Source organism: Aureibaculum marinum, assembly GCF_003813905.1.
GTDB lineage: Bacteria > Bacteroidota > Bacteroidia > Flavobacteriales > Flavobacteriaceae > Aureibaculum > Aureibaculum marinum.
On record NZ_RPFJ01000013.1, the window covers coordinates 1 to 57671 of the forward strand.

Consider the following 57671-nt stretch of genomic DNA (forward strand, 5'->3'; position numbering starts at 1 on the left):
CTCTGGTATCAGATGCATCTATTTTTAACCAAAATGTAGCACTAAACTCATCACTTAATAAACCTGCTGACGGAAATGTTAAATATGAATCTGTTGCCCCTTTATAAGCATCTCCTATAACACCAGTATTAAATCCAGGTGTACCTATAGCTGTTGCATCACTTCCACTTATGGCTTCTGAATAATTTCCATCAAAAGACATGTATAACATTTCGCCATCAAACATAGGTGAATAAGGTGGAATTTGAATTTTTTCGAACGTTGTTGTTTCTGTAACCACAACATCATTAGTATCAGTAGCCGTAATGGTTAATGTATGACTACCTGTGTTTACCTCTTGAATAAGGTTATCAATACTATAAAGTTTACTATCAGAAAACTCATTAACATTCAAAATTTCTTGACCGTCTAAATCTACCGATATCGTTGCTATTCCAAGATCATCTTCTACCTGAAAACTTATAGTTACTGGAGCTATTTCATCTATAGAACTAATAATTGTAGATCCACCAGGACTTGGTGATAAAAGAGTAATAACCGGACCATCATAAGGAAAATCCGTAAACTCTGGCCGCTCTAAATCTTGGCAACTAACAAATAGAATGCTAGCTACTAGTATGCCTATATATTTTAAATATGTATTTTTCATTTTTTTATGCTTTATTAATATTAATAATCAGGATTCTGAGTAATAATTCCTCCCGAATTATCAATTGCTTCTTGAGGAATTGGATACAATGCATGTTTAGGTTCATAACCTAAGCTACCTAGCACATCAGAAGCATCTCCCCAACGTACTAAATCATAAAACCGATACTCTTCCATTGCAAATTCAGCTCTTCTTTCTTGTTTAATAGCATCTCTAAGTTCACTTTGAGAAGATGCTGTAGTATTTGGAAGACCAGCTCTATTTCTAATTTGATTTATTAAATCAGCCACTTCAGAGGGAGCTAACAAACCTGACTCATTACCTGCTTCGGCTGCCATTAACAAAACATCTGCATATCTAATAATTTTAATATTTTCCCATCTATTGCCATTTACACCATAGTCTTCACGAATCTCAGCTTTTGTATAAGCTTTCTTATTCCAATACTTTTGAGCCAATGGAGGAGATTCAGGCAATACACCACCACCAAAACCGCCATCATCTTTACCGGATTCTAATATCGTATTTTCTTTTCTTAAATCTCCTGGTTCAAATGCATCTACCAAATCTTGAGTTGGAACATTAAATCCCCAACCTAAATTCCATTCTCCTGTACCTCTAACACCTTGACCAACATAATAAATATTAGAATATCGCTCTCCACTTTCTGTAATGGTTTGTTGAATTTCAAAAATTGATTCCACACCATTATTACCTCCTTTTTCAAACAAATTAACCAAACTAGGGTCCAATGAATAAACGCCAGAATCAATTACCTCTTTTAACTTGTTATAAGCATTAGTCCAATCTTCTTGATATAAATATAATTTACCCAAAAGTGATTTGGCAAAACCTGAAGTTGCTCTTCCAGGAAAACTTGGCCAAGTAAGTGGTAATTTTTCTTCGGCTATCTTTAAATCATCAATAATAAACTGATCAATATCAGCTATAGATGATTTTGGAGCAAATGCGTCAGAAGGCACATCAATAGTTGCTGTAATAATAGGTACTTCGCCATAATCTCTTCTCAACTCAAAATACATTAAAGCTCTAATTGCTCTAGCTTCAGCATCATTAACAAGACTCCCTTCATCTGTTAACCCTTGATCTTGAATATTATTAATAACTTCATTACATGCAAAAATAACCTCATAATGTCCGTTCCACCATTCGGTATTTAAGCCATTGGTAGCAATATATTGAAAATCATTAAAAGCATTTCCGTTGGCAGCTCCATCTGACGCTGTACTTCCTTTTTCTGCATCATCAGACCTAATACTACCAAACCATAAGCGGCTCCACCCACCTACACTTGTAGTTCTAGTTTTTGAATAAATACCAAATACTGCGGCTTCTTGTCCACCAACACCCAACTCTTCATTATTTGCAACCTCACCTAAAGGTAATTTGTCCAATAAGTCATCATCACAAGAAATGATTACAAATAGTAAGCCTGTCAAAAAATACAGGTTATATTTTTTTATAAGTTTTATATAGTTCATAATATTTTTTTTAAAATGTTAAACTAAGTCCTAGAGTAGATATTACTGGTAAAGGATAACCACCAGAGTCTATACCAAATGATGTTGGTGATCCACCTGCTTCTGGTGAGAAACCAGAAGTGTGTTTCCAAGTATATAAATTCTGAATGTTAGCAGAAAGCTTTACTTGGTCTACTTTTAACTTTTCTAATATTTTATTATTAAAGGAATATCCTAATTGAATGTTTCGAATTCTTAAATAACTACCGTCTTCAATCATATATGTAGATGGTAATCTATTATACTCTGTAGAATATAACCTAGGCTCCCAGTTTGATGTTCCAGAACCATTCCATCTATCCACCCTATCAGTTCTAAAGTTAAATGGAGCATAAGAACTTCCATTACCCCAATTACGATAAATCTCGTTACCATACACTCCTTGTAAATCAACATTTAATGTAAAATTTTTATAATTTAAATTTACATATAATCCATAGGTCAAATCTGGTGTTGGATTACCTATAGTTGTTCTATCATCTGGTGTAATTTCTCCATCTCCATTTACATCTCTATATTTAAAATCACCAGGTCCATAGGTTCCTAACGTGCTTGGTGGCAATGCAGCAATGTCAGCATTTGATTGATAAATACCATCTACAATATACCCATAAAAACTACCAATAGGTTCTCCTGTTATTGTTCTAGAAGCTGAACCATTTGCATAAATAGGAGCATCTTCAAAAGTTGACAATACTTTATTGTCTATTGTTGTTATATTACCTCCAATAGAATAGCTAAAATTATCAGAAATATCATCATTCCAAGAAGCTTCAAATTCAAAGCCATTATTTCTGATTTCACCAAAATTATCAAAAAATGTTTGCACTCCTGTATCTACAAATACTAATAAATCTTCAGTTTTTCTATTGTAATAGTTGGTATTAAATGTCAATCGATTATCAAACCATCTGGTTTCAAAACCGAGTTCCCACATTTTAACAGTTTCCCATTTTAAATCTGGATTCTCTTCAAACCTCTGAACAAAACCTGCAATCACTTGATCTCCAAATATTGCAGTAGCCCCCTCATCAACACCTGGATAATAAGGATAGTTTGTACCGCCTGGTAATGCTTGATTTCCTAATTCACCAATAGATCCTTTTAACTTGAAGTAATTTAATGGATCTAAATCACTCATAAAATTTTCTCGAGTAGCAACCCAACCAGCTCCTAAAGACCAAAAGTTTTGTGCTCTATTATCAGGTGCTAATTGAGAAGTAGCATCTCTACGATAAGAACCATTTAATAAATATTTACCATCGTAATTGTAAAGAGCCCTAGCCAATAACGAAGTAGTTGCTTTGTCATATTCGCTAGAATTCGAAACTCTGGTTGACGAATCTCCGTACGGATATACATTTAAATACCAATACCTCTCGTCGTCAGGAATTATTCCTACAGTTGAACTTGGGTCATGAGCTACACTTCCTGAAATGCCTTCATAATAAATATCAGTAGTTGTAAAACCTACAACTGTATTTAAATTGTGTTTACCAAAATCTTTTTTAAATGAAAGTAAATAATCTTGTTGAAAATTAAATGCAACACTACTAGATTGATTAACCCTTGTCAATTGATTTCCATTAAAATTAGCTATTTCATCCGATTCAGATACATAAATAGGTACTATAGGAGTATAAGATCTTGATCTATAATTATTATAATCTCCATAAACAGTAGCTTTAAATGTAAAATATTTTAAAAAGTCTATTTCAGCAAATAAACTACCTACAAAACGATATCTTTCCGCAATACTTTTATTTTTTGTAACCTCCGCTACCAAAGCTGGATTACCTATTTGTGGACCTCCAATTTCCATAGGCAATTGGTTATAAAGACCATCAAATTCTGAACGGCTATCATAATGAATAGGATCTACAATAGGAGTAGCATTTAACGCAGAGCTGAATGAACCTGTATTTGGAAGTTTGTCTCTTAATCCATTTATAGTAACGCCCATTCTAAATTTATCAGATAAATTGTATTGATTATTTAAATTTAGAGTAATTCTTTTAAGTTCTTCTTCTTTAATCAGCCCTTCTTCTGAACGATACCCTAAACCAAATGATAATTTATTTTTTTCGGTAGCATTTTGTACACTTAAATTATAGGTATGAATCATTGCAGATTTATTAGTAATACGATCTACCCAATCAGTATCCCCATTAAATACATCATAATATGAGAAAGGAGAAGCTCCTTCATTTACTAATTGTTCATTATACAACTCTTTAAACAATGCTGCATCAGCCATATCAGGAGCATCTGTAATTTTTTTAATACCAGTTGAAGAATTAAAGTTAATAGTAAACTCACCACTTTTTGCTTTTTTTGTAGTAACTATAATTACACCATTTGCACCTCTTACCCCAAAAATGGCTAATGATGAAGCATCTTTTAATACCTCAATGGATTCAATATCGTTAGGGTTAACAAAGTTTATATTATCAGCAAATACACCATCAACCACATATAAAGGAGTTACAACATAACGACTACTTGTTCCTCTAATTCGAACATCTGGTGTTCCTCCAAGAGTACCTGTATTTACAACAGTTAAACCAGACACTTTACCTTGTAAGGAAGCTACAGGGTTTGCAGCTGGCTTATCTGCAACCTCTCCTCCTTTTACACTTATAATAGAACCAGTTAAATCACGCTTTTGTGCCGTACCATAACCTATAACTACAACTTCATCTAACGTTTGAGAATCAACTTGCATAACCACGTTAATTTCTGTTTGGTCTGCTACTGTAATAAATTGAGTTGTAAAGCCAATAAAACTAAATTCTAATACATCTCCTTTATTAACTTTAATTGAATAATTACCATCAAAGTCTGTACTTGTACCATTAGTTGTTCCTTGTACAATTACATTTACTCCAGGTAATGACAGGTTATCATCTGCACTGGTTACTACCCCTGTAATTGTAACTTCTTGGGCATATATTGTAATACTAGTGAAGAGAAAAAATAATAGCAAAAAATAGAACTTAGATTTTAAGTCAAATGGATTTTTTTTCTGATAGTTTGAGTCAAAATCTTCAAATTCTTTTTTACTAAAGTCAGTGTTTTTAAAACATGCTCTTTTCATAAAATAAAATATTTGAATGTTAGTAATTGTAAAGTTAATTTATCAAAATACGAATTCAAAAAAAGTGTTACTTTTTAAATACGTCAAGCTATGTTAAAGTTAGAAAAAGACGTATTGACGTAGTTTTATCAAATACTAAAATAGTAAATACATGTATATAAATACAAAAATGACGTAGTAATGACGTACCGTAAAAGTGATATATTTTAACAATACCACAAAATCAAAGCACTCAAATTGTCATATAAACAAATTTGACTAATAGTTTTTAAGAAATGTCTGTAAATCATCCTTTTTTAAACCCAACTTCTTTTTTAACCGGTAACGATGCGTTTCCACACCTCTTTCAGAGATATTCATTAAAGGAGCTATTTCTTTAGTTGGTATATTCATTTTTATATAAGCACACAACTTTAAATCTCTATGTCTTAATTTAGGAAATTGTTCTTTTAATCGATTGAAAAAATCTTCATGTACCTGATTAAAATTATATTCAAAAATTTTCCATTCATCTTTTTCCCCTAAAGAACGATCTATTTTAGTTAATAATTTCTGATATAATTGAGGGTTAAAGTTATTTCTATTTAATACAAATTCTCTTTTTAAGCTAGTTAAAGTTTCATTCTTTTTAACAAGAGACATTGCATTATTTGCCAATTGTTTACTTTTTAATTTTAATTCTCTTTTTAAGGCTTCATTTCTAATTGAAACCAATTTCTTTTCATTTTCTATTGCTTTTTCTTTTAATATAATAGCTTGCTTGTTTTCCAAATCTTCTTGTAACAGCCGTTGTTCTTTAATAATTTTTCTTTTATGTAATACATAAAATAGTAAAGCAATTAACAATCCAACAATTGTATAAACCACAAACCCTACTCCTGATCTATACCAAGGAGGATTAACTTTAAAGTTTAAAATTAATAAAGATGAAGGGTCTTTATAATTACTATTAGATCTTAAAGATAATTTATAATCTCCTTCTGTTAGATTATATAAATCTAATTTTTCATTTTCAATTTTCTCCCAATTCTTTTCATCTTCAGTTTCTAAACTATATTCAAAATAATGATTAGAGGTTCCATTAATCGTCAAATCAATAGAAATATTACTTCTAAACTTGAGACTATTATTAATAGAATCAAGAGGTACAATAGTGCCGTTCAGCTTAAAACTAGATATTAGAGGTGGTTCTAAAAAGGTATCTTCTACAGTATTGGATTTTTCTACAATTAAAAAACCATCATTTAAACTGAGTACAAATTGTTTATCATTAAGATTTGAAACATTTTCATATCCTATAACCAATCTATTTTTAAAATAATCATCAATCATAGTATACCTATTACTATTCTCAAATGATCTAAACTCTATAGCATTTTCCTTTTTTAATATTAAATATTCATTATTATTTTCTGAAATAATATAATTACTATCTCCAAATTCATCATTTAATATAGGAGCATCCATAATACTATCTTTTAGAGCTTCATATTTCTGCCATCCCTTATTTGTTTTAAAACAAATATCATTTTTAATTTTATATACACGTACGTTATATTCAGAACTTAACCCTTTGTCTGCATAGTTTTGAATATTTACAATAGAATCATAATTACTATTAAACTGAACTCTATACAATCCTTTGTAAGCATGAGCAGCCCATGCGGTAGTTTTATTTTCAAAAACTAAAAAACGAAATGGATTTGTTGTTTTACCCAAATGAGTTACACTCCAAGAATTCCCTTTTTTTTTGTAAGAGACCAAACCAACATAAGTACCTTGCACATATACATTTTGTTGTTCAGGTACTTTTTTTACAACCCAACCTCCAGCATAAGGAGACATCAACTTTAAACGTTTATTTTCAACCAAATAGGTACCATTGTTATGGCCGCAAAAAAGCTGATTTTCTATAACTTTTAAATCCCAAACTTGACCTTGAGATCCATCTATAAATTGCACTTTATTATCAGCATCTAAGAAATATAACCCTGTATTACTTCCTATATAAATGGTGTTTTTATAGTTAACAATATCATATACAGCTCCTAATTTACCAGAACTATCGTTATAAAAAATTAGATCCGAACTAAGATCAACTTCGGCAATTCCACTATTTAAACCCAACCATAATTTATTATTATTAGTTAATGTATGTGTTAAAATAGTATTATTGAGCAGCCCATTTTCTTTGTTTATCTGATATTTTATCTGTCCATTTTTTTGAGTTAAATAAAGTCCATTTTGAATAGTACCAAATATAAAATCAGTATCGTTTTTTGAAAACGTATTTAGTTGATACTCTTTTAACTCTTTATTTATTGGCACTTGCCAAGAATGTAGCTTTTGATTATCATAAATATAACACCCATGCAAAGCTGTACCTATTAATAATGTATTATTATCATATAATGTTATAAATACAACCTTTTTTTCTTTTAATACACTACTTGAAATGTAAGGTATTAACTTATTGTCTTCCAATTTAAAAATACCATCTTCTAAAGTAGCCACATAAAACTGATTATTAACGACATGACAAGAAATGGTAGTTGAAGGTGGATGTACAATATTTACTGTACCATTTTTATAAATATAAATATTAAAAAAGGACCTAAAAATAATAGCATTATTCCATTCTATAATCTGCCAAAATTCTTCATCATGAAATGTATTGTTTTCAATTAAATTGCTTAAAGAAGTGTATGTTAACACTCCTCTATTATCCTTTTTCCAATAACCAAATTCTTCGTAAGAGCCTACATAAATTCTATCATCCTTATGCAATACAGAACGTATTGTAGTTTTATTAGGCATTTCATTTAACTTCCAAGTAATACCATCAAAAGTTAAAAGCCCTTGATTATTGGCAACAAACAATTGGCTACTATCCGATTTTGAGAGCCCCCAATTTTGATTGCCCGCATTATAATCAGCAATAGAATAATTTTTAAAATAAGGACTAAATTGAGCATTAGATACTAAACCTATTAAGTTTAGTAAAAAGCACATTGTGTAGATTAATTTACTCATTAACTGTTAAAATCGATATTCAAATATAAAAAATATCGGGATTAAGAACCTAATTACAACATAATAAACAGCAAATAAAGAGTCATAAAATAATTTAGTTTTTTAAAAATACCACATCTGAACTCGTAATATCAACACAAATACTGTAACTTTTTATAAATTATAATTATTTTTGTAACAAATGAGTCTTAAAAAACTACTAACTTAAAAACATTAAATTAAAAAAAATGAGGAAAAATTATTTTTTATTTACTTTAGCATTACTACTAAATTTAGGAGTTTTTGCACAACAAGTTTCTTTTGAAGAATATGATTTAGATAACGGACTACACGTTATTTTACATCAAGATAATAGTGCACCCGTAGTAACCACTGCAGTAATGTATCACATTGGTGCTAAAGACGAAGCAAAAGGAAGAAGTGGTTTTGCTCACTTTTTTGAACATTTATTATTTGAAGGTACAGAAAATATTGAACGTGGAAAATGGTTCGACATTGTTTCTGCTAATGGAGGTAGTAATAACGCCAATACTACTCAAGATCGTACTTACTACTATGAAGTATTCCCATCAAACAGCTTAGAACTTGGCCTTTGGATGGAAAGCGAACGTATGTTACACCCTATTATTAACCAAATTGGAGTTGACACTCAAAATGAAGTTGTAAAAGAAGAAAAAAGACAACGAGTAGACAATGCTCCTTATGGAAAAATAATTTACAGAACTGGTGTAAATAAGTACATTTTCAAAAAACACCCTTATAAAAATTCTGTAATTGGTAGTATGGAAGATTTAGATGCAGCTAAATTGTCTGAATTTATAGATTTCAACCATAAATATTACAACCCAAACAATGCTGTTTTAGTTGTTGCAGGTGATATTGATGTTGATAAAACAAAAAAAATGATTCAAGATTATTTTGGATCTATCCCAAACCATTCAGAAAAATTTGTTCGTACTAAAATTATTGAAGACCCTATAACAGAACCAATAATAGCTACTGAATATGATAGTAATATTCAAATTCCTTTAAAAGCTTTGGTGTATAGAACACCCGGAATGAAAGAAAGAGATTCTTATGTATTAAATTATATTTCTACTATTTTAACAGGTGGTAAAAGTTCTAGGTTGTACAAAAAAATGGTAGACGACAAAAAGATTGCTTTACAAGTACTGGCTTTTGCAGATGCTCAAGAAGATTATGGTACTTATATTATGGGAGCCTTACCGTTAGGTGATGTTACATTTGAAGTTTTAACAAAAGAAATGGACGAAGAAATTGAAAAACTTCAAAATGAATTGATTTCTGACAAAGAGTTACAAAAACTTAAAAACCAATTTGAAAATCAATTTGTTAATTCAAACAGTAGCATACAAGGTATTGCAAATTCATTAGCTAGAAATTACATGCTAAAAGGAGATACTAATTTAATCAATAAAGAAATAGAAATTTATCAATCTATTACTAAAGAAGACATTATGAGGGTTGCTAAAACTTATCTAAACAAAAATCAGCGTTTAGAATTAGATTATTTACCTGAGTCTGCTAAAAAAGATGTAAAATAAATAGACTTTTAATAAAGGAATACCGCTAGAGTTATATCCTAAAAGAAAATGGCGGTTAGGATTAATAGCGTTAACAAAATACAATTAATAATACTAAAAGAAATGAAAAATAAAATATTAATAACAATTGCATTTATAGTGGCTTCGTTAAGCTTATCTGCTCAGATAGACCGCTCTAAAATGCCAGTTTCAGGGCCAACACCAACAATTAATATCGGTAAACCCTATACTTTTCAATTAAAAAACGGATTGACAGTTTTAGTTGTTGAAAATCATAAATTACCTAGAATAAGTATTAGTTTAAGCATGGATAACCCTCCTCGTACGGAAGGGGATAAAGTAGGTGTCTCTAGTTTAGTTTCTGCTCTTTTAGGTAATGGATCTAAAAATATTTCTAAAGATGATTTTAACGAAGAAATAGATTATCTAGGTGCTTCAATTAGTTTTGGTTCTGAAAGTGGATATGCCTCAGCATTATCAAAATATACAAACCGTATTGTTGAATTATTTGCTGATGCAGCATTAAACCCAAATTTTCAACAAGAAGAGCTAGATGCTGAAAAAGCTAAATTAATAGAAAACATAAAGTCTGGTGAAAATAGTACTGCTGCAGTTGCTTCTAGAGTTAACAATGTTTTAACCTATGGTAAAGAGCACCCATATGGCGAATATTTAACAGAAGAAACTATAAATAATGTAACCTTAAAAGATGTTGAAGACTTTTACAACAAGTACTTTAAACCTAACAAGGCGTACATGGTAATTAGTGGTGACATAAAAACTAAAACAGCAAAAAAACTGATTAGTAAAGCTTTTAAAAAATGGGAATCTGGAACAATTCCAGAATACACTTCTATTACTCCTAAAGATTTAGAAAGCTCTGAAATTAATTTTATTGACATGCCTAATGCAGTTCAATCTGAATTAGCTATAATGAATTTAGCATCCATAAAAATAGCTGATGAAGATCATTTCCCTGCTTTAATTGCCAATTATATTTTAGGAGGAGCTTTTGGCAGCTATCTAAATATGAACTTGAGAGAAGAGCATGGCTACACCTATGGAGCTAGATCTTCTTTAGGAAGAGATAAAAATGAATTTGCAAAATTTATTGCTAGTACCAAAGTAAGAAATGCTGTTACAGATAGTGCTGTTGTTGAAATGTTAAAAGAAATTAAACGTATAAAAACAGATTTAGTTTCTGATGAAGATTTAAAAAATGCGAAAGCTAAATATTTAGGTAATTTTATTATGGCATTAGAAAATCCTCGCACTATTGCTAGGTATGCCGTTAATATTAAAACAGAAAATTTACCTGATGATTTTTATGAAAATTATATAGCTCAAATTAATGCTGTAACTAAAGAAGACATCCATCGTGTTGCTAATACATATTTTAAATTAGATAATGCCAGAATTGTAGTTGTAGGAAAAGGAAGTGAAGTAGCAAATGCTTTAGAAAACCTAACTTTTGATGGTAAAAAAATTCCAGTTAAATATTTTGACAAATATGGAAACGAAGTAGATAAACCAGTTTTTGAAATTCCAATTCCTAAAGGTGTAACAGCTGCAACTGTAATGCAAAAATATTTAGATGCCATTGGTGGTAAAGAAAAGTTAGAGAAAATAAAATCAGTTGTTACTTCGGCTCAAGGTGAAATGCAAGGCATGAAATTTGACCTTGAAACAAAAACTACCTCTGACAATAAATTTGCAATGGATTTAAAAATGGGTGGTAATTCAATGAGCAAACAAGTTTTTGATGGAAAAAAAGGATATATGGTAATGCAAGGTAGAAAAATGGACATACCAAGTGCAGATTTAAAAAGTTATAAAGAAGCTTCATACCCATTTCCTGAATTGCATTATAATACAGACAGTATCCATTTAGAAAAAATAGAAATGGTAAATGGAAAAAAAGCTTTTGCTATAACCATTTCTGATAAAATCACCAATTTTTACGATATGGAAACTGGATTAAAAATTAAACAAGTAACAAAAACACCTATGGGAGAACAAGCTTTAGGTTTTGAAAACTATAAAGAAGTTGAAGGCATTTTATATCCTCATACTTTCAAACAAAGCTTTGGACCACAAAGTTTAGAATTTCTTGTATCTGACATAAAAATCAACAAAGGAATTTCAAAAGACGATTTTAAATAGAGTTTCTACAGAAAATAAGGACTAAGAAATATAAGTTATATATAAATTAAAATATCACCCCTATTTTTTTAGGGGTGATATTTATTTTTACACAAATATTATTTTATTTAAATACATTTTATATATTTGATTATCTATTAGTTATAAGTGGAACCAAAACTCATCATAAAACAAATTAATAACAACGACAGAAATGCCTTTAAAGGGTTATTTCAGTTGTATTATGATGATCTTGTAACTTATGCTAATAATTACCTTTACGACTTACCAGCAAGTGAAGACATTGTACAAGATGTTTTTATCTATATCTGGGAACATTCTAACACTATTCATATTGAGAAATCTTTAAATTCCTATTTGCACATCATGGTGCGTAATAGATGCCTTAATTACTTAAAAGCATTAAAAGTAACAGACAATTGCAACTTTCTTGAATTAACTGCAAGTTTAATCTCTGAAAACAATTTAGATAGTTTTATTGAAGACGATAAAGAGATTATTTATAATCAAATATTAAAAATTGTAGAGTCTATGCCTGATAAAATGCAACAGGTTTTTAAATTAAAGTTTTTGAATGGTTATAAATATGCAGAAATAGCGAAAGAATTGGATGTTTCTATCAATACTGTTAAAACTCAACTAAAAAGAGCTAAATTCAAAATTAATGAATCTATAGCTATTTTACTATTTCTCTTATCAAACTATAATTAAACTGCACATAGTTTACTATTTATTACCATAATTGCTATTTTTTTTAAACTTTTGTCACCCATTTTAAATTTTCAATTGTCTATTATACAAAGACATTGAAATATACTTAATGGAATTCAAACTAATCATAAAGAAAATAAATAATACCTTAACTAAAGAAGAGGAAATTATTTTTAATAATTGGTTTAACGAATCAAAAATACATCAAGACTATTTTTTAAAGGTAAAAAATAACTATCAAAAAAATATTGATTCAGTAAACAAAGACGCTGCTTGGATGGCTGTAAATAAAAAAATAGTTTCCAAAAAGAAAAATAACAAATGGAAATATGCTATTGCCGCATCAGTAGCGTTAATTATTTCCGCTTCGTATTATTACTTCTCATCTACCTATAATATTTCTAAAAAAAATACAACAGTAGCTCAGCAAAAAATTAAAATTGGTACTGACAAAGCTACATTAACATTAGAAGACGGTTCTTTCGTTGCCTTAGAAAAAGGTAAAACTTACAATTCTGAAAACATTCAGAGTAATGGAGAAAAACTAGTTTATTACAGCTCTAAAAAAGAAACACAACCCAAAATAGTATACAATTACTTAACAGTGCCTAGAGGTGGTCAATTTTTTGTAGAACTGTCTGACAACACTAAAGTATGGTTAAATTCAGAATCACAATTAAAATATCCTGTAACTTTTATACCTGGAGAACCTCGCAAAGTAGAACTCATTTATGGCGAAGCCTATTTTGATGTTTCACCAAGTACTGAACATAAAGGTGCTAAGTTTAATGTGCTTACTCAAGAGCAAGAAATTGAAGTTTTAGGAACTGCTTTTAATGTAAAAGCATATAGAGATGAAACCTCAATATATACCACTTTGGTAGAAGGTAAAGTTTCTTTAATTGTTGGTGATGAAAAACAGTTTTTAAAACCTGGTCAACAGTCAACATTTAATAGTGAATCCAATACCATAAAACTAGCTACAGTAGATACTTACAATGAAACTTCTTGGAAAGAAGGTGTTTTCAGTTTTAATAATATGCCTTTAAAAAAGATAATGAAAGTACTATCTCGTTGGTATCGTATAGATGTTACCTTTATAAATAATGAAGTAGAACATGTAAAATTTAATGGTGTTTTAAGAAAAGACCAGCAGTTAGAGGATATTTTATCTGTTATAAACAGTACAACTGAAATTAATTATACTATTAATGAAAAAACAATAATCATCAAATGATAACAGAAAGTATACGTATAAGATCTCGTTAAAAAAAGAGCGAATCTTTCAACTTAAAATTTTTGAATTTTTCAGTTCAAAAAGAAATAATAAAAAAAGAGGAATCAGGTTCACATCTCTCACAACACAAACCTAGAGTCCCCTTAACTGTAAAAATTAATTAAAATAATGTTTAACTAACCTACAACGCGAATTTATGAAAAATAAATTAACACATGTTCATTTCTTTCCAATAGGCATTGGAGTTCGGAAAAAACACATTATCAATCTTATGAAAACGTTTTTATTATTGTTTTGTACATCAGTTTTTAGTCTCTCGAGTGGAGAACTAATTTCTCAAAACGCAAAAGTTGTAATTGATAGTGACAAAACAATAACCGTTGATGAAATTTTTGACATCATAAAAAAACAAACAAAATATACCTTTGTTTATAGGTCAGATTTGTTTAAAAATTACCCTAAAGTTTCAGTAAAAAAAGGCAGAATTAGTGCTAATAAATTACTCCAAAAAGGATTGTCTAAAGGTGATTTTAATTTTGAACTTTCCAATAATGATACAATAATTATAAAGGAAAAGTCTACTAAACCAGTTTTTCAACAAACACTAAAAGGAATAGTAACTGATGAAAACAATCAACCATTACCTGGTGCTACAATATTAATAAAAGGCACAAACTTAGGTACAAGTACAAATTTTGATGGAAAGTATAATATAAACTTACCTTCTAACGCTAAAACACTTGTAATTACTTTTATAGGGTATAAAACTGCTGAAATTGACATTAACAATCGTAACATTATTAATGTTCAGTTAGAACCCGATACAGCGGCATTAGAAGAAGTTGTATTAGTTGGGTATGGTGAAGTTAAAAGAGAAGCAATAACTGGGTCTGTAGGAACCGTTGATATTAAAAATATTACCTCTCAATCTCCTACAGTTAATTTAGACTATGCACTACAAGGTCAAATAGCTGGTGTTTATGTATCTTCAGCAACAGGACAACCAGGAGCAGCTGCAAGAATTAGAATTAGAGGTACCACTTCTCTTTTTGGTTCTAACCAACCTTTGTATGTTATAGATGGTATACCAGTTACAATTGACAGTAATATTCCCGTAGGTGGTCCAGAAGGTAATGTATTAGGTAATGAATTATCTCAAGATGGTATTAGCACTCCTATTGGTAATATTAATAGTAATGATATTGAATCTATTAGTGTTTTAAAAGATGCTTCTGCTGCCGCTATATATGGTTCTAGAGCTGCTAATGGAGTTATAATAATTAATACAAAACAAGGGGTTTATGAAGGAAGTCCTCAATTTACCGCTTCCTTGTCCACTTCAACACAAACTGCAAAAACATTAGATGTATTAAATGCGGCAGAGTTTAAACAAGTATGGACAAACGCTGTAAACAATGGTTCTTCTAATGATGCTTATGCCCAAAGTGTAAAAGATGGCTCCTATTTTGGAAATGCAGATACTAATTGGGAGGAAGAAATAAGTCCAAGTAACCCAATAACAACGGTTTTTAATCTTGGTGTTTTTGGTGGATCTAAAAAAACAAGATACAATACATCATTAGGTATTAACACCCAAGACGGTGTGTACGAAAATAGTGGTTTTGATAGATATTCATATAATTTAAATATTGATACCGAAGTAAGTAAAATTATAAAATTTGGTTCAAAACTCAATGTTTCATTTACAGATCAAAAAGCACTTGACGGTGGTTTAACTCAGTTAATTTATGACTTTAGACCTGATGTACCTGTTTTTGATGAAGATGGCAACTATTCTTATTCTAATCAATATTCATTAGAAAATCCAGTAGCTCGTTCTAAAGCGTCTAATAAAAATAAAACTTTATTATTATTAGGCTCTTTCTATACTCAAATTCAATTGGCTAAAGGGCTAAATATTAAATCTAAATTTGCTTTAAACTACAATAATGGAAACCAAATAAGTTTTTATCCTAAATTTACTTTTACTGGTGGATGGCATAGACTTTACGGCGATGGAGATGCTTATGCTCAAGAAAGTAGAAGTAGAATTACCAATACCTTATGGGAAAATACACTAAACTACAACGGTTATATTGGAGAAGATCATCACATTGATGGTGTATTAGGTGTATCTTTTGAGAAAAGAAAATCTTCTTGGGTAAAAGCATGGGGAGAAGGTTATTTTAATAACGTTCTAACAAATATTAATAGTGCAACAGTTTCTACAAGTGGATCTTCTTATGAAGAAGGTTCTGGACTTGAATCGTATTTTGGAAGAGTTAACTACGATTATAAAAACAAATATTTATTAACCCTATCTGCACGTCTTGATGGGTCTTCAAAATTTGCATCAAACAATCAACATGCATTTTTTCCTGCTGCAGCTTTTGCTTGGCGAATTTCTAATGAAAAATTCTTAGAAAACAACAAGATAATTGACGAGCTTAAACTCAGAATTAGTATAGGAAAAACAGGACAACAAGACTTCAGCTCTTATGCTTGGAGAACATTATTTCAAGCTTACGATTATGGCAATGAACCTGCTATTATTTTAAGTCAATTAGGAAATGACAATCTAAAATGGGAAACCACAAACCAATTTGATTTAGGTATTGATTTTACAATATTAGACCAACGATTATCAGGCACCTTAGGTTATTATACTAAAAATACAATTGATAATTTATTTTATGTAAAACTTCCTGGAAGTACTGGATATTCTACAACTATTGCTAACATTGGAAATACTGAGAATAAAGGTATTGAACTTGAAATGAAAGGTATTTTAATTGATAAAAAAGATTTCAATTGGACTCTCGGTTTTAACATAAGTAAAAATAAAAATACCTTAACCAAAATAAATGATGATTTTAAAAGTGACACAGGTATTCTTACTGGATTTACAGGTGGTGGTTATTTAAAAGAAGGAAGCCCTATTGGTTTACTTTACGGTTACAAAGCCGAAGGTCTTTTTCAAACACAAGCCGAAATTGATGCTTTAAATTCCAATTCACCAACAGGTTACTATCAAGATGATGAAACCAGTCCAGGCGATATAAAATTTAAAGACATTTCTGGAGCAGATGGTGTACCTGATGGACGTATTACAAGCTTAGACCAACAAATTATTGGAGATACACAAGCCGATTTTTTTGGAGGAATAAACAATTCTTTCACTTATAAAGGATTCACACTTTCTACCTTTTTTACTTACTCTGTTGGTAATGATTTGTATGCTTTCGGAAAATCTAGAGCTACCAATTTTTACAGTACATATTTTGGCGAAAATAAAGATGCTGATGTACTCAATGCTTGGACTCCAGATAACACTTCTAGTTCAATACCTAGAATGGTATATAAAGATCCTAATAACAACTCTAGAATATCAAGTCATTACATTTATGATGCTTCTTTTTTACGTTTAAAAACTATCAACTTAAGGTATACTTTCCCTAAACCTTTACTTGAAAAGATTAAATATTTAAAAAGTGCTTCTATATTTCTTTCTGGACAAAATTTATGGACATTAACAAATTATCCAGGTGCTGACCCTGAAGCATCAAACTTATACAATAATGATATTAGCTCAGGAAGAGACAATAATAGATACCCTATTTCTAAGGTATTTACAGCTGGTATAAGAGTAGGATTTTAATTTAAAATAATAAAGATGAAAAAAATAATATTATATATAAGTTTAGTTCTTTTTAGTATATCATGCCAACTTACAGATGTATTAGAAAATGACCCTCCTAATAATTTAGTACCTGAAAATGTTGTATCAGATGAAACTGATGCAAATGCTTTAATTAACGGAATTTATGCTACTATAACTTCCAGAACCAATGCTTATTATTACATGTACACCGAAACAATTCCAGGTGGATTAGCGGGGACAATGAGTACGGGATTTGGGTCAATTAATGGTCAATTCAACGATAATGATGTGAAATATGACAATATCTTTGTCAATAATTATTGGACTATTTTTAACACTGTTATAGATCATGCTAATAATGCAATTGCTGTAATTGAAGAGTTTCCTGAAAACGAATTTGAAGCTTATAGTAAAACTGAACTTATTGGAGAAGCTCGCTACCTAAGAGCAATGGCCACTTTTGATGCCTTACGATATTTCGGTCAATTTTTTGATTTAAATAGCTCATTGGGTATTATTTTAAGAAACGATCCAGTAAATTTTGTAAATAAAGATATGCCCAGAAGCTCCGTGGCTGAATGTTATTCTAGAATTTTAGATGATTTAGATTTTGCTATTGAAAATGCTCCAGACTTTACCGTAACTTATAGAGCTTCTAAAACAAGTGCAAAAACTCTAAAGGCAAAAGTTTTACTCTATCAAGGTAAATATGATGAAGTAGTAACTTTAACTGATGAAATAATATCAGACGCAACTAGAGATTTAGCTCCTGATTATGAAACCGTATTTAGTAAAGGTTTAGACTCTGAAGAAATGATATTTATGACGTACAGAGACGAAACTACTGATATAGACAATAATAATCGTAAACGTTATTATACGGGTAGAAAATTAACAGGTTGGTATACCGATTTAATGATTGATGACCCTAGAGAACCTTATTTATTCAACGGTACTCTAATTGCTAAAACAAATAATGAAGATACGTTTAGACCTACATATTTTTTAAGATTGGCTCAAGTTTATTTAATGAAAGCAGAAGCCTTGGCATTTAATGGAGCTACTTTAGAAGAAATTGCAGAACCTTTAAATATAATTAGAAACCGTGCAGAAATAGGTGATAGTGAAGCTACTTCTATAGACGAAATAAAAGATGATATTTTTTATGAAATAGCAAGAGAATTAGGATTCGAAAACGGAAGTGTTTGGTTTGCAGCAATCCGATTTGGAAAAATAATGGATATAAAACCTACCGTAACAAGTAGCAATCAATATATTTTACCTTTTCCAGAATCTGAACTGCTAAACAATGGTGCATTAAGTTTAGCTGATCAAAATCCTGGTTATGAATAAATCTAAGTATACATCTCAACTACATATTTGAATTTTTTTTTTATAAAGCTATAAACTATAGTATAGTTTATAGCTTTATTATTTACACCTTTTCAAACTTATTTAAACTAATAACACAAATTCCTGTTATTAGTTAATAAACAACTTAAAATTAACAATATGAGATTCTTAAACATCATATACATTATTATATTTTTGTCTGCTTATAATATAACAGCTCAAAATGTATCATTTGATTTAAATCAGAATATACCAATAGACCCTAACGTAAAAACAGGTACTTTATCTAATGGATTAACTTATTATCTTAAACATAATGAAAAACCTAAAAATAAAGCAGAATTAAGATTAGTCCTTAATGTTGGCTCTATATTAGAAGATAATGACCAACAAGGTTTTGCTCATTTTGTAGAACACATGGCTTTTAATGGAACTAAAAGCTTTCATAAAAATGATTTAATAGACTATTTACAACGTATTGGCGTACAATTTGGAGCTGACTTAAATGCCCATACTGGTTTTGATGAAACGGTATATAAACTTACTGTCCCTACTGATATCGATAGCATTTACAATACAAGCTTACACATTTTGCGAGATTGGGCCGATGGTATTGAATTTTCTGATCAAGAAATTGATAATGAACGTGGTGTAGTTGCTGAAGAATTAAGAGCCCGAAGTGGAGCCAGTATGCGTATGTATTACCAATCAATACCGGTTTTAACAAATAATTCAAGATACGCTGAAAGAATTCCTATCGGTAAATTAGATCTAATTTTAAATGGAAAACACAAAGCTCTTAAGCGTTTTTATAAAGATTGGTATAGACCTGATTTAATGGCATTAGTAATTGTAGGTGATATTGACTTAAAAGAAACTGAGACTAAAATTAAAAAATTGTTTAGTAGCATAAAACCTCTTAAAAATCCTAGAGAACGTATTTATTATAGTATTCCCGACAATAAAGAACCAAAAGCCACAATTATTACAGACAAAGAAGCTTCTTTTACAACTGTAGCTGTTTATTATAAAAAAGAGAAAAAAACTGAAACAACATTACAAGATTATAGAGAAAGTTTATTAGAAACTTTATATACAGGTATGTTAAATCAACGACTATCTGATTTAAAAGAGCAAGCAAATTCTCCTTTTTTGGCTACGGGTACTGGTATAGGAAAGTTTTTAGGCAATAAAGGTGCTTATTACTTGAGAGCCGCTTTAAAGGAAAATCAAATTAAAAATGGAATTGAAGATTTGCTCATTGAAAGTGAACGGGCTAAAAAATACGGTTTTACAAATTCTGAATTCAACAGATATAAAAATTATTTACTAAACAGAGTACAAACTTTAAATAAAGAAGCTGATAAATTGTCGTCAAAAAGTTATACAGAACTGCTCATTGATAATTTTACCGATCAAAAACCAATACCTGGTGTCGCATTTAATTATAAATTTTATAAAAATCAACTAGCTAATATTACACTTGATGAAGTAAATGGTATTGCTAAAAAATGGATTGGTGAAGAAAATATAACAATCGTAATAAATGCACCAGAAAAAAAAGAAGTGGTATTACCTAGTGAAGATTGGATATTAAAAACATTAAAATCCACCCCTACTAAAAATATTGAAACATATAAAGATAAACTGGCAGATAAGGCCTTGATGGAGACATTACCAAGTAGGGGCGAAATTATTGAAACTAAATATAATAAAGAGGTAGATATAACAACCTTTAAACTATCAAATGGCGTTACTGTTATAGCAAAACCAACAACATTTCAAAATGATATCATCTATTTAAATGCTTTTAGACCCGGCGGAAGTTCTACTGCTAACGATTCTATTTATGTTTCTACCAGAAATGCAGGTAACATTATAGGTTCAAGTGGAATTAATAATATCACAGACATCAATCTAAAAAAATTATTAATGGGCAAAACCGTTTCTGTTACACCTCGCATAAATTATTATGAAGAATTAGTTTCTGGTAATAGTAATTTTGAAAGTTTAGAAACTTTATTTCAAATGGTTCATTTATATTTTACTGCTCCAAATAAAGATCAAAATGCTTTTAATGTGAGTAAAAACAACATGATTTCAAGTATTAAAGCATATAAAAATAGTCCATCGGCATATTTTAATGAAGAAGTAAGTAAAATAATGTCAAATAACCATTTAAGGGCAGTATCACTCACTGAAGAGCAGATTGAAAAGAGTCTAAACCTAGACCAAGCTTATAATTTCTATAAAGAGCGGTTTTCTTCGGCTAACGAATTTACTTTTATTTTTGTTGGTAGTTTTGACTTAGAAGCTATAAAAGATTTTTCTGAGCAATACCTTGCTTCTCTTCCTTCTGATTTAAACACAAAAAGTACTTGGAAAGATATTGGCTTACGTTATAATGAAGGTTCTATAAAACAAACTTTTTATAAAGGCATAGACAATAAAGCTAGTGTTGATATACGATTTACTGGAAAACTAAATTTTTCATTAAAAGAAAAGCAAGATATTAGCCTAATTGGTAAGTTATTAAAAATTAAATTGACCGAAGAGCTTAGAGAAAAAATGTCGGGTGTTTATGGTGTGCGTGTATCTGGTTTCGCTTCTGATAAACCCTATGATTGGTATCGATTAAACATTCAGTTTACATGCGACCCAGCTAATGTAAATAAGCTAATTAAGCAAGTTAATGAAGAAATTAACAAACTAAAAACTGAAGGTCCTAAAGAAGAAGATGTTTCTAAAATCAAAAAGGCCGAACTGGCAAATGCTAAAACTTATTTAGAATATAATGGCTATTGGGCGTCAAAAATAAAAACTGCTATTGAGTACAATCTAAACTTTAATGATATTCCAAATTATAAAACTGACATTGAAAAATTGAATACAACTCATTTTAAGAAAGTAGCAAATAGATACTTTAATTATAATAATTATGCCGAGTTTATTTTGTTGCCAGAAAAAAATGAAAAGTAATTTAAATTGAAAAATACTTCTAATTTTAAAAATCACCTCGTTGTATTTCGAGGTGATTTTCTTTTTAAACTAAATTTTAACCCTTTTTTAACACCAATAAACTAAAGGGAAATGCTTATTTTTGCGTTAAATGAATTCATATACATAAAATGAAAAAATTATATATACTTTTTTTAGTTGTGTCACTAACAACTACCGTAATACAAGCTCAAATGGTTAATCCTGTAAAATGGTCAACTTCTGTAAAAAAAATATCAGATACTGATTACGAATTAATTGCTACAGCAACAATAGATTCTGGTTGGCATTTATATTCGCAAACCGTACCTGAAGATGGTCCTATACCTACTACATTTATATTTAATAGTAATTCTAGTTACGTAAAAAAAGGGAATACTAAAGAAGAAAAAGGCATTACAGTACAAGATGCTGTTTTTAATATGGAAATTAAATACTTTGAAAAGAAAACCTCTTTTAAACAACGTATTAAAGTTTTAAAACCAATAAAAAAAATAACCGGAGAAGTAGAATTTATGGCATGCGATGATAGACAATGTACTCCTCCTACAACAATAGATTTAGAATTTAGTTTAAATTAAATACTTTTTGAAAGTTATTTAAATAACTTACGTCTTAGCTAAAAAATAATACAATACATGTCAAAATTCTTAGCACCTCTCTTTTTACTTTTATTCGTTTCTAACACTATTTATTCACAATTAGTTGATCCAGTAAAATGGGAAACAACTTTTGAAAAAAATTCAGACACTGAATATACTTTAATTGCTACCGCTACCATTGAAAATGGTTGGCATTTATACTCTCAAGATGTTCCTGAAGATGGCCCAATTCCTACTACTTTTACCTTTTACACCAATGACGATTTTGAATTAGTAGGAAACACCAATGAAGAGGATGGTCGAATAGTAGATGACCCTGTTTTTAAAATGAAAATTAAATATTTTGAGAATAAAACAGAATTCAGACAACGTATCCGAATATTAAATGAGGAATTATCAGTAGTAAATGGTGAGGTTGAATTTATGGCTTGTGATGACAAAATGTGTACGCCTCCAACAATTAAAGATTTTGTTTTTAACATAAAAAATGGTGCTACAAGTGGAGCAAGCAAGGTTGATGCTACTGCAGACTCTAAAAGTAATACAGACACTGAAAATAAAACATCTAAAGTTAGTACGGACAGTACTGTTAAAGATGAATCTAAAAAAGGATTGTGGGCAATATTTTTTATTGCATTTTTATCAGGTTTTGCAGCTTTATTAACACCATGTGTATTTCCTATGATACCGATGACAGTGAGCTTTTTTACCAAACAAAGTAAATCAAAGGCTGCAGGTATTAAAAATGCAATTATTTACGGAATTTCAATCATTCTAATCTATTTAATTTTAGGTATAGCCGTAACTGCTATTTTTGGTGCTGATGCCTTAAATGCTTTGGCTACTAATGTTTGGTTTAATGTTATTTTCTTTTTGCTATTAGTAATTTTTGCTATTTCATTTTTAGGAGCTTTTGAAATTACCTTACCTAGTTCTTGGGGTACTAAAATTGACAATCAAGCAGATAGAGGTGGTCTTGTTGGTATCTTTTTTATGGCTTTAGCTTTAGCTATTGTTTCTTTTTCTTGTACGGGACCTATTGTTGGAACTTTACTTGTTGAAGCTGCTTCAAAAGGAGGATTAGCACCTGTAATTGGCATGCTTGGTTTCTCTTTAGCTATTGCATTACCTTTCGCTCTTTTTGCTGCATTTCCTGGTTGGTTAAATTCATTACCAAAATCTGGTGGATGGTTAAATACGGTAAAAGTAGTTTTAGGATTTTTAGAATTAGCCTTAGCTTTTAAATTTTTATCTCAAGCCGATTTAGTGTTACAACTGCATTGGTTAGAACGTGAAGTTTTTATAGCTATTTGGATTGCTATTTTTGGAACCTTAGCTCTGTATTTATTTGGTAAAATAAAATTGCCTCACGATTCTCCTTTACAACATATTTCCGTTGGGAGATTAAGTTTAGGTTTACTAGCTTTAACTTTTACTATTTATATGATTCCTGGGTTATGGGGAGCTCCATTAAATATAATTTCAGCCTTCCCTCCTCCTCTTGATTATAGTGAATCTCCTTATGGTGTTGGTAATTCTAAATCTGGAGGATCAACAGCTTCTGTAACTGAAATTCCTGAAGGTGCACATTTATTAGCTCCTCACGATATTTTAGCCTTTAATGATTACGATTTAGGTCTTGCCTATGCTAAAAAAGTAGGAAAACCTATAATGTTAGATTTTACCGGATGGGCTTGTGTTAATTGCCGAAAAATGGAACAAAACGTATGGCCTAAACCTGAAATATTAGACAAATTAAAAAATAAAGTTGTGCTAATTTCTTTATATGTTGATGATAAACGCCCATTGCCAAAAGGTGAAGAAGTTGAATCTAAATTACGACCTGGTAAAAAATTAAAATATATTGGACAAAAATGGAGCGAATTCCAAACTATTCGCTTTAAAGCCAATACACAACCATTTTATGTATTGATAGACCACAATGAAGAAAATTTAAATGATCCTGTTGCTTATACACCAAATGCTGATGAATATTTGGCTTGGTTAGAAGATGGAATTAAAAAGTTTAAATAAGAATTTTGATTAGGTAAATAGATAGATTTTAAAAAAATTGTAATAATTCTCAGAGAAATCACAGAATCAAATTACGAAAATAGTAACAGAAATTAATTGTCTTTAACCTCGTACCAATGCAATTTCATTAGTCATCAAATAATTTCTTTTTGAAACTGGATTTCTTACTGAAAACTATTTACTAAATACTAAGCTTTACAGCTATCGCCTTCTTCTTTTACACCCAATTTAAAAAGGATTTTTTCCATTAAACACCACCGTGTAAAAGAAGATTGTAATAAGTTTGCACCTACAAATAGCGTAAACCATAGCCAATTTTGATTTACATACATTGCCAATAACACACTAACAATTACAAAAGTTCCTGCTATTGCTCTAATCCATCTATTAATCATTATTTTTAATTTTTATATTGATATTTCCTATTATTTCAGAAAATAGATATTCTAATTATTTTCTAAACACTTAAAACAATTCAAATAATCTTATATATCCAAACCATTAACCATTAATTATCAACTACTTAAAAAACAATAAGCTAATTTGACCTCTCAATATTTACTACGGCCAAATGCACTTTTGATAATACTTCTTGCTTACCATTAAACTCTTCAACCAATTTAAAAAGTTGATCTACATTTTTATTCTCTACAAAAGCATAATAAAGTATTGATTGGCTTTCATTTCTACTGCTTCCAAACCAGTTTTCATCTTCAACTTCACTAGGTAAACCTCTAAAACCTTTTACATTTTGATAAGAAAATGTTTTCACTTCCGAAATTTTTAGCATTTGCCTAATAGCTTTATCATAGGCTGCTACTGCAGTGATTATTAATAGTTTCATATTCCTCTATATTTAAAAGCCTTTAGCCCCCTTTAAATGTGGAGAATCAAATGGCGTGTTAATACTTAAACTCTACTTCTCGTCTTTATTTTCTGTTTCTTTTATTTTATGATAATCGTCTTCACTACTTTCTGTATGTTCCCATTTCTTTTTCTCTATCATATAGTATACTAATGGTACTACCAACAATGTCAGTACTGTAGAAACAATTGTTCCCCCCATTAATGATATAGCTAATCCTTGAAAAATTGGATCAAACAGAATTACAAATGCACCAATAACAACTGTTCCTGCGGTTAACAAAATAGGAGTTGTTCTTACTGCTCCAGCTTCAATTGCAGCTTGTTTTAAAGGAATACCTTCTGCTGTTCTAAGATTAATAAAGTCAATTAATAACACTGAGTTTCGTACCATAATACCAGCTAAAGCAATCATACCTATAAAAGAAGTGGCTGTAAAAAAGGCTCCCATTATCCAGTGTCCCAAAATAATTCCAATCAATGATAGCGGTATAGCCACCATCATTACAATAGGAGCTTTAAAGTTTTGAAACCAACCTACAATTAAAATATAAATTAGAATAATAGCACCTAAAAAAGCTATTCCTAAATCCCTAAATACTTCTAAGGTAATTTGCCATTCTCCATCCCATTTTACAGTATAATTATCTTCAAAATCAGGTTGCTCTAAATACAATTCATTGATCTCATATCCTTTTGGCAATGGAATTTCTTTTAATTTTTTTTCCATTCCTAAAATGGCATAGGCAGGACTTTCCAATTTACCAGCCATATCAGCCAATACATAAACCACCCGCTTTTGATTTTTACGAAAAATACTTTTTGCACTAGTAGTTTCATTAATGGTTACCAAATCGGCAATAGGAATCATTGTTCCCTGTTTTGATTTTACTTTTAACTGAGAAATATCAGTTATTGTAGACTTTTCTTTTTCATCTAAACTTAGCACTAATCCCACTTGGTTACTTGCATCTTCATCATACAATGTTGTTATGGCTCTATCAGATAATGCCATGTTCATTGTATAAGTAATTTGTTGAGGTGCAACACCATATAACATAGCTTTTTCCTTATCAATAACAAATTGAAATTCGGTTTGATCTGACTCAACCATCCAATCAACATCTACTACATCATCAGTATTATGTAAAATGGATTGGATGTTATTTGCAATTTTAATTTGCTCATTATAATCTGGTCCATAAACCTCAGCAACAATAGTTGACATTACTGGAGGTCCTGGTGGCACTTCCACAAGTTTGACATTTGCGTTGAACTTTGCAGCTATTTTTTGAATATCTGGACGTAATAATTTAGCAATATCATGACTTTGAGCACTGCGATTCTCTTTGTCTAATAAATTTACTTGAATATCTGCCATATTACTACCTCCTCGTAAATCATAATGACGTACTAAACCATTAAATGTAATTGGTGCAGAAGTACCTATATAATTTTGATAATTTACAACTTCTGGCCGAGTAGATAAGTATTGAGATATTTCTTGTGCTACAACACCAGTACGCTCTAAAGTTGTACCTTCAGGCATATCAATAACAACCTGAAATTCATTTTTGTTATCAAAAGGTAACATTTTTACAGCTACTGAATTGGTAAAAAATAACATCATAGTGCCTAACAAAACAAAAAAGGTAATTGCTAAGAACATCCAACGTTTTGCTTTGCTTTCCATCAATGGACGCTCAAATTTGTTATACAAACGATAAATCAACGTATTTTCTAAAGGTTTTTTAACCTTTTCTGGCTCTCCTTTTTTTGTTTTTTCTCTTAAGAAAATATACCCTAAATAAGGTGTTGCTGTTAATGCCACAAACAGTGATAAAATCATAGCTATTGAAGCTCCAATTGGCATAGGTGCCATATAAGGTCCCATTAAACCAGAAACAAAAGCCATAGGTAACACAGAAGCTATAACCGTAAATGTTGCTAAAATAGTTGGGTTTCCAACTTCATTAATTGCATATAATGCCGCTTGCTTAAATGGCAAACGTTTCATTTTAAAATGCCTATGCATATTCTCAGCAATAATAATAGAGTCATCAACCACAATACCTGTTACAAAAACTAAAGCAAATAATGTAATTCGGTTTAATGTGTAATCCATTACATAATAACTTAATAGCGTTAAAGCAAATGTAATAGGTACAGATAAAAACACTACCAAACCACCACGCCAGCCCATAGCAAGCATTACTACAAAAGTTACAGCTACAATAGAACCAATAAGGTGCAATAATAATTCAGATACTTTATGAGAAGCTGTTTCTCCATAATTTCTAGTAATTTCTACATGTACGTCATCTGGAATTAGATTAGCTCGTAAATGGTCTACCTTATCAATAATAACTTCTGCTATTTTCATAGCATCTGCACCTTTTCTTTTGGCTATAGAAATAGTAACCGCAGGATAATCTGATTTATAGTTTTGTACTTTTTCGCTGCCTTGACCAAATCCTAAACTAACATAATTTTGAGGTACCTCTGGACCATCAATAATAGTTGCTATTTGTTTTAAATAAATAGGTTGATTTTGTTGAACACCTACTACTAAATTCTCAATATCGGTAACTGTTTCTAAAAACTTACCTGTGTTTATAAGAAACTCAGTATCATTTTTATCAAAGCTCCCTGAATTTAATTGGCTATTATTTGCCTTAATCATTTCAGAAACCGATAAAAAATCTAAACCACTAGCCGCTAATTTATCTTTATCTAAAACTACACGTAACTGTCGCTTTCTACCTCCAATTTTATTGGTTATAGCTACATCTTTCACTTTTTTTATTTCCCCCTCTAATTCTTCTGCCAATTGACCTAATTGATAATCATCATAACTCTCACTCCATAATGTTAAGGCAAGCATTGGAACATCATCAATAGCTCTTGTTTTCACTAATGGAAACGTTACCCCTTCAGGCATTTTATCCATATGCTTATTAACTTCGTTGTAAAGTTTCACAAACGAACGCTCAATATCTTCACCTACATAAAACTGTACGGTAACCATCCCCTGCTCTTTCATTGATGTTGAGTACACATACTCTACACCTTTAATATTTGAAATTAACTGCTCTAATGGCTTTATTACACGTGATTCTACTTCCGTAGGACTAGCACCAGGATAACCAACAAAAATGTCAGCCATAGGTACATCAATTTGTGGTTCTTCCTCACGTGGAATTAAAAACGAACTATAAACACCAATAACCATAAATACAATCATTAACAGTACTGTTAACTTAGATTGCATAAAAACCTTGGCGATTTTACCTGCGATTCCTTCTTTCATAATTGTAGCCCCTATCCCTAAAAAGGAAACTAAATTGGGGTATTTTATTAGTTAATATTAAACTCATAATCTTAAAAAGAACTGTAAACGAGCTTCTTTTTGATTACTTTTTTTGACTTTCTAACTATTTTTATTGCCTACTGAATACTCACCTTAGCACCATTAAAAAGCTTTCCTTCAGCAGAGATAATATAGGTTTCATCTGAATTTAACCCAGATAAAACTTCTACTTGATCTCCATAAGTTCTACCTAAACGTAACCAACGTAATACGGCTGTATTAGTCTGACTTACGGTATAGACGCCTGTTAATTGTCCACGGGTAACTGTAGCTGCTATAGGTATTAAAAGAGCTTCATCTTTGGCTTGCTTTTCTACTGGAAATTGAACAGTAACAAACATCCCAGAGAGAATATTGGCATTAGTTTTATCTAAAACTATTTTAACTAAATATTGTCCCCCTGTATTTTTAGCAGAAGTACTAATTTCTGTTACCTTACCTCTTAAGGTTGTACCAATAGATTTTACTAAAACGGAAACTTCTGAACCTTTTATAATTCTTGAAATTTCCGTTTCTGGAACCATAGCCTTTACTTCAAACTTACCTGGTGTTTCTATACTTATTAGAGGCACTCCTGGATTTGCCATATCTCCGGCCTCAATATTTTTACTAGTTATAATGCCACTAAAGGGAGCTGTAATATTGCTATAAGCAAACTGAGCACTAATTTCATTTTTCATTTCATTTGCTGATTCTAAACGTGCTTTTGCCATTTCAAAATTGGCAGTTATGTCATCCATTTCTTTTTGAGATGCACTATTTTCTGCCACTAAACTTTGAAAACGTTCATAATCTTTTTTAGCATTATTATATGCTGCTGTTGCTTCTGTTATACCTGCATTTACTTGTGCTCTTTTTGCTTGTAAATCTGCATTATTAATTGAAACTAAAAGTTGTCCTTTTCTAACCTTATCACCAACATTGACATATACTTTATTTACATATCCCATCATTCTTGTACTTAAATCAGCACTATTCGAAGCTTCTATTTTTCCACTTGCAGTAATAAATTGATTATCGGCTGCAGTAGTACCGCTCACCTTTACAACAATAGGACTAGAATTGTCAACAATAGCTTTATTTTCCTTACTTCCACAATTTATTAGAAGAAGTGAAAGGGCAAATACTGTTGTTATTTGAATATATTTTTTCATTTTTTATTGTTTTTCTATTTGTTCTATTGACTATTTTCCTTTTGTACTAAACCTTCTTATTTTGTTAAAAATTCGACATATTTTAACATATAATTATGTTTAAAAACTGTACTGTAATATTCTAATTGTTTTTGAGCAAATTGCGTTTCTGACATTAATAAATCGGTGGTCTTTTCCAACCCTTGTTTAAATCGATTTGTTCTTATTCTTAATGCTTCTTCAGATTGTTCTAAACTTAATTTTGAAAGCTTTAAATTATTTTTAGCATCTTGTAAATCACGTTTAGCTTTATCAAGCTCCATAGTACTTGTAGCTTTGTACTGAGCCATTTCAAACTTAGACTTTTCGTAAGCTGCTTTACTTTTTTGTGTTTTTCCAAATCGTTTTGAACCTTCAAAAATAGTCCAGCTTAATGCAGCTCCAACAAGGTATCCGTTCGCATCTCCTTGAAAGATATTGTCGTCATACAACTCATAACTTCCAAATAGGTTTAATCTAGGCATAAAACTCATTTTATCAGCTTTATACATCTTTTCATATGCCAATGTAGCTTTTTCATATGCTTGAATATCCTTTCTATTTTCTAGAATACTATTCTCTGAAAAACTTTCTTCAACAACCCTTAATGAATCTATAGGTTTTAGCACTTTATCATAATCATCATTCATTAAAACAGACAAATAGTTAGAGGCATTAATAATATTACTTTTGGCATATTGCAATTGATTTTCAATTTCAGTTACACGAACTTCAACTGCCAATACATCAGACTTTTGCAAATAACCTTGTTTATAACTATTATCAGCAATACGTTTATGCTCTAAAGCAGTTTCATGAGCTTTTTCCAACACATCAACAGCTTTGTATGCCAGTTGTAATTGCATGTATGCTTTTTCAACTTCAAGACTCATATATTCTTTGGTACGCTCTGATTGTAATTCTGCAGCATTTAATTTAGCTTTTGCTGCACTTCGTTGATAAAAACCATCAAAATTTAATAGTGGTTGTTGCACCTCTATTTTAGTCGCATAATTTTCAACACTTTCAGGATCATTTAATAATGTAGGATTAAAATCATTTTGAGTCAAAATTTCTTGATTTAATTTAAATCCAAAAGCCATTAAAGGATTATTGGTTTTCATGGCTGTATGAGAAACACCAATAGTTGGTAACAAAATAGCATTGGTTTGTCTATAATCACCTTGAGCCGCTTTCACATCTTGCTCAGCCATTTTAAGACTATTATTTTGCTCATTAGCTTTAGCTATAGCCTCTTGTTTTGTTATTAATTTTATTTTTTGGGCAGTAGATATAATTGGTATTAATATCAAGATTGCCGTATATAATAATTGCTTCATTTCTAATTAATTTTAACACAAAAATAGGTTGGTATACATGATGTGAACGTAACCTATGTTACCAAACAATTAAATAGAGTGTTATAAGGGAACATTCACAGTTTATTTACTGTATTTCTGAAAGTTAAACATCTTTTTATTCTTAAAAAAAGCACCTTATATTAAATATTAGGTGCTCTCTAAAATCAATAAACTATTATGAAAAAAATCACATAATTCTTTATAAAATAAATTTCTATATATTTTTTCTTGTACCTCCATGACCACCAGCAACAATTACTAATATTTTAAGACTTAAATAAATGTATTTAAAGAATTGAATAATGGGATTTGTCATTATAAATCGTTTTGTTTTCGATATTCTTTGTGTCATGATATTGCGTTTTATTTTGTTATGTTTATTGTTTTATACTCTAAAAGATTGAGGAATCTTTGTAAAAATTCCAACTAAACATTATTAACTGGATTTTATTCTGGTATTAACCACCAAAAAGGTTTCATTTTAGCCTTATAAAGAAATGCATAATGTAATGTTAATTTTAGCCAATGTCCAGCCAATCCAATATCTCCAAAAGTTTTACCTAATTTTCTTCCTTGAGTATCAGGATATTTCACATAATCTGGCACAATAGGAAAGGTAGTAATACTAACACCACTCCCTTTCATTAATCCATACCCTGCAGATGCAATACAAGCGGCTCCCATATTTCCTAAAGAACCTCTATGATTCAATGTTTTTTTACCATTTATAATATCGATAATATTTTCTGCAACTAATTTTGCTGTAATACCAGAAGGCATTCCTGTTCTTGGAGGTGCTGGCGATATTGATGTTCCATTTTTACTTACTCGAGGTTTAGAAATTGCATGTGGAGGTGCAAAAGCAATACCTGGAGCAAATATATTTTTATATGAAGGGTTTTGATAGGTCTCAGGCCAATCCTGTACAGTCCATTGTTCATAAGGCTTAGGTGTATAATCCGCATCTACAAGCATAAACCCTTTAAATAGTTTTTCTGTAATATCATTATCCGATTTATCATAAGCCTTAAATCCATGACCCGAAAAAGCAGGAATTAACATTGCAAAATCAAAATTTTCTGATTTATACTCGCCATCAAGAGTTTCGTAATGAGCAACACCGTCTTCAATTTTATTAACTCCTGCCCTAGTAATCCATTTTATACCTCTATCCTCAAACACCATTTCTATCATTTCACTAGATTTCATAATGTTATTACCATAACTTAGTAACATTCCATCCATACCAAAATCACCCAATTGATATTCATTAGCTATCCAAGTTATTTCAGCTTTATCTCTTACTTTATGTCTTCTTAACTCTTTTTCAACATTTAAAATATATTCAAAAGCTGCCCCTTGACAAGTAGATTTTGCGTGACCTGTGCCTATTAATATTTTGGCTTTTTTACCTTGCTTCATTTGCTGAATTACCTTATTTAAACCTTGCCAAGCATGTTCTGCATGCCCATAAGTACAAACAGAATAGACCTTATTTTTTCCAGGTATTAACCCTTCTGTCATATCAAATGCTAACTTTGGACCTGTAGCATTAATAAGATAATCGTAAGTGACTTTTTCAAAATTTCCTTTGTTCTCACCTATTACATATTCTATTAACACATAAGGTTTATCAACCTCACTGTCTCCTTCTGGATGAAAAGAAACCGCCTTTGCTTGCTTAAAGCCAATTTTTTTCTTTTTATACAGTGGTGCTAATGGAAATAAAATTTGTTCTGATTTCATTCTACCAATTCCAACCCAAATATTTGAAGGGATCCATTGATAATTACTGTTAGGAGAAACCACCAGAACTTCGTGGTTTTTAGAAAGTTTTCTACGTAAATGGGTTGCCGCAACATGCCCAGAAATACCAGCTCCTAATATTACTATTTTTGCCATATTAGTCAAATTTTATACTTATAAAACTATATCAAAACCTATTGGGATACAATGATATAGGTCAGTAAAGTTGCGGCATTTATTTAAAGTAGGATGTAACTAATGTTACTCAATAAAAATACAATCGAAATGATTAAGGATTATGACTTTCTTATCTTAATTTATAAAAATTATAAAACTAATTTTTTAATTTTTGTTGAAGAAACAGGAAGGTGAACTCTATTTTATTCCTCAAAAACAACATTCCAAATTCCACGAACTTGATTTACATCATAACCTTTGGCTTTATCCTCTGGATATAATTTATCAATCATGGTAATTACTTCCGGTTTTATTTGTTCATTAGGCTTACCGTGACATTGTAAACACATTTGATTGGTAGCAATTGGGTAATAGTAATGAATTTTTCCATCTTTCTTTTTTACAATCCCTTGTGGTTGCTCTCCTGCAGCCAATTGCTTTTTAAAGGTTTCTATAAACTCTAATTCTTCTGTATTGGCTTGATTGTTAGGGTTTCTAGGCTTATCTGACACTCTGCTAATTTTAGCTTTTTGAGCCACCGCCATACTATCAGTTAAAGGAATTGCTTTTACATTACAAAATTCAAGTGCATGCTCAGTACCTTTAGATTGAATGGCTCCCATTAAATTTTTACCTAATTCTGCCTTCGTAGTCATAGCATATTTTAAGCCAGTTGCAGCGTAAACAGAATCACTCACCTGGTTATTATCTTGTTCTATAACAGTAGTACTTTGCTTCTCTTTTTTTACATCACTTTTACATGCAGAAACTACTAGTAGTAAAAAAAATAGAATAAATAGGTTTGTTTTTTTCATGACTATTACGTTTTATTTGAAACAAAAATACCTTCTTAATTTTAGGTTAACGTAACAATAGTAACATTAAACCTTTATTTATTTAACTTATGAATTACTAAAAAAGCTAGAAATAACCCAATGGCTCCTCCAATTAAAGAAACTAATATATTAATTGTAAATAGACTTATATTAACCATTCCAGTTTCCATGATAAATTGAGGACCAAAACCAAGCCTTCCAAAAAATTTCACCAAAAATATACTCCCAAAAATTCCAGTAATAACATTTCCTGTAAATCCTAAGCTATATTTTTTCTTTAGAATACTAAGTAAGTTAGCCCCTATAATACCAATAAAGATACTAATTATTGAAATTAACGTATCTGTCATCTTTAAACCTTATTTATTTCAAATAAAACTCCTTAATGTTCACCATATCCTACATCATCCATTTTGCCTTTAAAAACACGATATTGAACAAACATGTATATAGCAACTAAAATGGTAGCAATTACAAACCAATATACACCAACAGACAAACCATATTCATGAGCAGCAACATTATATACTGTTAATGATGGATTTACAGTATTTGTAGAGGGTAATAATTTTGGAAATATAGAAGCAACTGTTGTTGTTAAGCCTCCAAATAGAAATAATGACGAAAATAAAAATCCTAAGCCATCTCTTTTAAAGGATTTTACTTTAAATAACCCAAACAGCCCAATAAAAGTAATTATTGGAAATATCCAAAACCATGGATATTCTATAAAATTATGAAAAGGATTAGGTTCAATAATGTGCCATATAGACAAAGAAATAATAACCAAAACTAATAACAACAAATTTAGCTTAAAAATGGTTTTTTTTAGCTTATGATTAAGATCTGAATTGGTTTTAAAAATAATCCAGTTTGCACCATGTATTGTCAATGCTACTACCGCAACTAACCCTAGTAAAATAGTAAACCAATCTATTATACCTAAATGTTCTGTTGTTGGACTAAATGTTGGGTTCCACAATGGTAAAAAGAAATAATGTGCCTCATGTGTTGAACTGCCATCAGTAACCATTCCTAAATTAACACCTCTAACAACATTACCTAAAGCGATACCAAAAAAAAGTGCTAATAATAAACTAGCTATACCAAACGCCTTATCCCAAACCAATTGCCATAATTTATTATGAACTTGCCCTCTTAATTCCAAACCTACAGCTCTAAATATTAGCAACCATAGAATCATTATTAAAGGTAAATAAAATCCACTAAAAGAGGAAGCATATAACGTTGGAAAAGCGAAAAACAAGACTCCTCCAGCAGCAATTAGCCAAACTTCATTCGCATCCCAAAAGGGACCAATAGCATTAGTAATTGCTTTTTTATCTTTTTCTTTTTTAGCAAAAAATAGATGAATAATACCTGCACCAAAATCGTAACCATCTAAAATAATATAGACAGTAAGCATGATCATTAAAACAATATACCAAAATAATTCCATAATTATTGATTTGAGGTTTCTGGACCTTTATTTATAATTTTACCTGCCAACATTAAAAATAAAAGTGCTAATAACAAATAAAGCCCTATAAAACCTAGTAATGTAAATAAGGTATTTCCGGACGAAACTGTTGGCGAAATACCTTCTGAAGTCTTTAATAAATTATAGACCAACCAAGGTTGTCTTCCTAATTCAGCTGTGTACCAACCTGTTGTATTTGCTATGTAAGGAAATGGCAACATAAATAACAATGACCATAATACCCATTTGGTTTTATATAGTTTTTTTCTATATAACTGCAAGGCTGCTATTCCCATCAGACCAATAAATATTGTACCTAAACCAACCATAATATGATACGAATAATACAAGCCTGGAACGTTTGTAGGGTGTACACTTTCATCAAATTCATTCAACCCCTTAATTTCTGCATTCCAATTTTGGTAGGTTAAAAAACTCAACACATTAGGCACTGCTATTTTGTTATCCAATTTTTTATTTTCCATATCAGGCTGACCAATCAATACAATTTCAGATCCACCTTCTTCGGTTTCAAAAATACCCTCCATTGCTGCAAAAGTTACTGGTTGGTGCTTTGCAACATTTTTTGCAGTCCAATCTCCTGTAGGAAATGCTACCAATACACTTGAAATTAAACCAAAAATAACACCTGTTTTTACAAATAGTTTTCCAAAATCGTTGTGTTTGTTATTCAATAAATAAAAAGCACCAATAGCAGCTACCACAAATGATGATGTTATTATAGAAGCAAATTGATTATGTAAATATGCAGGCATTAACCAAGGATTAGAAAATAGAGCACTAAAATTAGTAAGTACAAATTTTCCGTTTTCTAAAATTTCATATCCAACTGGAAATTGCATCCAAGAGTGTGTAGCTATAATTAAATATCCACTAGCCCAAGATCCTAAAAACACCAAAAATCCAGTCAAAAAATGTAATTTTTGACCTAATAGTTTCTCACCAAATAGAAAAAGTCCTAAAAAAGAAGATTCTAAAAAGAAAGAGAACATTCCTTCCATGGCAAGTGTTTGACCTATAATACCTCCTGTTAATTCAGAGAATTTAGCCCAATTGGTACCAAATTGAAATTCCATTGGAATACCCGTTACCACACCCATAGCAAAATTGAGAGCAAAAATTTTCATCCAAAATTTTGCAGCATCATTATATTTATCAATTTTAGTCCTGAGAAATTTCCATTTAAAATAAACTATCATTAAAGATAATCCCATAGTTAATTGTGGAAATAAATAATGGAAAGTAATAGTAAATGCAAATTGCATCCTATCATAAAAGATCATATCTTCCATAATGAAAGGAGTTTAGAATAGAGGTATAAAGTTACCTATTATTTTAATTTTATGTGTAACATTGGTTGCTTAAAAAAACAACCTATCTAATTGATATTATTTACTTTACCAAAAACTTAAAAACTATTTTATTGTGGTAAGTTTCATTTGGGCTCAATAAAGCCGACGGAAACTCTGGTTGATTTACAGCATCTGGATATCCTTCTGCTTCAAAACAAATAGCTGAAAATTTAGTAAAACTAACATTATCTTTATAAGGCAATTCTGGCAATTGAACTGGTGTATAAATTACTAATGTTGGTTGATTTGTTATTACACTCATCTCTATACCTGTGTTAGGTGATGATAAAGAAACGCTATGTGTATTATTATTAGCACTGAGAATAAAAATATCATCCAATCCTTTAAAATTTCTTTTACCAATCTCTGATTTTATATTAAAATCATAGCTAGTATTCTTTGTCTCAATTAACTTTCCAGTAACCAATAATTTTTCATCCAATTCAACATATTTATCACTCTTTATTTCCAATTGATGATTTAAAATAGACCCTTCTCCATCTAAGTTAAAATAAGCATGATTTGTTAAATTAACAGGTGTAATTTTATCTGTAGTAGCACGATAATCAATTTTTAATTCATTACTATCTGTGAGCTCGTAAGTTACCGTAACTTTTAAGTTTCCAGGAAACCCTTCCTCTAAATCTTTACTCAAGTAAGATAATTTTACCAATGATTGACTAACCTTATCAATGTTCCAATACTTTTTATCAAACCCTTCTTTACCTCCATGTAAATGCACTCCGTTTTCACTATAAAGGTTAAATTGTTCTTCTCCAATTTTAAATTTTCCATTAGTTATTCTACCAGCCCATCTTCCTACAGTAGTACCTAAATACAAGCCTTTTTCAATATAATTATCTGAGACATACTCTTGCTCGTCTTTAAGTCCAACCACCACATTTACAAGGTTTTGATTTTTATCTGGTACCATTAAATTTAAAATTGTGGCTCCTAAATTTGAAATTTGTGTTTGCAGTCCGTTTGAATTTTTTAAAGTAACTACTTGAGGTGATACTGACATTTATTTCGACTTAAAATTTTGACATGTAAAGGTAAAAATAAAAATATGGATTACCGAATAAAAGCATTAAATAAACTCCTAAATAATTAAAATAATTACTTCATTAGTAGCATTAAAATATAATTCAAAAACAAAGCCACATGCCCTAGCAACTTTACACTTACTAACGTGATTAGTAAATAAATGAAGACCAAAATATTATAAAAAGTAGGTTCTTATAAAACAGCTTCTCTATTTATTTCACTATCTTTGTGAATAGCTTTAACCTCTTTATTATTCATGAATTCCATACCCAAATTTCCATATGTTTTATTCCCATTACTAGTACTTCTTATAAATGCTTGTGGAAATAAAAAGGAAGAATACCGTGATGTAACTGACAAAGAAAAACAGGAATTTGTGTTATCTACCAAGCAAATTCCTGATAATCATTTTTTAGGTAGTGAATCATGTGCTGAATGCCATAAAAATCAATTTGATGATTGGAAAGGTTCACATCATGACAAAGCCATGGAACTTGCAACAAGAGAAACTATACTGGCTCCATTTAAAGGTGAAACACTTAAAAGCCAAGGCGTTACATCAAAATTTTTTACTAAAAACAATGACTTTTTTGTAAATACAGAAGGACCTGACGGTAATTATTATGATTATAAGATTATTTATACTTTTGGAATAAATCCTTTACAACAATACTTGGTTAAATTTCCTGATGGAAGATATCAAGCATTAAGAACTGCTTGGGATAGTGAAAAGAACAAGTGGTTTGATTTATATCCTGATTTTAAAGTGGTGCATTCAGAATGGCTTCATTGGTCTAGAGGTGGATTAAACTGGAACAACATGTGTGCTGATTGTCATTCTACCAACGTAAGAGAAAATTATGATGAAAAAACAAAAAGTTATAGTACTGAGTACTCTATTATAAATGTAAGTTGTGAGGCTTGTCATGGCCCTGGAAAGGAGCATGTTGCTAAAGTAAAAGATTTAGGTGATGCTTATACTTCTAATGATGGTAATTTACAAATGACCTCATCAACAGATTCTCAATTATTAGTAGACCAATGTGCTAGATGTCATATGCGTAGAGAGCAATTCTCTGAAAACTTTAATTATGAAGGAACAATGCTTGACCATTACTTTCCTCAATTATTAGAATCTCCGATCTATTATGCTGATGGTCAAATTTTAGATGAAGATTATGTCTATGGTTCTTTTGTACAAAGTAAAATGTACCATAATGGTATTTCATGTAAAGATTGCCACAATTCTCATTCATTAGAATTAAAATTTGAAGGCAATAAACTTTGTATGCAATGTCATGTGCCTCAAAAATATAACGTTGAAGCACATCATAAACATAAAGAGATTGGAGAAGCTACCCAATGTATCAATTGCCATATGGTAGGAAGAATATATATGGGTAACGATTACAGACGCGATCATAGTTTTAGAATTCCAAGACCAGACCAAAGTATAAAATACGGTACTCCCAATGCATGTATTCAATGCCATACCGATAAAACTAATGAATGGGCATGGCAAAATTATAAAGAATTATATGGTGAACCAGACAGTATTCACTTTTCTGACTATTTAGCACCAGCGATAGCTGGAGAACCAAATGCTCATTTAGGTCTATTTAAGTTAGCTCAAGATGAAAAATTCCCAGATATTGCTAGAGCTTCGGCAATTTCAGCCATGCAAAATTACAATATACAAGACCATATTAACGAATTTATGGCCTTTTTAAATGATAAATCACCATTGGTTAGAGGAGCTACTGTTGATGTATTAAGTCAATCAAATTCAACAGATTTTATGTCTTATCTACTACCTCTATTAAAAGACGATAAAAGAACAGTAAGAGTAAAAGCATTTTTTGCCTTAGGTGATGTACCTGAAGCTAATATTCCAGAAAATTATTTAATAGCTTATAATAATGCAAAAAAAGAGTTTGAAAGTTATTTGAAAATTAATGCAGACTTTAGTGGCGGACAAGCAAAAAAAGCAGCATATTATCAGAAAAAGGGAGATTTACAAAAAGTAAAATCAGCTTATGAAAATGCTTTAAATATAGACTACAACAATAACATTGTACGTAGTAACTTGGCTAATGTATATTATAATTTAGGAGAAACCGATAAAGCAGAGCAGGCTTTTAGAGAAGTAATTAAACAAGAACCTGATTTTGGTTTAACCTATTACTCTTTAGGCTTATTGTTGGCAGAATTAAATAGAACAGAAGATGCCATTTCTGAAATGGAAAAAGCACATAAATTAATGCCAGATAACTTAAGAGTTATTTATAATTTAAGCCTCCTACATAAAAAAAATAAGAACTATAAAGCTGCTGAAAACATTTTAATTAAAGGGCTAAGTCGCTATCCTGAAAATGAAGAATTATTATATGCCTTAGCTTTTCATTATAAAGATTTAAATAAAAAAGATAAAGCCATAGCTATTGTAAATAAATTAATTATGCTTGCACCAAATAATTCAACTTATAAAACCCTTTTAAATAGTTTACAAGGTATTTAGTTTTGTTTCAGTTATGATTATTTAATAATTTGTTTACAAATTTAAACAGTAAAAAATAGTAATGAAAAAATTATTTTTTAGACTACCTCCGCTAGACCTACATGGCATAACCTATGCAGAAGTACAACAATTAGTAGAAGATTATGTATTAGAAAATCAAGCATATTTACCTCTTCAAATTATTACAGGAAATTCACCTGGTATGAAAAATAGAGTTACAAAATGTTTAAAAGAACATGGATTTAGTTATCAAATTGGTGATAAGTATAATAAAGGCTATATCGCAGTTTTAAAATAATTCGTTTTCTCAAAACTATCCACTTAAACAACTGACTAATAAATGGACAATAACCATAAACTACAAATAAATACACCTATTAATTGGGGTATAATTGGTTGTGGCAATGTCACTGAAGTTAAAAGTGGTCCGGCATTTAATTTAATTAAAAACTCAAAATTAACTGCCGTAATGAGGAGAGACGGTAATAAAGCAAAAGATTATGCTTTACGACATCAAGTCCCCTGTTGGTACAGTAATGCTGATGATTTACTAAACCATAATGATATCAATTCTATATATATAGCTACACCTCCATCTAGTCACCTTCAATACACATTAAAAGCTTTAAAAGCTAATAAAAATGTATATTTAGAAAAACCCATGGCACTAAATGCTACTGAGGTAGATAAAATTTGTTCAGCTTTAAAAACAAGTCAAGGAAAACTTACTGTGGCTCATTATAGAAGACGTTTACCAATGTTTATAAAAATAAAAGAATGGCTTCAACATAAAGAAATTGGAGAAGTTTTATTTGTTGATTTGAAGTTGTTTCAATCACGAAATAGTGAAATTATAACCAAATCAGAAGATAATTGGCGACTTAATAAATCTATCTCTGGAGGTGGATATTTTTATGACCTTGCACCACATCAACTAGATTTAATGTACTATTTTTTCGGTGACTATCAAAAATCAGAAGGATTTACCAACACACAAGATACTATTGTAAACGGTATTATTCAATTTAAAAATGGTATTCAATTTAGAGGTCTATGGGCTTTTAATGTTGATAAATTTTCTACTAAAGATGAATGTATAATTTATGGAAGCCTAGGAGAAATTAAATTTTCAACATTTGGAAATACCATTAAACTTACTAAAAATGGAAAAACAAAGACCTTTACTTTTAAACATCCTAAACACATACAACTACCCATGATTACAAGTACGGTTAACTATTTTTTAAACAATACCTCAAACCCTTGTTCAGCAGAAGAAGGATTAAAAGTAGCTACATTAATGGATTCATTTTCAAAAAAATAATATTTTATTTATTGAGCTGACCAACAATAATTTTACTACTGTAATTCTTATTATTTTTATTTATACTATAAATATATATCCCTGGAGCTAAAGATGGCCATCTTTCTGTGATGTTTATATCATGTTGTCCGGCTTCTAAATTTCCATCAAATAAAATACCTGTTTGTTGTCCAATAATATTATATAATGAAATTTTATATGAGCTTTCTTCATTATTATTAATTCTAACAAAAACTTGATTTTGATCATATACTGCGGTATGTTCAAATTTTTCACTAGTAGTACAATCGTAATACACCACTTTTCTATCACAATCAAAGCCCAAGTCTAATGGCTCAAAAGGTCTTGGCAAAGATTTGTTAATTATACCTTGATCTATACAAAGCCAATCTTGCATAACGGTACCATATACATTAATAAAATCTTGGGTATAATTAAGGTTCCCTCCTCTTGTTAAATTTGTTAAACTTGGATGTTCACCAACAAAACCACTTCCATTTAAAGCAGGACCAAAAAGTAACATTGGAGCAGCCGTTCCGTGATCGGTACCATTTGAACCATTTTGTTTTACACGACGTCCAAATTCCGACATCGTCATAGTTAAAACATCCTTATTTCTTCCACTAGGAACCAAATCTTCATACAATGCCTGAATAGATTCTGATATGTTAGTTAATAATTCTTGGTGCTTATCAGGTTGATTTGCATGTGTATCAAAACCATTAAGATTAACCATATATACCGAAGTATTCATTCCTGCTTGTATCGTTTTTGAAATTATAGCCAAAGAACGCCCTAAACTAGTATCAGGAAACTCAACACTATTAGTTTGTGTTTCTGCTGCTGCTTTTATAACACCAGAATATTTTAAAGTAGTATTTACTAAGCCCCTTACAAATTTTAATTGATCTCCTCTAGTACAATCAGGCACATCAGCTATATTATATAAACTCCCTTCTGATACAATTCTTTCTAATTGATTTGTATTTGCAATAGTAAAAGCAAAATTGCTTTCATTTCCTTTAAAAATTATATCTCCTACACCTCCAATTTGTACCGCAGGTGGTGCTTCAGGTAAATTCAATAGAAAATCTGGATAAATATTTTCAAAATAATTGCCATAAACTCCAGTTTCTACCAATTCGTCATCTGTACCTCTAGAAAAATTATCTGTACCTGTAAAATGTGATAAATTCATATTTTCATATCCTGTACCATGAACCACTTTCATAGAACCACATTCCCACATGGCTTCTAAAGAATCTTGTAAATAATTTGGCATGGCAAAATCATTAGATAAGCGATACAAATCTGTAAGCTCATGTTTTAATGTTGGTCTTGCTTTTGCATAACTATCATAATCGTAAATTGGGACAATAGTATTTAGTCCATCATTACCACCTTGTAATCTAATAATAAGTAAGACTCTTCCTGATTCTGCTTTAGATAAAGCTCTAGTTAAAGCAGTAGGTTGGCCGTACGCCATGGGTATTCCATTCATCATCAAAGTTGCCGCTGCTCCTCCCAACCCTAAGGTTTGAAGAAAAGACCGTCTGTCCCATTTTTTATGATCTTCTTTATTACACGATGGATGATTTTTATCTGTACACATAGTTATTATTTAATTTGATAATCTGGTAAGGATACTATATAAGCCATTAAATCGCGGACTTGCAATGCGGCTGTTTCAAAATCTAATGTCCATATATTTTGTTCAAAATAATTGGAAGGCACTCTACTTTTAAATACATCAACCCCAATATCAAAATCATCTTGAGTATACGGTATTTCATTCATCAGAGCCTCAAAAATAGCTGTTGAAATAACTTCTGGATTATTACTATTTCCTGAAATAGTAATGGCAAATTGTCTAAATTGTTCTTCATCTTGATCCCAAGCCCATTGCATTACATCTTCTGATAAATAAGCTGGCCTAAACATAATAGTTCCTGAATTTAACCAATCTCTATCACCCTCCCAACCAGCCACTGTGGGTGGATTTAAAATGTCTTGATCAAATATTCTTGACATATTTTTTATAGATTGTTTATTCAAATCATACGAACCAAAATTAAAACCTGTAGAGGTCATAAATTGAATGATAAAATCTAGTGGACTTTTTATAATTACATTTTTTGCATTTTTATCAAAAAAATGGGCACTTTTAAATAGTGTTTTTAAAATTGGTGCTATCTCAAAATTACTAGCTATAAATTGTGATGCTAACGGATTAATAATTAAAGCTCTTATACTTTCATCCACTTCTGGACTTACAAAATCTATATAAAGTCTTTCACAAATATATTTTGCAATTAAATCTGACTTTTGTTCAAATAAAATATTTATCACATCATCATATCCCCAATTGCCAGTTTGACCAAAAATAGTTTTGGGTTCTGCATCAAAATTTTCTTCTAAAAATTCAATTCTAGAATTTTCACCATTTGTTAACTCATTATAACCAGTTAAAGCTCTAGAGGTTTCTACAATATCATCTTCTGTATATCCATTTCCTTCTCCTAAAGTAAAAAGTTCGTATAATTCTCTCGCATAATTTTCATTAGGATGCCCTACTACATTATCAAATCCATTTAAAAATTTTAACATAGCTTCATCTAAACCTATTTCTCTAATAAAAGTTTTAAAATTTCCAAAGCTATGACGTTGCAATGCTAAAAAATATCTAAATGCATACCCTGCAAATCTATATTCACTTACTCTTGTTACTAAAATATTATGCCAGAAAAGAGTTAATCTACCTCGTATTCCATTATCCATTAATTCTTTTATAAAAACATATTGCGTTTCATTTACAAACTCATCATTTTCATCTTCGCCATATGTATATCCATTTGCAGCATAATCAGCTGGATCTAAAAGTGCCCAATCTGGTGGGGTTGTTGGAGGTAAACTTATAGCCGCATCTATAATTTCATCAACATAAGCGGAAGGACTTTTACTTAAAGCATTTTCTATTTGAGATGGTGCAATACCAAACCCCAAGCGATTATGTAAATGTCTAACATTTGCAGCATTCCAAGGATTCTCTGCATTAGGTACATAAGTTACTAAAGGAGAAATATTACAAGATAGTAAGTAATTAGTTTTCATTTATACACTTTTACATTTCAATTTTTAATACACTTCTTTTTCTCTTAGAAAATAATTTATAGAAACACTAAATGTGCTATTTTTCCAAGTATCATTAGGTGTATTCATTATATTAGTAAGTCCATGATAATAATTCAATCTTAGTTTTACTCGCTTTTTTACTAATAATCCTGCACCTATATTGCTTCCAAAACTCAAACGCTTTACATCAGCATCTTTACCTATATCTAAATAAATAGTTTCAGTATCATTTTTTGTAATGGCTCTATTATGATAGCCAATATTGAGTCCTGCATCTACAAAAAATTGAAAATTTCTTCGATTATAATTTAAGTAGTATCCTAAATTCAAAGGAACTTCAACAACATCAGTACCCCAATTTTCATTAGTTTTATAAACTCCTCTTCTACTAACAGCTTTAAATGATCTTCTATTAAAATTAACTCCTACACGAACAAAAATTCTATCATTTAATTCTCGCTCAGCCATATAACCAACAGAGAATCCTATTGCACTACTTGGTTCATTAGATCTATCAACAGCAAAAGTTGCATTAGTCATAGTAATACCTACATCTAAACCGTGATAAAACTGACTGTACGAATAAAAAGAAACAAAAAATAAGAGTAGAAAACTTCTTCTAAAAAGTAATTGAATATTTATAACTCCCCTAATTATTAGTTTCATATAGTACGTTTTATAATTCTTTGGGGAGATTATTTAGTTAACAACGTTTAAGATATTAATTTAGTATAATTTACAATAATTAATAAGTTGATTGTATATTTTATTAAATAATGAATATATTTTTAGACTTTTGCCAAATAACAAACCCGTTATATCTTCTTAATTATTAAAAACAAGTAAACCTTATGGATTCTTTAACACAAATTGTACTAGGGGCCGCTGTAGGCGAAGCTGTATTAGGTAAAAAAATTGGTAATAAAGCAATGCTCTATGGAGCTATAGCGGGTACCATACCTGATTTAGATATTATTTCTAATTATTTTGTTGATACCGTTTCTGCTTTAAAATTTCATAGAGGTTTTACACATTCTTTAGTGTTTTCTATAATTTTTTCGCCTATTTTGGCATGGATAGTTACTCGCTATGAAAAATATAAGAATATAAAACAATGGTCTTGGTTTTTTTTCTGGGTATTTATAACACATCCTATTTTAGATGCACATACCACTTGGGGCACTCAATTATTCTGGCCTTTAGATATCCGATTGGCTTTTAAAACTATATTTGTTATTGACCCATTATATACCCTACCCTTTCTTGTTTTTGTAATTATGGCTATGCTACAACATCGTAGCTCAAATAAAAGACAATTATATAATAGAATTGGATTAATAATTAGCTCTTGTTACCTCCTACTAACTTTTGTTTTTAAATTTATTGCCTATAAGCAATTTGAGAATGCACTTGAAAATCAAAAGATTGAATATACCAAAATACAAACAAGACCCAGTCCTTTTAATACCATTTTGTGGAGTGCCAACATAGAAACAAAAGATAGTTTTTTAATTGCTCATTATTCTTTTTTTGACAGCAAACCAATATCGTTTCAACCTTATCCTAAAAATCACCACTTGCTTGGGGACTTAATTAACAATAAAAAAATTAAAAAAATGATTGGTATTTCTAAAGGTTGGTACACAATTACAAAAATAGATAACCAACTTTATTATAACGATTTACGTTTTGGATTACTGAGTTTAACACCTGAAGCTCAAAATTTTGTTTTTCAATATAAAATCAATACCAATGCTACTGGTTCTATTACCTTTGAAGAAGTTGCTAAAGATGCACTGGATGGAAAAAAATTAATTTCAGAATTATGGCAACGGATAAAAGGAAATTAAAATTTACAACCTAAAATAATAGTCTTATCTTTAATTAAATGTATCAGAAACAATAATTAAAGATAAGACTTAAAACAAGTGGCTTAATTTTAACTACATGTACCCGTTACAGGGTTACAGGTGTCTCCATTGTTAATTACTTCAATAGGTGCTACTTGGGCAAATGCTTCTAAAAATACTTCTGGAGGTTGAGCTCCACTAATTCCATATTTATCATTTATAATAAAAAATGGAACACCAGAAACACCACGCTGTTGGTAATGACCAATTTCTTGTTTTACAGCATAAGCAATAGTATCATCTTCAAGTATTCGTTTAGTTTTTTCAGCATCCCAATTGTATTCTGCCATTATTTTAGTAAGTACATTTACATCATTTAAATGTAAATTCTCATCAAAATATGCTTTAAAAAAGCGTTCCTTTAAACTATCTTTAAATCCTTCTTCACCTGCTACGTGTAATAGTTGATGTAATGGTAAGGTATTTACTGCCAACCATTGGTCGCCAAAATTAAAGTTAATACCTTCTGCCTTACCAGCTTCAGTTATGCGACTTAAAGATTCTGTTAAATCTACATTGCCAAATTTATTTGTTAAATACGTTTTACGATCTAAACCCTCTGCTGGCGTAGTTGGATCTAATTGAAAAGGATGCCAAGTAATTTCTATTGGAGCTCCTTTCCATTGTTTAATAGCTTTTTCTATTCTATGTTTACCAATATAACACCAAGGGCATGCCACATCAGATACAATAGCTACTTTTATAGTTTCTTTTTGCATTTATTTTATTTGTTTTATGAGCCAATTTTAGTCGACAATGCTACCAAAAACTTACAATATATCAGGCTAAATAGTTAATAAATTGGTTTTGTTATTCTTAAAAAGAATTAGTCTACATTTTTAAGTTGAATATATTTTTTAATTTTTTGTTTACTCACTTTAGCATTCAGCTTTATTTTTTGATAGCTCCCATGTTGTATGGTGTAAGGAAATGCCCTATTTTCTATAATATAATCTAACACATTTTCTTTATCTGTTGCACTAAGTGACCTTTTCTTTTTTTCTTTACCATCACTCACTAAGTTTTCTCCGTTAAAAGTAAATGTAGCTTTTTCAAATTGTTTTATCTCTTTACTAGAAACATTATAGGCGATAATAAAACTATTAAAGTTGTTTAATGTTTCTGCTTCTAACAGTTCATTTAATACCAATTTACTATCGGTTGCATTTTTAATACCAATGTTTAGATTAGACAATTTGTTAACATGTATTTTAAACGTTTCTTTACTTCTACTTGAGTTTTCTTGTACTTGTTGCGTAATATCTTCTAGAGTATACCACTGTTTATTCAACTGAACTAATGGTTTTTGATGTGCATTATAATTATAATATGTTATTTGAATAGTATCTTTTAGGCTCTTATCGTTTTTGCCATATATTACAAAATCTTGTTTATGTTCTAAAGGGACTTGAAGTTTTAAAATACCGTTTTTTAAATGATACGCTCCGTAAGTAACTAAATCTAAACTCCCCACACTAAGTGAGAAAAAAAATTGATGAGTGTCTAAAAACACAATAGAACTTGCCATTTCAAAACCTCCCATATTATAAATACCTTCTACCGTATCAGAACCTTTAGAAAAAGCTTCCATACGCTGTTGTTCTATACTATCTATTACTACATTTTCTCTTACTCGCTCTCCATTTTTATACAATTTATATTCATCATTAAATAAAATTTCACCATCAAAAGGTTTGTCGTCTTTATAAATAGCTTCTGCAAGTACTTCACCATCATAATCAAAAACCTTATATTCTCCTTCTTTTATTCCTTGCTTGGCGTGGTAATACCCAATTGTTAAATCTCTAGCTACATTATAAAATTTTTGCTTGCCTTCTTCTTTTCCATCTTTTAAATTTATAATAATTGGTGTTTTAGACCAATCAGTAAATGGCCTAGCTTCAACAAAAGTTCCATTTTGCTTATTGCCATTGCTATAAAAACCTTCTGCTATTTTTTTTTCTTTATTATATACAATTTCTTTTCCTATTTTAAGGCCATTTTCATAGTTAGTAATATAAGTAAGATAATTTTTTGTGGTCTCAAAAGTACCTTCATATGATAAATTGTCTTTATAAATACCTGTATACATCACTTTTCCGTTTACATCATATTTAGTATAAGAACCATTAAAATTTCCGTGTTCAATTTCAGTAATTGATTTTATTCCTTTTACATAACCACAACTATTTCCTTTAAAAAAATCAATAGCTTTACCTTCAACAATCCTTTCTTCTACTACTTTATTAATTTGTAATATTTGCCCCTTTAAATTGTAATAGGTTTCAGTAGACAAGTTGTAACATCCTTTATCAGAACAAACACGTTCATATGCCAGTATGTTGGTGTCTTGGTAATATAGCTTCTCACCTACTTTTTTTCCGTTTTTATATTCGACAAAACAATTACTTATACCTTCTTCTGGATAACCATTTTTATATTTTAATGAGCTTACTAATTTTCCTTCTGGGCTATAAAATTTAGACAATTGTAGTTGCCCATCAATATATTGATATTCACTTTTTACAGCTCCATTTTTATAATAGGTAATTTCTGCTCCATTTTGTTTCTTATTTTTATAATGCATTTCCGTTTTTTTATTACCATTTGCATAATACCAAACTACTTTTCCATCATAATAAGTACCTGAACCCAAGGAGGTTACTTCTGTAGTATCATTTAGTATTTGCCATGCTTTAAATTGTAAAGTTCCATCACTATAATAGTCTTTAATTAATACTTTATTACCCTCTTGTTCTAATGGCATTGGCCTGTAAAAACTAGCATTTGATTTTGTGGTTTCATTCCATTGATCATCATAATAAATTGTATCATTTTGGGCATTTAATACACTAAAATACAGCGTTAGTGTTAAAAAAATACCTATGGTAAATTGTTTTTGTTGCATAATTTTATTTTAAGATTTTCTACCTCGATTTAACAATTTGATAGAATGATACAAAGCTAGTGTTTTGATTGCTTGAAAAAACACTGGAAAAAGGGGGATTAATTATGGACTATTAAATTTTTATTTAAAACAAAAATATACCTGTAATTAAAACTGAGTTTACTATAAAACAGTACCATTTGATTGCTGACAAAAATGTTATACGAACTTAAGTGTTTACAATTGACCACCAACGCCCTTAAATTTCTCTACAAAAGCTGCTATTTTTTGAAAAACACTTTGTTTTTTGGTTAAGTATTGTGGATTTAACGGACTCATTTTAGGTAAAATTAAAGGTAAAAGAATTTTTGATAAATTTGGTTTTAACACACCAAAAACCTAAATTATATGATTGGGAAAACCTAAAATAGGTCAATTATTAAATGGTTATAAAATGACATCTTCCTTACAGGCACTTTTAGATAATATTATTAATATAGATATAAAATAGGGCTATTATTTTGATAAAGATTTATATTTTTAACATTTTAAAATACAATTTCAAACCAAATGTCAGAAGAACAAAAAAAACTACTTGAAAAACAATTATGGGCTATTGCCAACCTATTACGTGGCAAAATGGATGCAGACGATTACAGAAACTACATCTTAGGCTTTATATTCTTTAAATACCTTTCAGAGAAGTTGCATTTATACGCCAATAAAATATTAGCACCAGACAATTTAACCTATGAGCAATTGGATGAAAATTCAGATAATGGAAAGTTGTATATTCAAGCCGTAAAAAAAGCCTGTGTAAAAGAATTAGGGTATTTTTTAAAACCAAGTGAGTTATTTACCTCTATTGCTCAAAAAGGGAACAATCTATCAGAAATTGAAACCAATGATAATGACGAAGCAAAGCAATTCTTTATTATTGAAGATTTAGAGCGTATTCTTACCAATATTGAGCAAAGTACAATGGGTACAGAATCTGAAGATGATTTTGTAAAACTATTTGAAGATTTAGATTTAACTTCTGGTAAGTTAGGTAGAACCGTTAAAGCCCAAAATGAAACCATTGCAAAAATTATAACCCATTTAGATGCAATTGATTTCAGATTAGAAGATACTGAAAGCGATTTATTGGGTGATGCTTATGAATATTTAATTGGAGAATTTGCATCAAGAGCAGGTAAAAAAGCTGGGGAATTTTATACGCCTCAAGAAGTATCTACCATATTAGCTAAAATTGTTACTACTCGTAAAAAGCGTTTAAAATCAGTATATGACCCGACGTGTGGGAGTGGGTCCTTGTTATTACGTGTAGCTAAAGAAGTTGATGATGTAGGAATGTTTTACGGTCAAGAATTAAACCGAACAACGTACAATTTAGCACGTATGAATATGATACTTCACGATGTAAATTATCGTGAGTTTGATATTAAACAAGGAGATACGTTGGAAGAACCACAACATATCGATATAGACCTAAAAGCAGAAGCTATTGTAGCAAACCCTCCATTTTCTGCCAAATGGAGTGCGAAAGGTATTTTTAGTACAGATGATAGGTTTAGTCAGTATGGTAAATTAGCACCCAAAACAAAAGCAGATTTTGCATTTGTACAGCATATGATTCATCATTTAGATGAAAATGGTATAATGGCAACCGTATTACCTCACGGTGTATTATTTAGAGGTTCTTCAGAAGCACATATAAGACGGTATTTAATTGAAGATAGAAACTACATTGATGCTGTTATTGGTTTACCTGCAAATATCTTTTTTGGTACAGGCATACCAACCTGTATTTTAGTAATAAAAAAATGTAGAGAAGTTAATGAAGATGTATTATTTATAGATGCAAGTAACGAGTTTGAAAAACAAGGTAAAGACAACAAGCTACTACCAGAGCACATTAATAAAATTGTAGATACATATACTAACAGAGCGGTAATAGATAAATACAGCCACAGAGCAACATTACAAGAAATTGCAGATAACGACTACAACCTAAACATACCACGTTATGTAGATACTTTTGAAGAAGAAGCACCTATTGATATTAATGCAGTTGCCTCAGCAATACAAGCCTTAGATATAGAAATTGCCGAAACCGATAAACGTATTGCTTCCTATTGTAAAGAGTTAAATATTAAAACACCATTCTAAAACGTCATTGCGAGAGAAACGAAGCAATCTGTAGCTTATGAATACAAAACAAAATAATTTAATACCACAATTAAGATTTCCAGAGTTTCAGGGTGAATGGAAAATAAAAAAGATTGAAAATATCTTATCCATTGGAAGTGGTAAAGACTATAAACACTTAAAAGATGGTGAAATACCTGTTTATGGTACAGGTGGATATATGACAAGTGTAAACGAATTTCTTTATGATGGTGAAAGTGTTTGTATTGGTAGAAAAGGTACAATTGACAATCCTATATTTTTAAATGAGAAATTTTGGACAGTTGATACCTTGTTTTATACACACTCATTTAAACAAGTTTTACCAAGATTTGTGTATTCATTATTTCAAAATATAAATTGGTATAAACATAATGAAGCTTCTGGTGTTCCCAGTTTATCAAAAAAGACAATTGAAAAAATTAATATTAACCTTCCAACCCTTCCAGAGCAAAAAAAAATAGCATCATTCCTTACAGATGTAGATGATAAAATTACCAAATTAACCAAAAAGAAAGACCTTTTAGAGCAATACAAAAAAGGTATAATGCAAAAAATCTTTAGTCTAGAGTTACGATTTAAAGATGATAATGGTAATGAGTTTCCTAAATGGGAAAAAACGGTGTTGGGTAAAATCTCAAATATAACAACAGGTAGTTCAAATAGACAAGATTCGGGTTTGAATGGTGAATTTACATTTTTTGACCGCTCTGAAGATATAAGAACAAGTAGTAGGTATTTATTTGAAGGTGAAGCTGTAATTGTAGCTGGTGAAGGTTCTGATTTTGTACCAAAATACTATGTTGGAAAATTCGACTTACATCAGAGAACATATGCCATAATGGAGTTTAAAGAGTCTATTAGTAAATTTATTTATTTCTATATTCATTTTCATAGAAGATATTTTTTAAGTCAGGCAGTTGGTTCAACAGTTAAATCTTTAAGGCTTCCAATGTTTCAAAAAATGCCTATTAAACTACCTGTTAAAGAAGAACAAACCAAAATAGCCAATTTCTTATCAGATATAGATATAAAGATTGAAGCTTTAAATACCCAAATAGAAAATAGTAAAGCCTTTAAAAAAGGGTTGTTACAACAAATGTTTGTATAAAAAATGTTAAATTAGTTAATAAAATTGTTAATAAGTAAACCTACAGGTTGATTATATGAAAATAGTTGATATATTTGCAGAGAAATTAAGTTCCGTTGCTTATAAAAAAGAAGGCAGTGAAGAATATGATGATTGCGAATATGATAGATTGCTAAATTTATGGACAGATGTTAGTTATTTATATCAGTATGCCAAAGACAATGGGGTAAAAAATATTGACAAGTTTGTAAAAGCAAGACTTAAAGATGCCGAAACAATAGAGGATTTTCTCGATGAACTTATAGAAGACGATATACCATTAGATAAATATTTTCATCAATTAGATAATAATGAAACAGGTTTTAAATTACTATCATTACGTAAAGGTAAAACCTCAATGAAAGATAGTTTAAGACTATATGCAATAAAAATAGACGATGATTGTTTTTTAATAACAGGTGGTGCTATTAAAATGAGCCTTAAAAACAAAGACCACAAAGACACCAGAGAAGAAATGAAAAAGATTGCAAAAGTTAAATCTTTCTTACAAGATAATGGCGTAGTAGATAAAGAATCTTTTTACGAATTTAGAACAGAACTTTAAAACGATGACAAATAAAGAAAAATTTAAAAGCTTAATTTCTAACGAAAAAACCAATACGGTTACAAGGAATAAAGAGCGTATTAAAAATAGAGCACGTTTAAGAGAATCGCAAGATATTGCTCTTAAAGTTTTAAATAAATTAGATGATTTAGGATGGTCTCAACGCAAGTTAGCAGAAAAGCTAAATGTAAGCCCCCAACAGGTTTCTAAAATTGTTAAAGGTAAAGAGAATCTAACTTTAGAAACACAAGTAAAACTACAACAAGTTCTAGATATTCCTATTCTAGCAAGTTATTATGAGAAAAAGTTTCAAGCTTTTTCTTTTGAGGATATGTTAAATTTTGATTTTAATGTACCTACTTATAAACCTGAAGTTTCTTCAGGTGTACCCTTTTTTAAAGAAGAATTTAATAAAGGCTTAAGCCTTGAGCCTATTATGGTAGTTGTAGATGAGTCTAATTATCAAATGGCATCGTAATGAAAGAAGGAAGTGTAGGGTTTGCATTAGTAGGTATTAAAACCGAACAATTTGCAACATTTGAAGATAATTATAAAGATAAGGCTAAAACCAATTTAAATACAGGTTTAGAGTTTAAGTTTAACAAAGATGAAAAGCTAATAGCTGTTGTCGTAACTATTATTTTTGAGCAAAATAAAAAAGCATTTTTAAAACTTCAAGTTAGTTGTCATTTTAGAATATCAGATGAATCGTTTAAGAATTATTGTAATGATTCCGTTATTACCTTACCTCAAGGTTTTATGACTCATTTAACGATGATTACGGTAAGCTCTGTCAGAGGTGTGCTTCACGCTAAAACAGAAGGTACTATTTTTAATAAATATTTGTTACCCACATTAGATGTGACCAAAATGATTAAAGAAGATGTTGAGTTTTCACTTGGTAATTGAATTGTGTAAAAACAATTCAACTATTTTGCTTATCAAATAATACCATTAAATGACAACACAACCTGAACAAGTATTAGAAAATAATTTAATAAGCCAATTAGTTGGTTTAGGTCATAAATCAGTTGTTATAAAAACAGAAAATGATTTATTAAGTAATCTTAAATCACAATTAGAAGAGCATAATAAAACAACCTTTACAGATTCAGAGTTTGAAAGAATAGTTATTCATTTGTCTAAAGGTAACATTTTCGATAAAGCCAAAACCTTACGAGATAAATATGTATTGCAAAAAGACAATGGAGATAAAGCATATATAGAGTTTATAAATCAAGATTTCTGGTGTCAAAATCAATTCCAAGTAACCAGTCAAATCACAATTAACGGCAAACGAGAAAACCGTTACGATGTTACAATTCTAATCAATGGTTTGCCTTTAGTACAAATAGAATTAAAGCGTAGAGGTATAGAGCTAAAAGAAGCCTTTAATCAAATACAACGCTATCAAAAGGAATCGTTTGCATCTAACAATGCACTATTTAATTATGTACAAATCTTTGTAATTAGTAATGGTGTAGATACCAAGTATTATGCAAACAGTCAAAAGCAAAGTTTTAAGTTTACATCGTTCTGGAGTGATGAAAAGAATAAAAAAATAACGCAATTAAAGCCTTTTGCTAATATCTTTTTAGAGCCTTGTCATATTGCTAAAATGATAACCAAGTATACTGTTTTACACGAAAGTGATAAAAAGCTAATGATACTTAGACCTTATCAATATTATGCAGTAGAATCTATTATTGAAAGAGTTAAAAATTCTGATAAAAACGGTTATATATGGCATACTACAGGTTCAGGTAAAACGCTAACGTCATTTAAGGCAAGTCAGATATTAACAAACAATCCTAAAATTAAAAAAGTAGTATTTGTAGTTGATAGACAAGATTTAGACGACCAAACTGTTAGAGAATTTCAAGCATTTGACAAAGAGAGTATTGATGGTACTGAAAACACCAAAATGCTTATCAATCAATTTTTAGATAATAACAGACCTTTATTAGTTACAACAATTCAAAAACTAAATAGTGCTATTTCAAAAGCAAAGTTTAGAAAACAGATTGAAGCTTTAAAAGATGAAAAAGTAGTTTTTATATTCGATGAATGTCATCGTTCTCAATTTGGAGATACACACAAACGTATTGTAAACTTCTTTACCAATCATCAATTATTTGGCTTTACCGGTACGCCAATATTTGTAAAAAATGCCATTAGTAAAAAGAGTATCAAACAAACAACTGCAAACCTATTTCACGACTGCCTTCATAAGTATGTTATTACCGATGCTATTAGAGATGAAAATGTTTTAAAATTCTCAATTGAGTATTATAATGTCTTTAAACAAAAAGAAGATATTGATGATACTAAAGTAGAAGATATTGATAAACAGGAAGTATATGAAAGTGATGATTATATTAACACTATTTGTGACTACATAATAGCAAATCACAATCGTAAAACGCATCACAGAACGTTTACCGCAATGTTTTGTGTAAGTAGTGTAGATATTCTAATAAAATATTATGAACTGTTTAAATCCAAAAAAGAAGCTGGTGAACATAACTTAACTATAGCAACAATTTTTTCATATGCTCCTAATCCAGAAGATACTTCGGCAAATGGTGAAATACCAGAAGAAGATTTTCAAATGGCCGCTGAACAATCAGCAAGCTATAACATAATGCCACATAAAGATAAATTAGATTTATATATCGAAGATTACAACCATCAATTTGGGACTAAACATTCCGCTAAAGACGGTAATACATTTCTCAACTATAAAAAGGATATTTCAAAACGTGTTAAGAATAAACAGATTGATATATTATTAGTAGTTAATATGTTTCTTACAGGTTTTGATAGTAAGTCCTTAAATACGCTATATGTAGATAAAAATTTAAACTATCACGGTTTAATACAAGCCTATTCTCGTACAAATAGAATATTAAACGAAAAGAAATCACAAGGTAATATTTTAGCATTCCGTAATCTAAAACAAAATACAGATGATGCTATTGCTTTGTTTTCAGATAAAAATGCTCAAGAAACCATTATAATAGCACCTTATGAAGAGCAAGTAAAGAAATTCAATGAAGCTTATAAGGTATTAATGGATATTGCACCAACAGTAGATAGTGTAAATGATTTGGTTACTGAAGAAGACGAATTAGAATTTGCAAAAGCCTTCAGAGAAATAATGCGTCTTAAAAATATACTATCATCATTTATTGAATTTAGTTTTGATGATACCTATATGAAAGAACAAGAGTTTGCAGATTACACAAGCAAATATTTAGACCTTTACGATAAGATAAAAACAAATAATCAGAAAGAATCAGTATCTATCTTAGATGAAATTGATTTTGAATTAGAGTTAATACATCGTGATGAAATCAATGTAGCTTATATAATGAAGCTTTTAGCACAATTAAAAGATGCGAAACCAAAAGACCAAGCAAAACAGAAAAAACAAATCATCGATTTAATTGCTGGAGAATCTGAATTAAGAAGTAAACGAGTATTAATAGAAAAGTTTATTCAAAATAATTTACCTAAAATAAACAATAGTGAAGCTATTGAAGATGAATTTAAAAACTATTGGCAAGTAGAAACCAAAAAGGCTTTACAAGATTTAAGTAAAGCGGAAGCGTTAAAACAAGATAAAGTAGAAGACATCATAAACGATTTTCTTTTCACAGGTAGAATGGCAAGCGAAGATGAGGTAATAGAAGCATTAGAAAAACAACCTAGTGTCCTGCAAAGGGAATCAATAAGCACCAGAATAACAGAAAAAATAAAAGACTTTGTAAAAACTTTTATTAATGGTGTAGAATAACGTCTAAATGAGGTGATTCTGTCAACTCAAAAGAAATACGCAAAACCTTTATAATTAAATATTCACAAAAAAATTACTCCCTGGCGGTCGTGATCCCTTGATTGATTATCCAATACAATCATAAAAACCACAACATACTATCGTATGT

The 57671-nt window shown here is 30.1% G+C and carries 40 protein-coding genes; 19 read left to right on the top strand and 21 right to left on the bottom strand.

Features of this window, described 5'->3' with window-relative positions:
- The 4 genes from EGM88_RS10580 to EGM88_RS10595 form a co-directional block, all read right to left on the bottom strand.
- Positions 1 to 649, bottom strand: a 649-nt coding sequence (locus EGM88_RS10580) for an Ig-like domain-containing protein (RefSeq protein ID WP_238988425.1), incomplete at its 3' end; no start/stop codon positions are given.
- Between the two features lie 20 nt (positions 650 to 669).
- Positions 670 to 2151 carry a RagB/SusD family nutrient uptake outer membrane protein gene (locus tag EGM88_RS10585; RefSeq protein ID WP_123898263.1) on the bottom strand — a complete coding sequence of 494 codons (1482 nt, stop codon included), beginning with the start codon at positions 2149 to 2151 and terminating at the stop codon, positions 670 to 672.
- A gap of 10 nt (positions 2152 to 2161) precedes the next feature.
- Complete coding sequence (locus EGM88_RS10590) at positions 2162 to 5287, bottom strand: SusC/RagA family TonB-linked outer membrane protein (RefSeq protein ID WP_123898264.1); 3126 nt, start codon at positions 5285 to 5287, stop codon at positions 2162 to 2164.
- A gap of 258 nt (positions 5288 to 5545) precedes the next feature.
- Complete coding sequence (locus EGM88_RS10595) at positions 5546 to 8320, bottom strand: LuxR C-terminal-related transcriptional regulator (RefSeq protein ID WP_123898265.1); 2775 nt, start codon at positions 8318 to 8320, stop codon at positions 5546 to 5548.
- A gap of 227 nt (positions 8321 to 8547) precedes the next feature.
- Here EGM88_RS10595 and EGM88_RS10600 point away from each other — a divergent pair, with 227 nt between their 5' ends.
- The 9 genes from EGM88_RS10600 (at position 8548) to EGM88_RS10640 (ending at position 24643) form a co-directional block, all read left to right on the top strand.
- Positions 8548 to 9885 (top strand): M16 family metallopeptidase, encoded by a 1338-nt coding sequence (locus tag EGM88_RS10600; RefSeq protein ID WP_123898266.1) that lies wholly within the window; start codon positions 8548 to 8550, stop codon positions 9883 to 9885.
- 102 nt (positions 9886 to 9987) lie between these two features.
- Positions 9988 to 12048 carry a M16 family metallopeptidase gene (locus tag EGM88_RS10605; protein ID WP_123898267.1) on the top strand — a complete coding sequence of 687 codons (2061 nt, stop codon included), beginning with the start codon at positions 9988 to 9990 and terminating at the stop codon, positions 12046 to 12048.
- A 147-nt stretch (positions 12049 to 12195) separates the two neighbouring features.
- On the top strand, positions 12196 to 12759 hold the full coding sequence (locus EGM88_RS10610) for an RNA polymerase sigma-70 factor (protein WP_123898268.1): 564 nt from the start codon (positions 12196 to 12198) through the stop codon (positions 12757 to 12759).
- A gap of 109 nt (positions 12760 to 12868) precedes the next feature.
- Positions 12869 to 13996, top strand: coding sequence for a FecR family protein (locus EGM88_RS10615; protein WP_123898269.1), 1128 nt, complete (start codon positions 12869 to 12871; stop codon positions 13994 to 13996).
- A 196-nt stretch (positions 13997 to 14192) separates the two neighbouring features.
- Entirely contained in the window at positions 14193 to 17654 is a 3462-nt protein-coding gene (locus tag EGM88_RS10620) for a SusC/RagA family TonB-linked outer membrane protein (RefSeq protein WP_123898270.1), read from the top strand.
- Between the two features lie 15 nt (positions 17655 to 17669).
- Entirely contained in the window at positions 17670 to 19010 is a 1341-nt protein-coding gene (locus EGM88_RS10625) for a RagB/SusD family nutrient uptake outer membrane protein (RefSeq protein WP_123898271.1), read from the top strand.
- Between the two features lie 159 nt (positions 19011 to 19169).
- Positions 19170 to 21989, top strand: a complete 2820-nt coding sequence (locus EGM88_RS10630; RefSeq protein ID WP_123898272.1) for a M16 family metallopeptidase — start codon at positions 19170 to 19172, stop codon at positions 21987 to 21989.
- A gap of 149 nt (positions 21990 to 22138) precedes the next feature.
- Positions 22139 to 22588 (top strand): protein-disulfide reductase DsbD domain-containing protein, encoded by a 450-nt coding sequence (locus EGM88_RS10635; RefSeq protein ID WP_123898273.1) that lies wholly within the window; start codon positions 22139 to 22141, stop codon positions 22586 to 22588.
- Positions 22589 to 22645: 57 nt separating this feature from the next.
- Entirely contained in the window at positions 22646 to 24643 is a 1998-nt protein-coding gene (locus EGM88_RS10640) for a protein-disulfide reductase DsbD family protein (protein ID WP_123898274.1), read from the top strand.
- 188 nt (positions 24644 to 24831) lie between these two features.
- On the opposite strand, the gene EGM88_RS10645 is transcribed toward EGM88_RS10640, so the two are convergent.
- From EGM88_RS10645 to EGM88_RS10695, 12 genes are all read right to left on the bottom strand, one after another.
- Positions 24832 to 25038, bottom strand: a complete 207-nt coding sequence (locus EGM88_RS10645) for a YgaP family membrane protein (RefSeq protein WP_123898275.1) — start codon at positions 25036 to 25038, stop codon at positions 24832 to 24834.
- Between the two features lie 143 nt (positions 25039 to 25181).
- Positions 25182 to 25487 (bottom strand): hypothetical protein, encoded by a 306-nt coding sequence (locus EGM88_RS10650; protein ID WP_123898276.1) that lies wholly within the window; start codon positions 25485 to 25487, stop codon positions 25182 to 25184.
- Positions 25488 to 25559: 72 nt separating this feature from the next.
- On the bottom strand, positions 25560 to 28817 hold the full coding sequence (locus EGM88_RS10655) for an efflux RND transporter permease subunit (protein ID WP_123898277.1): 3258 nt from the start codon (positions 28815 to 28817) through the stop codon (positions 25560 to 25562).
- Between the two features lie 137 nt (positions 28818 to 28954).
- A complete protein-coding gene (locus tag EGM88_RS10660; RefSeq protein WP_123898278.1) occupies positions 28955 to 30031 on the bottom strand; it encodes an efflux RND transporter periplasmic adaptor subunit in 1077 nt (358 codons plus the stop codon).
- Positions 30032 to 30087: 56 nt separating this feature from the next.
- Positions 30088 to 31389, bottom strand: coding sequence for a TolC family protein (locus tag EGM88_RS10665; protein ID WP_123898279.1), 1302 nt, complete (start codon positions 31387 to 31389; stop codon positions 30088 to 30090).
- A 235-nt stretch (positions 31390 to 31624) separates the two neighbouring features.
- Positions 31625 to 31762: a hypothetical protein gene (locus EGM88_RS15935; RefSeq protein ID WP_203229453.1), complete on the bottom strand. Its 138-nt coding sequence runs from the start codon at positions 31760 to 31762 to the stop codon at positions 31625 to 31627.
- A 95-nt stretch (positions 31763 to 31857) separates the two neighbouring features.
- Positions 31858 to 33312 carry an NAD(P)/FAD-dependent oxidoreductase gene (locus EGM88_RS10670; RefSeq protein WP_123898280.1) on the bottom strand — a complete coding sequence of 485 codons (1455 nt, stop codon included), beginning with the start codon at positions 33310 to 33312 and terminating at the stop codon, positions 31858 to 31860.
- A gap of 224 nt (positions 33313 to 33536) precedes the next feature.
- Positions 33537 to 34148 (bottom strand): Tll0287-like domain-containing protein, encoded by a 612-nt coding sequence (locus EGM88_RS10675; RefSeq protein ID WP_123898281.1) that lies wholly within the window; start codon positions 34146 to 34148, stop codon positions 33537 to 33539.
- A 74-nt stretch (positions 34149 to 34222) separates the two neighbouring features.
- Positions 34223 to 34519 carry a hypothetical protein gene (locus tag EGM88_RS10680; protein ID WP_123898282.1) on the bottom strand — a complete coding sequence of 99 codons (297 nt, stop codon included), beginning with the start codon at positions 34517 to 34519 and terminating at the stop codon, positions 34223 to 34225.
- A gap of 32 nt (positions 34520 to 34551) precedes the next feature.
- Complete coding sequence (cydB, locus tag EGM88_RS10685) at positions 34552 to 35628, bottom strand: cytochrome d ubiquinol oxidase subunit II (RefSeq protein ID WP_123898283.1); 1077 nt, start codon at positions 35626 to 35628, stop codon at positions 34552 to 34554.
- A 2-nt stretch (positions 35629 to 35630) separates the two neighbouring features.
- Complete coding sequence (locus tag EGM88_RS10690) at positions 35631 to 36962, bottom strand: cytochrome ubiquinol oxidase subunit I (RefSeq protein ID WP_123898284.1); 1332 nt, start codon at positions 36960 to 36962, stop codon at positions 35631 to 35633.
- Between the two features lie 100 nt (positions 36963 to 37062).
- Entirely contained in the window at positions 37063 to 38046 is a 984-nt protein-coding gene (locus EGM88_RS10695) for an aldose epimerase family protein (protein ID WP_123898285.1), read from the bottom strand.
- A gap of 279 nt (positions 38047 to 38325) precedes the next feature.
- Here EGM88_RS10695 and EGM88_RS10700 point away from each other — a divergent pair, with 279 nt between their 5' ends.
- The 3 genes from EGM88_RS10700 to EGM88_RS10710 all read left to right on the top strand — a co-directional run bounded on the left by EGM88_RS10700 (position 38326) and on the right by EGM88_RS10710 (position 41911).
- On the top strand, positions 38326 to 40587 hold the full coding sequence (locus EGM88_RS10700; protein WP_123898286.1) for a tetratricopeptide repeat protein: 2262 nt from the start codon (positions 38326 to 38328) through the stop codon (positions 40585 to 40587).
- 61 nt (positions 40588 to 40648) lie between these two features.
- Positions 40649 to 40885, top strand: coding sequence for a Smr/MutS family protein (locus EGM88_RS10705; RefSeq protein WP_123898287.1), 237 nt, complete (start codon positions 40649 to 40651; stop codon positions 40883 to 40885).
- Between the two features lie 42 nt (positions 40886 to 40927).
- Positions 40928 to 41911: a Gfo/Idh/MocA family protein gene (locus EGM88_RS10710; RefSeq protein WP_123898288.1), complete on the top strand. Its 984-nt coding sequence runs from the start codon at positions 40928 to 40930 to the stop codon at positions 41909 to 41911.
- A gap of 4 nt (positions 41912 to 41915) precedes the next feature.
- On the opposite strand, the gene EGM88_RS10715 is transcribed toward EGM88_RS10710, so the two are convergent.
- Genes EGM88_RS10715 through EGM88_RS10725 form a run of 3 tightly spaced genes read right to left on the bottom strand, consistent with a single transcriptional unit; the run spans position 41916 to position 45709 of the window.
- Positions 41916 to 43523 carry a DUF1501 domain-containing protein gene (locus tag EGM88_RS10715; protein ID WP_123898289.1) on the bottom strand — a complete coding sequence of 536 codons (1608 nt, stop codon included), beginning with the start codon at positions 43521 to 43523 and terminating at the stop codon, positions 41916 to 41918.
- A 5-nt stretch (positions 43524 to 43528) separates the two neighbouring features.
- Positions 43529 to 45022, bottom strand: a complete 1494-nt coding sequence (locus tag EGM88_RS10720; RefSeq protein ID WP_123898290.1) for a DUF1800 domain-containing protein — start codon at positions 45020 to 45022, stop codon at positions 43529 to 43531.
- A gap of 24 nt (positions 45023 to 45046) precedes the next feature.
- Complete coding sequence (locus EGM88_RS10725; RefSeq protein ID WP_123898291.1) at positions 45047 to 45709, bottom strand: porin family protein; 663 nt, start codon at positions 45707 to 45709, stop codon at positions 45047 to 45049.
- A gap of 185 nt (positions 45710 to 45894) precedes the next feature.
- On the opposite strand from EGM88_RS10725, the gene EGM88_RS10730 reads away from it, so the two are divergent.
- On the top strand, positions 45895 to 46893 hold the full coding sequence (locus EGM88_RS10730; RefSeq protein ID WP_123898292.1) for a metal-dependent hydrolase: 999 nt from the start codon (positions 45895 to 45897) through the stop codon (positions 46891 to 46893).
- A gap of 89 nt (positions 46894 to 46982) precedes the next feature.
- Here EGM88_RS10730 and EGM88_RS10735 read toward each other — a convergent pair whose 3' ends face one another.
- Both EGM88_RS10735 and EGM88_RS10740 read right to left on the bottom strand, forming a co-directional pair.
- The gene (locus EGM88_RS10735; protein ID WP_123898293.1) at positions 46983 to 47672 is read right to left on the bottom strand and encodes a DsbA family oxidoreductase; all 690 of its coding nucleotides are present in this window, start codon (positions 47670 to 47672) and stop codon (positions 46983 to 46985) included.
- A 107-nt stretch (positions 47673 to 47779) separates the two neighbouring features.
- Entirely contained in the window at positions 47780 to 49861 is a 2082-nt protein-coding gene (locus tag EGM88_RS10740; RefSeq protein ID WP_123898294.1) for a toxin-antitoxin system YwqK family antitoxin, read from the bottom strand.
- A 549-nt stretch (positions 49862 to 50410) separates the two neighbouring features.
- Between EGM88_RS10740 and EGM88_RS10745 the strand changes: the two genes are divergently transcribed.
- The 6 genes from EGM88_RS10745 to EGM88_RS10770 are packed head-to-tail and all read left to right on the top strand — an operon-like array spanning position 50411 to position 57523.
- Complete coding sequence (locus EGM88_RS10745) at positions 50411 to 52012, top strand: type I restriction-modification system subunit M (protein WP_123898295.1); 1602 nt, start codon at positions 50411 to 50413, stop codon at positions 52010 to 52012.
- A gap of 37 nt (positions 52013 to 52049) precedes the next feature.
- Positions 52050 to 53141, top strand: coding sequence for a restriction endonuclease subunit S (locus tag EGM88_RS10750; protein WP_123898296.1), 1092 nt, complete (start codon positions 52050 to 52052; stop codon positions 53139 to 53141).
- A 55-nt stretch (positions 53142 to 53196) separates the two neighbouring features.
- Positions 53197 to 53724: a hypothetical protein gene (locus EGM88_RS10755; protein WP_123898297.1), complete on the top strand. Its 528-nt coding sequence runs from the start codon at positions 53197 to 53199 to the stop codon at positions 53722 to 53724.
- A gap of 4 nt (positions 53725 to 53728) precedes the next feature.
- Positions 53729 to 54202, top strand: coding sequence for a helix-turn-helix transcriptional regulator (locus EGM88_RS10760; protein ID WP_123898298.1), 474 nt, complete (start codon positions 53729 to 53731; stop codon positions 54200 to 54202).
- Positions 54202 to 54633, top strand: coding sequence for a hypothetical protein (locus EGM88_RS10765; protein WP_123898299.1), 432 nt, complete (start codon positions 54202 to 54204; stop codon positions 54631 to 54633). The genes EGM88_RS10760 and EGM88_RS10765 overlap by 1 nt, the downstream gene beginning before the upstream one ends.
- A 49-nt stretch (positions 54634 to 54682) precedes the next feature.
- Complete coding sequence (locus EGM88_RS10770; protein ID WP_123898300.1) at positions 54683 to 57523, top strand: type I restriction endonuclease subunit R; 2841 nt, start codon at positions 54683 to 54685, stop codon at positions 57521 to 57523.
- Positions 57524 to 57671 lie beyond the last annotated feature (148 nt).

Coding starts and splice junctions, on each gene's coding strand:
- EGM88_RS10585 (WP_123898263.1), bottom strand. CDS start 2,151: ATGAACTATATAAAACTTATAAAAAAATATAACCTGTATTTTTTGACA.
- EGM88_RS10590 (WP_123898264.1), bottom strand. CDS start 5,287: ATGAAAAGAGCATGTTTTAAAAACACTGACTTTAGTAAAAAAGAATTT.
- EGM88_RS10595 (WP_123898265.1), bottom strand. CDS start 8,320: ATGAGTAAATTAATCTACACAATGTGCTTTTTACTAAACTTAATAGGT.
- EGM88_RS10600 (WP_123898266.1), top strand. CDS start 8,548: ATGAGGAAAAATTATTTTTTATTTACTTTAGCATTACTACTAAATTTA.
- EGM88_RS10605 (WP_123898267.1), top strand. CDS start 9,988: ATGAAAAATAAAATATTAATAACAATTGCATTTATAGTGGCTTCGTTA.
- EGM88_RS10615 (WP_123898269.1), top strand. CDS start 12,869: ATGGAATTCAAACTAATCATAAAGAAAATAAATAATACCTTAACTAAA.
- EGM88_RS10620 (WP_123898270.1), top strand. CDS start 14,193: ATGAAAAATAAATTAACACATGTTCATTTCTTTCCAATAGGCATTGGA.
- EGM88_RS10625 (WP_123898271.1), top strand. CDS start 17,670: ATGAAAAAAATAATATTATATATAAGTTTAGTTCTTTTTAGTATATCA.
- EGM88_RS10630 (WP_123898272.1), top strand. CDS start 19,170: ATGAGATTCTTAAACATCATATACATTATTATATTTTTGTCTGCTTAT.
- EGM88_RS10635 (WP_123898273.1), top strand. CDS start 22,139: ATGAAAAAATTATATATACTTTTTTTAGTTGTGTCACTAACAACTACC.
- EGM88_RS10640 (WP_123898274.1), top strand. CDS start 22,646: ATGTCAAAATTCTTAGCACCTCTCTTTTTACTTTTATTCGTTTCTAAC.
- EGM88_RS10645 (WP_123898275.1), bottom strand. CDS start 25,038: ATGATTAATAGATGGATTAGAGCAATAGCAGGAACTTTTGTAATTGTT.
- EGM88_RS10650 (WP_123898276.1), bottom strand. CDS start 25,487: ATGAAACTATTAATAATCACTGCAGTAGCAGCCTATGATAAAGCTATT.
- EGM88_RS10655 (WP_123898277.1), bottom strand. CDS start 28,817: ATGAAAGAAGGAATCGCAGGTAAAATCGCCAAGGTTTTTATGCAATCT.
- EGM88_RS10660 (WP_123898278.1), bottom strand. CDS start 30,031: ATGAAAAAATATATTCAAATAACAACAGTATTTGCCCTTTCACTTCTT.
- EGM88_RS10665 (WP_123898279.1), bottom strand. CDS start 31,389: ATGAAGCAATTATTATATACGGCAATCTTGATATTAATACCAATTATA.
- EGM88_RS15935 (WP_203229453.1), bottom strand. CDS start 31,762: ATGACACAAAGAATATCGAAAACAAAACGATTTATAATGACAAATCCC.
- EGM88_RS10670 (WP_123898280.1), bottom strand. CDS start 33,312: ATGGCAAAAATAGTAATATTAGGAGCTGGTATTTCTGGGCATGTTGCG.
- EGM88_RS10675 (WP_123898281.1), bottom strand. CDS start 34,148: ATGAAAAAAACAAACCTATTTATTCTATTTTTTTTACTACTAGTAGTT.
- EGM88_RS10680 (WP_123898282.1), bottom strand. CDS start 34,519: ATGACAGATACGTTAATTTCAATAATTAGTATCTTTATTGGTATTATA.
- cydB (WP_123898283.1), bottom strand. CDS start 35,628: ATGGAATTATTTTGGTATATTGTTTTAATGATCATGCTTACTGTCTAT.
- EGM88_RS10690 (WP_123898284.1), bottom strand. CDS start 36,962: ATGGAAGATATGATCTTTTATGATAGGATGCAATTTGCATTTACTATT.
- EGM88_RS10695 (WP_123898285.1), bottom strand. CDS start 38,046: ATGTCAGTATCACCTCAAGTAGTTACTTTAAAAAATTCAAACGGACTG.
- EGM88_RS10700 (WP_123898286.1), top strand. CDS start 38,326: ATGAATTCCATACCCAAATTTCCATATGTTTTATTCCCATTACTAGTA.
- EGM88_RS10705 (WP_123898287.1), top strand. CDS start 40,649: ATGAAAAAATTATTTTTTAGACTACCTCCGCTAGACCTACATGGCATA.
- EGM88_RS10710 (WP_123898288.1), top strand. CDS start 40,928: ATGGACAATAACCATAAACTACAAATAAATACACCTATTAATTGGGGT.
- EGM88_RS10715 (WP_123898289.1), bottom strand. CDS start 43,523: ATGTGTACAGATAAAAATCATCCATCGTGTAATAAAGAAGATCATAAA.
- EGM88_RS10720 (WP_123898290.1), bottom strand. CDS start 45,022: ATGAAAACTAATTACTTACTATCTTGTAATATTTCTCCTTTAGTAACT.
- EGM88_RS10725 (WP_123898291.1), bottom strand. CDS start 45,709: ATGAAACTAATAATTAGGGGAGTTATAAATATTCAATTACTTTTTAGA.
- EGM88_RS10730 (WP_123898292.1), top strand. CDS start 45,895: ATGGATTCTTTAACACAAATTGTACTAGGGGCCGCTGTAGGCGAAGCT.
- EGM88_RS10735 (WP_123898293.1), bottom strand. CDS start 47,672: ATGCAAAAAGAAACTATAAAAGTAGCTATTGTATCTGATGTGGCATGC.
- EGM88_RS10740 (WP_123898294.1), bottom strand. CDS start 49,861: ATGCAACAAAAACAATTTACCATAGGTATTTTTTTAACACTAACGCTG.
- EGM88_RS10745 (WP_123898295.1), top strand. CDS start 50,411: ATGTCAGAAGAACAAAAAAAACTACTTGAAAAACAATTATGGGCTATT.
- EGM88_RS10750 (WP_123898296.1), top strand. CDS start 52,050: ATGAATACAAAACAAAATAATTTAATACCACAATTAAGATTTCCAGAG.
- EGM88_RS10755 (WP_123898297.1), top strand. CDS start 53,197: ATGAAAATAGTTGATATATTTGCAGAGAAATTAAGTTCCGTTGCTTAT.
- EGM88_RS10760 (WP_123898298.1), top strand. CDS start 53,729: ATGACAAATAAAGAAAAATTTAAAAGCTTAATTTCTAACGAAAAAACC.
- EGM88_RS10765 (WP_123898299.1), top strand. CDS start 54,202: ATGAAAGAAGGAAGTGTAGGGTTTGCATTAGTAGGTATTAAAACCGAA.
- EGM88_RS10770 (WP_123898300.1), top strand. CDS start 54,683: ATGACAACACAACCTGAACAAGTATTAGAAAATAATTTAATAAGCCAA.